This window comes from Pantoea sp. PNA 03-3, from assembly GCF_003201175.1.
Lineage (GTDB): Bacteria > Pseudomonadota > Gammaproteobacteria > Enterobacterales > Enterobacteriaceae > Pantoea > Pantoea stewartii.
Window position 1 is genome coordinate 1 of the sequence record NZ_QICO01000009.1, and the last position, 57671, is coordinate 57671.

Consider the following 57671-nt stretch of genomic DNA (forward strand, 5'->3'; position numbering starts at 1 on the left):
TACCGGTACTAATGACCCGTGAGGCTTAACCTTACAACGCCAGAGGCGTTTTGGGTTGAGAGACAGAAGAATTTTCAGCCTTGTTTACCGGATAACGCCGTGCGGCCCGAGAGGGCGGTGCGGCAGACAGAATCTGCCTGGCGGCTGTAGCGCGGTGGTCCCACCTGACCCCATGCCGAACTCAGAAGTGAAACGCCGTAGCGCCGATGGTAGTGTGGGGTCTCCCCATGCGAGAGTAGGGAACTGCCAGGCATCAAATTGAACGACCCGAGCATCAGCATAATAATGCCGGGAATACCTGTTGCGTGCTGATATGGCTCAGTTGGTAGAGCGCACCCTTGGTAAGGGTGAGGTCCCCAGTTCGACTCTGGGTATCAGCACCAGTTATATATGGCTAGAGTTCGGCGAATAAAGAATTTGCCTGGCGGCTGTAGCGCGGTGGTCCCACCTGACCCCATGCCGAACTCAGAAGTGAAACGCCGTAGCGCCGATGGTAGTGTGGGGTCTCCCCATGCGAGAGTAGGGAACTGCCAGGCATCAATAAAGTAGAGAAGCCCCGTACGAAAGTACGGGGCTTTTTTACGTCGGTTATTCGCCTGAAACCGAAAGGGACGAGCCGATCACCTCAGCGGAAGCCGCGCTACCGCCGGCACCAAAGTCGTGAAACTCGCCTCATTGGTGGGCTGGCTGACTTCCGCAACGTCGATTTCTACCTGTCGCCAGCAGGCTCGTCCACATAAAGTGCATCACGGGCCAGCTCAGGCAGACGCGTATCAGGGTTAAAGCGGAAAGACCTGTGGATCACCCTATAAGCCGTCAGTAAACCCGCCTGAATCACCCATATCCGATCAATGCACAGACGAGCACTGGCTGGGCCAGCTCACCTTTGCTGGATACAGCACGATTCAGGCATGCACCGTCGACGACAACGTATCGTCAGTTGCTAAAAAGCGGAGTTTTATAAAGGATGACGGTGGATTTACAACGTGGTGCATCATCCGGACAGGAAAGGTCAGAACCGTACCTCTGTCAGAGACGGAGGTACGGTCAGAAACGAGAGCGGTCAGTGAATAACCTGGGACAGGAAAGCGCGGGTACGTTCTGACTTCGGATTTGCAAAAAACTCCTGCGGTGGCGCAACCTCCACGATCTCGCCGCGATCCATAAAGATCACCCGATCGGCAACGGTACGTGCAAAGCCCATCTCATGCGTGACACACAGCATCGTCATGCCATCTTCTGCAAGCCCAATCATGGTATCCAGCACCTCTTTCACCATTTCCGGATCCAGGGCAGAGGTGGGCTCATCAAACAGCATAATTTTAGGTTTCATGCACAATGAACGCGCAATCGCGACACGCTGCTGTTGGCCGCCTGAAAGCTGACCAGGAAACTTATGCGCGTGTTCAGCAATGCGTACGCGCTGCAGATAGTGCATCGCAAGCTCCTCCGCTTCTTTTTTGGCAATCTTACGCACCCACATCGGCGCTAGCGTACAGTTCTGCAAAACCGTAAGGTGAGGAAAAAGATTAAAGTGCTGAAAGACCATACCGACTTCAGTACGAACGCGCTCAATATTCCGTACGTCATCATTCAGATGAATACCATCGACCACAATACGCCCCTTCTGATGTTCCTCCAGATGGTTGATACAACGAATCGTCGTCGACTTTCCAGACCCTGACGGACCGCATAACACGATACGTTCGCGCGGTTTCACCTGCAGATTAATGTCTTTCAGCACATGAAACTGGCCGTACCATTTGTTCACATTTTCAAGCGAAATCATCGCATTGGTTGAATCAGTTATTATTTGTGTCATAGAAACCTCAGTGCGATTTACGCCCGGTGTGAAAACGTTTTTCCAGATACTGGCTGTAACGTGACATGCTAAAACAGAAAATCCAGTAGACCAGCGCCGCAAAGACATAGCCCTCTGTCGACATGCCCAGCCAGGCCGGATCGACCGTAGCCTGTTGAACGCTGCTAAACAGATCGAACAAACCGATGATGATAACCAGGCTGGTATCTTTGAATAACGCAATAATGGTATTCACCAGGCCTGGAATGGTGAGTTTTAACGCCTGAGGGAGGATCACCAGCATCTGGGTCTTCCAGTATCCCAGGGCAAGGGATTCAGCGGCTTCATACTGTCCTTTTGGTAATGCCTGCAGCCCACCGCGAACTACCTCGGCCACATACGCCGACTGGAACAGAATCACGCCGACTAAGGCACGTACCAGTTTGTCGATAGTGGTTCCCTCTGCCATAAACAGCGGCAGCATGACCGATGACATGAACAGCACGGTGATCAGCGGAACGCCACGCCAGAACTCAATAAAGATGACAGACAGCGTACGGACAACAGGCATTTTAGAGCGGCGCCCTAACGCCAGCAAAATGCCTAAAGGTAAGGCGCCCGCAATGCCCACCGAGGCGATGATCAGGGTCAGCGTTAAGCCGCCCCACTGGCGCGTTTCCACGCGATCCAGTCCCAAAAACCCACCGTACAGTAAAAACCAGACGATCAGCGGATAGCATACCGCCCAGACGGCGATATAGCGTCCACGAAAGGGCAACCGTTTCAGGAGCATGGGCACAATCGACACTAAGCCAATCACCAGCGCAAGATTAATGCGCCAGCGCAGCTCATGAGGATAGAGCCCATACATAAACTGACCAAAACGGGCATGAATGAAGACCCAGCATGCGCCTTCTTTTGTGCAGTCTGCGCGCGTAGTGCCAAACCAGTTGGCATCAAAGATCAGCCAGTTCAGCGCCGGGGGGATCAGGTGCCAGATCAGCCAGATACATAACAACGTCAGTAAGGTGTTAAACCATCCTGAAAACAGGTTTTTGCGGGCCCATAGCCAGCCCCGGCTCAGCGGCGAGGAGGCTACGGGCGTCGTTTCATGTGCAGTGACAGACATAGTCATCCCGTGTTCTTAACGCTCAACCAGCGCGATTTTGCGGTTATAAAGATTCATCAACAGTGAAATCAGCAGGCTGATAATCAGGTAGACGCTCATCGTAATCGCAATGGTTTCAATAGCCTGACCGGTCTGATTCAGCACCGTACCGGCAAACAGCGACACCATGTCCGGGTAACCTATCGCGGCAGCCAGAGAGGAGTTTTTGACGATATTGAGATACTGGCTGGTCAGGGGCGGAATAATCACTCGCATGGCCTGAGGAATGATGACCTGACGCAGCGTGACGGGATTCGGTAACCCCAGTGAACGCGCCGCTTCATGCTGTCCGTAAGGCACAGCCTGAATACCTGAGCGAATCACCTCGGCAATGAAAGATGACGTATAGATCGACAGGGCCAGCGTGAGCGCTGCCAGCTCAGGTATCATGACGAAGCCGCCCCGGAAGTTAAACCCACGCAACTCCGGGATATCCCAGTGCATGGCGGCACCAAAAACTGCATGCGCAACCAGCGGGAACAGGATCAGCATCGCAACAGCTGCGGGCCAGGAGCGACGTAACTGACCGGTTTTAAGCTGATGCTGTCGGTTAAAACGGTATAAACCGTAGCTCGCTACCACAGCCAGTGCTAGAGCGATAACGAAAGGCCAGGTACCAGGCGCATAGGTCGGCCAGGGAATATACAGGCCACGATTACTCACGAAGGCGAGATCAAAGGCATTCAGCGCCTGACGCGGGCCGGGCAGGTTACGCAACACCGCGAAATACCAAAAGAAAATCTGCAATAACGGCGGGATATTGCGGAAGATTTCAATGTAGATATTCGCGATTTTACGTAATAACCAGTTCTCTGAGAGACGCGCCAGGCCAATAAAGAAGCCCAGTATGGAAGCAAATACAATACAAAGTGCGGAAACCAGCAGGGTATTTGTCAGGCCAACCAGAAATACCCGTGCGTAGGTATCCCCTTCGGAATAATCAATAAGATGCTGAACGATGCCGAAACCCGCATTACGTTCTAAAAAACCAAACCCGGAAGTGATACCGCGATTAGCGAGATTGATGACGGTGTTGTGGACGAGATAACCCACCACAGACAGTACGATAACGATCGCCACGATCTGGTAAAGCCAGGCGCGAACCGTGGGATTACCGAACGAAAAATCCCTTTTCACGGTTGGGCGTTGTGACATGTTGAAACCTCAATAACGAAAGCCTTGCTGGGGCACCGCAGAAAACGGTGCCCGACGGGGAGGTAGACTTAACGAACCGGTGGTGCGTACTGAATACCACCCTGGTTCCAGAGCGCATTCTGGCCACGAGCGATTTTCAGCGGGCTGTCTTTACCGACGTTGCGATCAAAACTTTCCTGATAGTTACCGACCTGCTTGATGATGTTGTACGCCCATTTGTTATCGAGCTTCAGATCTTTGCCATAGTCACCCTCGGCACCTAACAGGTGAGCCATATCGGGCGTCGCTGGCTTCGCGGCTTTCTCATCCACGTTTTTAGAGGTGATGCCCATTTCTTCGGCGTTCAGCATGGCAAACAGTGACCATTTCACGATGGTGAACCAGTCATCATCACCACGACGAACAACAGGACCCAACGGTTCTTTAGAGATGACTTCCGGCAGAACAATAAAGTCGTCTGGTTTACCTAATTTGATACGCAGTGCATAAAGTTGTGACTGATCGGAAGCCAGCGTATCGCAACGGCCGCTATCCAGTGCTTTTGCCGATTCGTCGGAGCGGTCAAATGTCACCGGGGTGTACTGCATCTTGTTCGCTTTGAAATAATCCGCAACGTTCAGTTCAGTGTCAGTACCGGCCTGAATACAGACGGTGGCACCATCCAGCTCTTTCGCACTTTTCAGGCCCGCTTTTTTGTGTGTCAGGAAACCAATGCCGTCATAGTAGTTAACACCGGTAAACATGAAGCCCATGCCGCCATCACGTGATGAGGTCCAGGTAGTGTTACGAGAAAGCACGTCCACTTCGCCAGACTGTAATGCGGTGAAGCGCTCTTTTGCGGTCAGCGGGGTATATTTTACTTTTGTTGCATCACCAAATACGGCTGCTGCCGCGGCACGACAGATATCCACATCAAGACCGGTAAATTTACCGCTGGCGTCTGCATAAGAGAAACCTGGCAGGCCATCGCTGATACCACATTGAACGAATCCTTTCTTTTTAATCGCATCCAGCGTGGCGCCTGCGTGGGCTTGCTGAGCAACGGCGAGCAGCGAAGCCGCAGCAACCAGAGTAGAGAGCATCATCTTTTTCATAAAGCATCCTGTGTGGCATGTCGTGTTGTGTTGTTATGTAGTGCGCACTTTGGTGTGCGTTTCCTGTCTGTGGCGATCAGCCATCCACGACTTTGCAAAGCCAGTGCCAGGTTTGCAGAATTCTGAATTCACCTGAAATATCGGGTAATAATCTGAATTATCCGGAAGGCTGCAATAATATGGCGCACCAAAAGGATGCATTTCGAGTCGGGTAGATCACATTTAGTGCAATTTGTTTCACTATTTAGCAACAGTGTGAGCCTGTTTGCATGTGGCTTATGTAAGCAGACATGAGATTGCTTAAAAAGGTAGCCGTGCTCACAAAAGGCCGACAGGGCTGGGCTGAAGGGCATGGTGGTACAAAAGATAAAGGCCGCGAAGAAGAGAAAATGTGAAAGGTAAGTCTGTTAAAGTCACGCTGGCGACTGCAACTACAGTTACCATATGTGATGCAACTGTTTCAGCGTTTTTAAAAAAATTTGCGTAGTAGCGCACAAATAAAAACGCCAGCCCGAAGGCTGGCGAGATTAACGGTGTGAACCTGAATCAGTTCATGCCGTATTTTTTCAGTTTCTTACGCAGCGTACCGCGGTTGATACCCATCATCAGGGCAGCACGGGTCTGGTTGCCACGGGTATACTGCATCACCATGTCCAACAGAGGCTGCTCGACTTCAGCCAAAACCAGCTCATACAGGTCACTCACATCCTGACCATTCAGTTGAGCAAAATAGTTCTTCAGTGCCTGTTTAACCGAATCACGCAAAGGTTTTTGAGTTACCTGATCCTGTGAGTTAACGGTAGAAACGGTCAGTACGTCAGAATTTACGCGTTGTTCGAACATAGTTCTTTCAGCTCTTTATTTCGTTACGCAAGATTTTCGAAGTATGCCTCCAACGCCTCCAGCTGTTCGCTGGCATCCTCAATGGCGTTGAATGTGCGCCGAAACTGGTCATTTGGGGCATGTTCCTGGAGATACCAGGACACGTGCTTCCGCGCTATACGGTATCCCTTGCCTGGACCGTAAAAGTCGTGCAGCTCACGTATATGCGAAACAAGCAAACGCTTGACCTCTGCCAGTGGCAGCGGGGCAAGCAGCTCCCCAGTGTCCAGATAATGCTGGATTTCCCGGAAGATCCACGGTCTTCCCTGAGCAGCACGTCCTATCATCAAAGCGTCGGCTCCGGTGTAGTCGAGCACTGCTCTGGCTTTATGCGGGTCAGTTATGTCTCCGTTCGCGATAATCGGAATAGAGACACTCTGCTTAACTGTCCGAATGCTGTCGTATTCAGCGTCTCCGTTGAACAGGCAGGCACGAGTGCGGCCATGTATCGTCAAAGCCTGAATGCCACAACGCTCAGCCAATTGGGCAATCGCGACACAGTTTCTGTTTTCTGGATCCCAACCGGTACGGATTTTCAATGTGACCGGTACATCAACCGCATTTACCACGGCAGAGAGAATAGACTCGACCACGGCAGGATATTGCAGTAAGGCCGACCCCGCCATTTTGCGGTTCACCTTTTTGGCTGGGCAACCCATATTAATATCAATCACCTGTGCACCAGCATCGACATTAATACGTGCAGCCTGAGCCATCTCACTGGGATCACAGCCTGCAATCTGGACGGCACGAATGCCGGGTTCATCACTGTGCACCATGCGTAAACGAGATTTGTCACTGGCCCACACTTCGGGATTGGATGACAACATCTCAGAAACCGCCATTCCTGCACCCATCTCATGACAAAGCGTTCTGAAAGGCCTGTCTGTAATACCGGCCATCGGTGCCGCAATCAGTCGATTTCTCAGCTGGAGGTTTCCAATGCGCATGAAGTCGTAATGCCATACTGTGTCTGCAAGGCGGCGTATATTACGCATTTTTTTCTTAAGATGAAAGGCCAAACTTTGAACAATTCGCAAGAAAACTGCTTTTAGTCTGCTCTGACAAGGGTGTTATGGATAAATGACATTAAAAATCATGGCGTTATCCAGTTATGTTTATTTTGTGAACAAAGGTTTTTCCGACGAAGATTCGGCATTCGCCAGATAAAAAACGTCACATACCGTGATTAACGACACAACACGCCGTACAGACGGTTGACAAAAGCATAGCGATTGAGCGTGAAAGGCAGCGACGACCAGACAGGTTCGCTTTCATCTGTATGAGGAGAAGGTATACAGCCCTGCGACGTTCGCAGGGCAGAGTCTGACGCTCGCATCGTTTACGACGCTAAGCGTTTTTTACACCCGTAATCCGGCACCATTCTTCCTTAACGGCGACAGGGTCCAGCGCAAAGTGCATGGCATAAGCTTCACAGACACTCTCGGCCTGGCTTTCCAGCACGCCTGATAACCCCAGATGCCCGCCTGGTTTAGGCAGCACGCGGATAAGCGGCGCTAACTCACGCAGCGGTCCGGCAAGAATGTTTGCCACCACCACATCAGCCTGCAGGTTTTCCGGTTGCTGATGCGGCAGATAAAGAGACAGACGGTCCGCCACCCCATTGCGCTCGGCATTGTCGCGGCTGGCCTGAATCGCCTGAGGATCGATATCAATGCCTATGGCCTGCGCTGCACCCAGCTTTAAGGCGGCGATCGCCAGGATCCCAGAGCCGCAGCCAAAATCGATCACCGTTTTACCGTTCAGATCCAGACCGTCGAGCCACGTCAGACAGAGCGATGTGGTGGGATGTGTGCCGGTTCCGAAAGCCAGCCCGGGATCCAGCATGACATTGACGGCATTCGGATCGGGCACATCGCGCCAGCTCGGGCAGATCCACAAGCGTTCGCCAAAGCGCATAGGATGGAAGTTCTCCATCCACTCGCGTTCCCAGTCTTTGTCTTCGATCTGCTCGATCTTGTGGCGAAAATTCTCTCCCAGCAGTGGATGCTGTGAAAGTTCGGCAATGACGCCTTCCATGTCGCTTTCGGCATCGAACAACCCGATAACATCGGTATCGCCCCATAAACGGGTTTCCCCGGGCAGAGGTTCGTAGACGGGCGTGTCATGGGTATCCTGAAAGGTCACTGACACGGCACCGGTTTCCATCAGTGCATCGCTCAGCGCCTCTGCGTTGGCGCCAGAACTGTTAATTTTGATTTGAATCCACGGCATAACATCTCTCTTAATTCAGTGTTGTGGTGCGTTAACCACGGCGGGTAAACGCCCAAACAGATTGCCGACCAGGAACGCCAGCAGACTTAACAATAAGGAAGGCACGATGGGATGAAATCCCCACAGTTGCAGGCCCAGGGTTGCCTGAATGGCATAACAGCCTCCGCCCACCACCATCCCGCTGAGCGCGCCTGCGGCATTGGCGCGTTCCCAATATAACCCCAGAACCAGCGGCCACAGGAATACTGCCTCCAGCCCACCAAACGCCAGCAGGTTAAGCCAGATAATCATGTCGGGCGGATGCCAGGCCACGAACAGCAAAACGACACCCAGGGCAAATGTCACCGTGCCCGATAACATCCGCAGTCGTGGCTCATTGTCCAGTTGCTGAGGTGCGAGGCGTAAATACAGATCTTTAACCAGCGTAGCGGAAGCCTGCAACAGCTGCGCATTGATGGTCGACATGATCGCCGCCATCGGCGCCGCTAAAAACAGCCCTGCGGCCAGCGGCGGCAGGACGGTAATCATCAGCGTCGGGATAACCCGATCCGGCACGGTCAGATCGGGCAATATGGCGCGGCCCAGCGCGCCTGCCAGATGCATTCCCAGCATCAGTACCACCACCACGATAGTGCCGAGAACAATCGCCCGGTGAACGGCTTTACTGTCCTTGTAGGAAATACAGCGGACAGCGGTGTGGGGCAGACCGATAACGCCAAAACAGACCAGAACGATAAACGAACTCAGGAACGTCGGCGTAATGATATCGCCCGGCCCCTCAGGAGACAGCAGTTTGGGATCAATCGCATGCAGTTTTTCTACAGCAGTGTGGATCCCTCCGGCATGGTGAATAATCGCAAACAGCAGCAAAAAGGTGCCAATCAGCATCACAATGCCCTGCATGGCATCGTTAAGCACGCTGGCCCGGAAGCCGCCAAATGCCGTATAAAGCGCGATAGTCCCACCGAAGATCAGTAATCCCGTGTCGTAGGGGATACCGGCTGCGGTTTCCAGCAGGCGTGCGCCACCGATAAACTGCACGGCCATCGCGCCCACAAAGGCAACGAGTAAACTCAGGCTGGCCAGGACCACCAATAGTGTGCTGCCATAGCGCGCATAGAGCATATCGTTAAGCGTGACCGCATTATGCTTACGCGCCAGAATGGCAAATTTCTTCCCCAGTACACCCAGTGAAAGCCAGACAGCAGGAACCTGAACCATGGCCAGCAGCACCCAGCCCAGACCATATTTATACGCTGCGCCTGGGCCACCGATAAAGGAGCTGGCGCTGATATAGGTGGTGGTGATGGTCATAGCCAGCACAAATCCGCCCATCGAACGGCTACCCAGAAAATACTCGGTCAGGAAATTTCCTTTGCGCTGTTTACGCATCGCAAAGACGGACAGACCGGCAATAACGACCAGATAAGCCAACAGTGGCAGGATGATTTCAGTGTTCATCTTCCTCCTCAAGAGACATCTCACGGAAGCGTGTACGGACCATTAGCCAGCACAGAAAAATGAACAGCAGAGGCGCAAAAATGCAGGAGAGCTCAAACCAGCGTGGCAAACCGGTTATGCCAACCGCATCGCCGCCCGACCAGGCGGAAATGCCCCAGACAGCCAGCCAGGCCAGCGTGAGACAGAGCGACCAGCGAGCCTCTTTGTGAGCCTGTAAAAAACGCGCGTCCATGATGTGACCTTAACGCCAGCGGGAAAAGAAAAAGGCCGGAATATCCGGCCTCAGACTAACTCAGCATTGCGATTACTTCTCGTGCAGGCCGAGTTTTTTCTCCAGATAGTGGATATTGGTACCACCGTGCTGGAAGTTTTCATCGGACATGATTTTCATCTGCAGTTCGATGTTGGTTTTGATGCCGTCGATAATCAGCTCCGCCAGCGCGTTTTTCATACGGGCAATGGCGATATCACGGGTTTCACCGTAGGTGATGAGCTTTCCGATCATGGAATCATAATACGGCGGCACGCTGTAACCCGCATAAATATGGGATTCCCAACGCACACCAAAACCACCCGGTGCATGGAAACGGGTAATCTTACCAGGGCTTGGCAGGAAGGTGACCGGATCCTCGGCGTTGATACGGCATTCAACCGCATGACCGCGAATAATCACATCTTCTTGCTTGATTGACAGCGGCTGGCCAGCAGCAATACGCAGCTGCTCTTTAATCAGGTCGACGCCGGTGATCATTTCGGTGACCGGATGTTCAACCTGAATACGGGTGTTCATTTCAATGAAATAGAACTCGCCATTCTCGTACAGGAACTCAAACGTCCCTGCGCCGCGATAGCCGATATCGATACAGGCTTTAGTACAACGCTCACCGATGAATGAACGCAGCTCTGGCGTAATGCCCGGTGCTGGCGCTTCTTCCACGACTTTCTGGTGGCGGCGCTGCATAGAACAGTCACGCTCGCCCAGATAGATGGCGTTGCCCTGGCCATCAGCCAGAACCTGGATTTCGATGTGACGTGGATTTTCCAGATACTTCTCCATGTACACCATGTCGTTGTTGAAAGCCGCTTTGGCTTCCGCTTTCGTCATGTTGATGGATTGTTCCAGATCTTTGTCACTGCGCACAACGCGCATACCACGACCGCCGCCGCCGCCGGAGGCTTTAATAATGACCGGATAGCCGATGCGCTTGGCGAAGGCACGGTTTTTTTCCATGTCATCGGTCAGTGAGCCATCGGAGCCAGGTACGGTCGGCACGCCAGCTTTCTTCATCGCCGTGATGGCCGACACTTTATCGCCCATCAGGCGGATGGTGTCAGCTTTTGGACCCACAAAGATAAAGCCAGAGCGCTCAACCTGCTCAGCAAAATCCGCGTTCTCAGACAGGAAGCCGTAGCCAGGGTGAATCGCCACCGCGCCGGTGATTTCTGCAGCAGAGATCAACGCCGGGATGTTGAGATAACTTTTGACCGACTGTGCCGGGCCGATGCAAACCGTTTCGTCTGCCAGCAGCACGTGTTTCAGGTCACGGTCCGCGCTTGAGTGAACAGCGACAGTCTTAATGCCCAGTTCTTTACAGGCACGCAGAATGCGCAGTGCAATCTCACCGCGGTTAGCAATAACAATTTTATCCAGCATGGTTCGCCCCGTTATTCGATGACAACAAGTGGCTCGTCAAATTCTACCGGTTGACCACTTTCGACCAGAATGGCTTTAACAACGCCAGATTTGTCGGCTTCGATCTGGTTCATCATTTTCATGGCTTCAACGATGCACAGCGTGTCACCGGCATTGACTTTCTGGCCCACTTCCACAAACGCTTTCGCATCCGGGCTTGGTGTGCGGTAGAAGGTACCGACCATCGGTGAACGTACGATGTGACCACTGATTTCTGCTGGTGCAGCTTCTGCGACAGCGGCAACAGGTGCCACGGCGCTCGCCAGCGCCGGTTGCTGAGCAACAGGCGCAGCATAAGCCTGCTGCATCATCGGATAACCAGTGTTTGCAGGTGCACGACTGATACGAACAGACTCTTCACCTTCGGAAATCTCCAGCTCAGAAATGCCAGATTCTTCAACCAGTTCGATCAGTTTTTTAATTTTACGAATATCCATGAATGGGGTTCCGTACTCAGTTTGATTAATTAGTATGAGACAGGCGCTTTACTGCCGTTTGTAATGCCCACGAGTAGCCATCGGCGCCAAGCCCACAAATAACGCCCGCAGAGACATCAGAAAAATAGGAATGTTGGCGGAAGGGCTCGCGGCTGTGCACATTTGACAGATGAACTTCGATAAAGGGAATGTCCACTGCTAACAGCGCATCACGAAGTGCGACGCTGGTGTGCGTAAACGCGGCAGGATTGATGATGATATAATCCACGTTGCCTTTTGCCTCATGAATGCGATCAATGAGCTGATATTCAGCATTGGACTGCAAATGGCTTAACGCTACATTCAACTGGTCTGCCTGCTGCACCAGACGAGAAACGATCTGATCCAGCGTGACGTCCCCGTATTTTTCAGGCTCGCGCGTTCCCAACAGATTAAGGTTGGGACCGTTCAAAAGCAGAATATGTAATTTATCGGCCATCTTGCTGCCATCTCCCGCAATCATTGAGGCATCGCGTAAAATACCTTGCCGCTTTCCATTTGTCACCCGTCACGGTGAAAAAGAAGCGTCAAATCGCAATAAAGCCGGCCATTATATCCGTTTCGTGGCATTTCGCAGCAAAATACTGGTCTTATCTGCGAAGTTGATCGGATGCGGTCCGGAGACCGCATTTTTGCAGACGATAGCGGGGAAAAGAGCGGTTAAGGCGGCCACCACTTAATGAACTTTTTGTAACGCCAGGCTAACAGGACCAGAGCTAAAAGCGCATAAATAATGGGTTGCGGCGAAAGGATTTTGACTGACCAGAGATAATGGACAGGTGCCAGGATCGCGACCAGATAGATCAGGTTATGCAATGTTTGCCACCGTTTGCCGAGTTTACGCTGCATGCGCTGGAAAGACGTGACGGCCAGCGCCAACAAGATAAACCAGGAGAGGATCCCCAGCGTCAGATAGGGCCGGGAAATCAGCTCACTGCCCAGCAGGCCGATGTTATTTATTCCCAGCTCCAACAGGTAGTAGCTGGTCAAATGCAAACTGGCCCAGAAAAATGTCCAGATCCCCAGCAGGCGTCGGGTCCGAATGAGCAGGGGTTGTTTTATCAGGCGCGTTAAGGGCGACACCAGCAACGTAGCCAGCAGCAGTTTCAATGCCATTCGGCCGGTAAAATGCTGGATATCCTTTGCCGGGTCGGCGCTCAGTCCACCGTGCATCGCGGCCATGATCAAATAAACCAACGGCAGGAACGCAGCCAGATGCAACAGGACTTTAAGCCAGCCGATCTGCTTTATTGTCAGGCGCACTCAATAATTCTCCCGCAAATCCATGCCGCGATAGAGCGAGGCAACCTGATCGGCATAACCGTTGAAGAGTAACGTGGGCTGACGATCCACATTAAAGCTACTGCCCGGACCAATAAAACGTTCGGTCGCCTGTGACCAGCGTGGATGGTTCACATGGGGATTCACGTTGGCATAGAAACCATACTCATTGTCGGCAATCTGATTCCATGTCGTTGGCGGTTGATCGTGAGTGAGCGTAATTTTCACAATGGACTTGATGCCCTTAAAGCCATATTTCCACGGAACCGTCAGGCGAATCGGCGCACCATTCTGCGGCGGCAGCGCTTTACCGTATACGCCCGTTGTCAGAATCGTAAGCGGATGCATCGCTTCATCCAGGCGCAAACCTTCTACATAAGGGTAATTGAGCCCGCCGCCAATAAACCGGTCTTTTTGCCCTGGCATCTGATCGGGCGCGTACAGCGTCTGGAAGGCGACGAAGCGGGCTTTGTTGGTGGGTTCTGCCAGCTTCAGCAGTTTATTTAGTTCAAATCCGATCCAGGGAACGACCATCGACCAGGCTTCAACACAGCGCATGCGATAGATTCGTTGCTCCATCGCGAAGCGCTTAAAAATATCATCCATGTCCAGCGTCACGGGCTTAGCCACTTCGCCCTCAATTGTCAGTTTCCAGGGATCGGTTTTTAGGGTACCGGCGTTCGCCGCAGGATCGGCTTTATCCAGACCGAATTCGTAGAAATTGTTGTATCCGGAAACTTTATCGGCGGGCGTTAAGGGCAGGTTAGCCTGGTACTGGGCGGGTTTGGTAAAGTCAAGCGGACGGCCTGCGGGGGCAGCAGGGCGGTCGTTGCCTTTGAACCAGCTCAGGATATCAGCATTCGCCATGCCGGGAAGGCCCATGGCCGCGGCACCCAGCCCCAGCGTCTGAAGCACCCGACGACGGTTCATATTAAAGATGCTTTCTGGCGTTACATCTGCTTCGGTCAGGCTTTTAGTCGGCTTCATCGTTTTTCTCCAGGCGCGATAGTCTCAACCAGCATGATGACTATTACTTATGCTGGCGAATTTCGCTGCAAAAATGTGAAATTTCCTGGCTTCGCTCTCAAATGGGAATCCACTGAAAAATGTAGAATCAGGCGCTGTGAGATCTTCTCAGCGGTATACTTCGCCTTCACGCACAACGCCACTGTTGCCAGACGACATTTGTGTTATTTTGCTCAAATTTCTTCCGGCTGCCGTGCAGCGCCAGCGTGATCCGGCGACAACCGAAGTGAAACAGGCACAGGGATGCGATTAACGACCAAACTTTCTGCATTTATTACACTGATTAGCGTACTGGCAATGGTTTTAATGCTGGTGGGTTGTGCTTTTAGTGTTTTCTGGCTCACGCATCAGCGCGTCGAAAGTCGCGTACAGGTGCTGGCGACCGAAGTTGATAACGTCTTGCTGAGCCAGCCTCCCGATGCGCTCAAGGCCTGGCTGGCCCCGATGTTACCTGTTATTAACGCGGAGCAACTTTCTCTCTATAACGGTCGCCAACCTGTTTTTACGCTGTCCCGCCATGAAAATCAGATGCTCGAGCACGAAAAAAACCGCTATATCCATTTTGACATTGCGCTAATGCACCAACCGGGAATGCGGCTCCAGTTGACGATTCTCGATCCTGCACAAACCTGGCTACGCTCGATTCCTGCGACTTATACCCTTGTCGCCCTCGTGCTGGTTGTACTGATTATGGCGGTGATGCTGTCCATCATCCATCGCTGGCTGGTGCGTCAATGGCGCGGGATGGAACACCTGGAAAGTCGTTCGGCATCGATTCTTGCTGGCGAGCGTACCTTCTTCCGCCAAAAGCAGCGTGATGAGTGGCCGCCCAAAGCCAGTCGGGCGATCGATCAGCTTCTGTCAGATTTACAGGAAGCCGGCGAGCAGCGCGTTCGCATTGATACGTTAATTCGTACCTTTGCTGCGCAGGATGGCCGAACCGGGCTGAATAACCGGCTTTTCTTCGATAATCAGTTGGCCACCTTGCTGGAGGACCAGGAAGATGTCGGGACACACGGCGTGGTCATGATGATCCGCTTTCCTGAGCTCGACACGCACGATCACTCGCTTGGACCGGTGCTGGTTGAAGAGTACCTGTTTAACGTCGTCAATATGCTGTCCACTTTTGTCATGCGTTATCCCGGCGCGCTTCTTGCGCGTTATTTTCGCAGTGATTTTGCGGTATTGCTGCCGCACCGCAGCCTGAAAGAGGCCAACAGCATCGCTGACCAGTTAATTAATGCCGTTGATGCGTTACCTCCTATGCGCATGGTGAACCGTGACGACTTTATTCACATTGGTATCAGCGCCTGGCACAGTGGCCAGACGGTGCCGCAGGTAATGGAAAATGTGGAGATGGCGACGCGACGGGCAACGCTGTCCGGTGGCAATAACTGGTCAAACGGCGCGGGCAATCCGCAGGATGCCGGGCGCGGCAGTGTTCGCTGGCGCACTTTGCTGGAAAATACACTCAGTCGCGGTGGGCCGCGGCTCTATCAAAAACCTGCCGTGGACCGTGAGGGCAAGGTTCGTCATCGTGTCATACTCAGCCGCATCTTTGATGGTGATAAAGAAGTGCTGTCGGCTGAATACATGCCACTGGTGCAGCAGCTTGGGATGGTAGAGAGCTGGGACCGGCAGATGGTGTTGCGCATTGCCGCTTTGTCAGAGCTGTGGCCTGAAGAAACACTGGTTATCCCGGTCAGTATCGACTCTCTGTTAAAGCGTCCCTTTGTCGTCTGGTTGCAGCGAATGTTGCTGGCCTGCCCAAAAAGTCAGCGAAAACGATTTTTATTTGAACTTGCGGAAGGGGATGTTTGTCAACACATCAGCCGTTTGATTCCGGTGTTGCATTCGCTCCAGGCATTTGGCTGCCGGATTGCCATCAGTCAGGCAGGACTGACGGTAGTCAGTAGCGCCTATATCAGGCAACTGCCGGTCGCGTTAATCAAGCTGGATGCCGGCCTGGTGCGCAACATTGAGCGCCGTACTGAAAATCAGCTGTTTGTGCGGAGCTTGCTGGACGTCTGCAAGCCGACCGGTACCCGGCTTTATGCGGCAGGCGTTCGCACAAAAGCGGAGTGGCAAACTCTGGTCGAATTAGGCGTTGAAGGCGGGCAGGGCGACCTGTTTTCACCTTCTCAGCCGGTCAACAGTAATGTGAAAAAGTACTCGCAACGTTACCAGATTTAATCGTTTGCCTGAATTCGCCGGTTTTACGCCAGCTTTTAGTGAATACAGGACAACAAACAGGCAGAATAGAGCGCCTGAAATGTTAGATTTTATGTCGGAGTAAAGTTAAGAAAATTCTTTAACAAGCAGCTCTGATAGCGTGATATCGCTGTTCCGCTCGTGTGCGAAACAGCTGTAAATGATTTAATGCGAATGTCGCCTAATTTTTCACCGAAGCAGAACGTTTTTGCGCCTTGTGGCAGCTTCGTGTGGTTGGTAAAGTAAGCGGATTTTATTTTCCGCCTCCAGCTTGCAGGATTATCCCTTAGTATGTTTAAAAAATTTCGTGGCATGTTTTCCAATGACTTGTCCATTGACCTGGGTACCGCGAACACCCTGATTTATGTAAAAGGACAAGGCATCGTGCTGAACGAGCCTTCCGTAGTGGCTATTCGCCAGGATCGTGCCGGCTCACCTAAAAGTGTAGCGGCCGTTGGTCATGACGCCAAACAGATGCTAGGCCGTACACCGGGCAATATTGCAGCCATTCGTCCTATGAAAGATGGCGTTATCGCCGACTTCTTCGTGACCGAGAAAATGCTGCAGCACTTCATTAAGCAGGTTCACAGCAACAGCTTTATGCGTCCAAGTCCGCGCGTGCTGGTATGTGTGCCTGTCGGTGCCACGCAGGTTGAGCGCCGCGCAATCCGCGAATCTGCCCAGGGGGCGGGTGCACGTGAAGTGTTCCTGATTGAAGAACCTATGGCGGCCGCCATTGGCGCTGGCTTACCGGTTTCTGAAGCGACCGGGTCAATGGTAGTCGATATTGGTGGCGGTACCACTGAAGTTGCCGTCATTTCTTTGAACGGCGTAGTTTACTCTTCTTCCGTGCGTATCGGTGGTGACCGCTTCGATGAAGCCATCATTAATTATGTGCGCCGTAATTACGGTTCACTGATTGGTGAAGCCACAGCGGAACGTATCAAGCATGAGATCGGCTCTGCTTACCCGGGTGACGAAGTGCGTGAGATCGAAGTGCGTGGTCGTAACCTGGCAGAAGGTGTGCCACGCGGCTTTACCCTTAACTCAAATGAAATCCTTGAAGCCCTGCAAGAGCCGCTTACCGGAATTGTGAGTGCAGTAATGGTCGCGCTGGAACAGTGTCCGCCAGAACTCGCCTCTGACATTTCCGAGCGTGGCATGGTTCTGACGGGCGGTGGTGCGCTGCTGAGAAATCTGGATCGTCTGCTGATGGAAGAAACAGGCATTCCTGTTGTCGTCGCGGAAGATCCGCTGACCTGCGTTGCGCGCGGCGGCGGTAAAGCCCTGGAAATGATCGACATGCATGGCGGCGATTTATTCAGCGAAGAATAATGGCCTCAACCGGCTGAGACCGTCGTAACAGTGCGCAGGGAGTAGCGTGTAAACCGGCGCTGCGTGCATCGGTATGATGTGTCCAGCCCAGGAAAGTGCGGTACGTCCGTACTTTCTTACCTTGTAGTCGAGGAACACGCAGATTATATGAAGCCGATTTTTAGCAGAGGCCCTTCTCTGCAATTGCGTCTCTTTCTGGCGGTGATTGTGGCGATTGCCATCATCATCGCAGATAGTCGCGTGAGTTCATTTACGCAAATACGCAACTATCTGGACACATCGGTCAGTCCGTTTTACTTCCTGGCCAACGGCCCGCGTCAACTTCTGGATGGCGTGTCAGATACGCTGGCTTCACGCCAGCAGCTTGAGCTGGAAAATAAAGCGTTACGTCGGGAGCTGTTTCTGAAAAACAGCGACCTGCTCATGCTGGGGCAATACAAGCAGGAGAATGCACGCCTGCGCGAATTGCTGGGTTCACCTCTGCGTCAGGACGAGCATAAGATGGTGACCCAGGTGATCTCCACCGGTACCGATCCCTATACCGATCAGGTCGTGATTGATAAAGGCAGCGCCAATGGCGTATATGAAGGTCAGCCGGTCATCAGTGATAAAGGGGTTGTGGGCCAGGTCATCGCTGTCGGTCAGTTTACCAGCCGCGTTCTGCTCATTTGTGATGCATCACATGCGCTACCCATTCAGGTACTGCGTAATGATATTCGTGTCATTGCGGCGGGCAATGGCTGTACGGAAGATTTACAACTGGAACATCTGCCAGGCAATACCGATATTCGCGTGGGCGATGTGTTAGTCACCTCAGGCTTAGGTGGCCGCTTCCCTGAAGGCTATCCTGTCGGTGTCGTGTCCTCGGTAAAAGTGGATACGCAACGCGCTTATACCGTGATTCAGGCACATCCTACTGCGGGTCTGCAACGTCTGCGCTATTTGCTGCTGCTTTGGGGAGCCGATCATAATGGTGATATGCCTATGGCGCCTGATGAAGTGCATCGGGTCGCGAACGAGCGCCTGATGCAAATGATGCCGCAGGTGCTGCCGCCTGCCGGCGAAATGGGGCCGCCTGCGCCCACCACACAGACTACCACACCCGCTTCGGGCAGCAGCGAAAGTCGTTCGCAGGATGCCGCTTCCCGCTCACGCGGAGGCCAGAATTGAGTCGATATCGCAGCCAGGGACGATGGGTGATCTGGCTGTCCTTTCTGATGGCGTTTATTCTGCAAATCATGCCATGGCCGGAACAGATCTATATGTTCCGGCCATCGTGGCTATTGTTGATTCTGGTGTATTGGGTGCTGGCGCTGCCGCATCGCGTGAATGTGGGCAGCGGTTTTCTGCTGGGGGCGATTATGGATTTAATCGCCGGTTCGACGTTGGGCGTTCGCGCACTGGCGCTCAGCATTATCGCCTATCTGGTTGCGTTTAAATTCCAGTTATTCCGTAACTTAGCATTGTGGCAGCAGGCGTTAATGGTTATGGTGCTGTCATTAGCAATGGATGTGATCGTCTTCTGGGCAGAGTTTCTGGTGATCAACGTCTCATTCCGCCCTGAAATTTTCTGGAGCAGTGTTGTCGACGGGATTCTCTGGCCGTGGCTATTCTTATTGATGAGAAAGATCCGCCGTCAGTTCGCTGTTCAATAAGGAAATTTATGGTAACCCTGTATCTGGCCTCCGCGTCTCCCCGCCGACGTGAACTGCTGAGCCAGCTTGGCATCACCTTCGAGCGTCTTGTCACTGATGTTGAAGAGCAACGTCAGCCCGGTGAAACGGCGGAGGGCTATGTTCGACGCCTGGCGCATGACAAAGCTAAAGCGGGCGTCACGGTTGCCCGGCAAGACTTACCGGTGCTGGGTGCCGACACCATCGTGGTGCTCAATGGCGAGGTGCTGGAAAAGCCCCACGATGCCGACCATGCCAGCGCGATGCTTAGTAAACTCTCGGGAAAAACGCATCAGGTCATGACGGCTATCGCGCTGGCCGATCGTCAGCAGGTGCTGGACTGTCTGGTGGTCACCGAGGTGACGTTTCGTAACTTAACCGCACACGACATCAATGAGTACATCGCCACAGGTGAACCTATGGATAAAGCAGGCGCTTACGGTATTCAGGGAAAGGGCGGAAACTTTGTTCGTAAAATCAATGGAAGTTATCACGCAGTCGTCGGATTACCGTTGGTTGAGACCGCGGAACTGATCGACCAGTTCCAGTCACTGCGTGCCGTAAGGGGTTAACATGACGGCAGAACTACTGGTTAACGTTACGCCTGCTGAAACGCGCGTCGCCTACATTGATGGCGGTATCCTGCAGGAAATTCACATTGAGCGCGAAGCCCGGCGGGGCATCGTCGGTAATATTTACAAAGGGCGCGTCAGCCGGGTTTTGCCTGGCATGCAGGCGGCATTTGTGGATATCGGGCTTGATAAAGCGGCCTTCCTGCATGCGTCCGACATCATGCCGCATACAGAATGCGTTGCGGGCGACGAAAAGAAAAATTTCGTGGTACGTGATATCGCGGAGCTGGTGCGTCAGGGACAGGATCTCGTGGTGCAGGTGGTGAAAGATCCCCTCGGCACCAAAGGCGCGCGGCTAACCACAGATATCACGTTGCCCTCGCGCTACCTGGTGTTTATGCCCGGCGCTTCACACGTTGGCGTTTCACAACGCATTGCCAGTGAAAAAGAGCGTGAACGGCTTAAAGCCGTCGTGGCCGACTACTGTGACGACCTGGGCGGTTTCATCATCCGCACCGCCGCGGAAGGCATTGGCGAAGAAGAGCTGGCGCAGGATGCTGCGTTTCTGAAACGGCTCTGGACCAAAGTCAGCGAGCGGAAAAAGCGCAATCAAACCCGTTGTCTACTCTATGGTGAGCTGGCGCTGGCGCAGCGTATTCTGCGCGATTTTGCGGGCGCAGCGCTGGATCGCATTCGTGTCGATTCGCGCCTGACCTGCGATCTCCTCAAGGAATTCACCAGCGAATACATCCCGGAGATGTCCAGCAAGCTCGAGCTTTACAATGGAAAACAGCCCATCTTTGATCTGTTTGATGTTGAGAACGAGATTCAGCGCTCACTGGAACGTAAAGTTGAACTGAAATCTGGCGGATACCTCATCATCGACCAAACTGAAGCGATGACGACAATCGACATCAACACCGGTGCCTTTGTCGGACACCGAAACCTTGATGAAACTATTTTTAACACCAATGTGGAAGCGACACAGGCGATCGCCCGCCAACTGAGGCTACGTAACCTTGGCGGCATCATCATTATCGACTTCATTGATATGAGTAATGAAGATCATCGCCGTCGAGTGCTGCATTCGCTGGAAACCGCGCTCAGTAAAGACAGAGTGAAGACGGGCATCAGCGGGTTTTCCGCCTTAGGGCTGGTGGAAATGACGCGCAAGCGTACGCGCGAAAGTATCGAACACGTGCTGTGTGAGGATTGCCCGGTGTGTAAAGGGCGCGGCACACTGAAGACCGTCGAAACGGTGTGCTACGAAATTATGCGTGAAATTGTTCGTGTTCATCATGCTTATGATTCTGACCGTTTCCTGGTCTACGTGTCGCCGACGGTGGGCGAAGCGTTGAAAACGGATGAGTCCCATGCGCTGGCGGAAGTGGAGCTGTTTGTCGGCAAGCAGGTAAAGGTGCATGTTGAAGCGCTCTATACTCAGGAACAGTTCGATGTGGTCATGATGTAGTGCTGGCCGGTCAGGCTCACGATGTCTGGCCGCACATTTTAGGGTAAAATGTGGCCCCATACCGCTTATGTCATAAGACGCCGGGTATGAGCAGCAACCATCCGTCGTTAACGGTAGACAAGGAGAGGTGTGAGTGAGGCAGTTGCCAAGAGTGATGTTACTGCTGCTCGCGACAGTCATTGTGATTGTGGCGCTGCTGGTCAGTGCGCTGCGTCTGGCGATGCCGCACCTCGATAACTATCGTAGTCAGGTCTTAGAGTTTGTTTCTGATGTCAGCGGTGCCAATGTTAACGCCAGCCAGCTGAAGGGCAAGTGGGAAAATTTTGGGCCCACGCTGCAAATCCGTGACCTGAACGTGGACATGAAACAAACGGGGACGCTCTCGATCGCGCGTATTACCGTTGCGCTGGACGTCTGGCAGTCATTGCTCCACTGGCGCTGGCAGTTCCGCGATCTGACGTTCTGGCAGTTGCACTTTAACAGCACTCAGCCTCTCCTGACCAGTGACAACGAGAAGCACAGCTTCAGGCTCACCCAGATCAACGATCTGTTTTTACGCCAGTTCGATCACTTCGATCTGCGCGACAGCACGATTGGTTTTATCACGCCATCCGGTCAGCATGCTGAACTGGCTATTCCTAAACTCACCTGGCTGAACGAACATACCCGACATCGCGCAGAAGGTGAGGTCAGCCTGTCGAGTTTTACCGGACAGCACGGTGTTGTGCAGGTCCGTCTCGACCTGAACGATAACGAAGGCTTACTCAACGACGGTCGCATCTGGATGCAGGCTGATGACGTGGATATGCGCCCCTGGCTGGGCCGCTGGGTGCGGGATAACACCCGTCTGGACAGCGCCCGGTTTAGCCTGGCAGCCTGGGTCACTCTGCGTGATGGTGATATCTACGCTGGCGACCTGTTGTTAAGTCAAGGCGGCGCAAGCTGGCAGGGCGAGAGCGGTCCCCATACTCTCAACGTTGATGGTCTGACGGCGCACCTTTCGCGTTATAAAAATGGCTGGGTGGTAACGGTGCCGCAAACCAAACTCAGCACAGACGGCAATGCGTGGCCTGCTGGTCATTTTTCGCTGTTCTGGCAACCGCAGGACGAGCAGATGCTGGGCAGCAACAGCGAGGCCGAAGTCCGCGTTCGTGCGACGCAGTTAGCATTAGATCGCATCGCGCCGCTGGTGCCGCTTTTTGCGCCTCTCTCACCTGCGCTGTTTGATAACTGGCGTGCATTGCGGCCGCGGGGCACGATTGATGGGCTTGCGTTAGATATTCCCTTAGCACAACCCGAGCAGACCCGCTTTCAGGTAAAGTGGCGTGATTTTAGCTGGCAGTACTGGAAGCTGGTTCCCGGCATCAGCCATCTTAATGGTGAGGCGACAGGCAGCCTGAACGATGGGCAAGCCGCAATTGCGATGGGGCAGGCTACGGTGCCTTATGGTGATATGTTCCAGGCACCGCTGGAGATCAAACAGATCACCGGCAACCTTAACTGGACGCAGGATAAGCAGGGGCTGACGCTGGCGGGTCACGACCTTGACATTCAGGCCCGTTCCCTTTGGGCGCACGGCGATTTCCGCTATCAGCAAAACAGTGATGCGCAACCTCAACTGAATATTCTGGCCGGCATTAACGTCACGAACGCTGGTGATGCGTGGCGCTATTTTCCGACACCGATAATGGGCCACTCGCTGACACACTATTTAAGCGGTGCGATTAAAGGCGGCAAGGTCAGTAATGCCACGCTGCTGTTTAACGGTAATCCAGCGCTTTTTCCCTTCCAGCACAACGACGGGATGTTCCAGGTTTGGGTGCCGTTACGCCAGGCAACCTATGCGTTCCAGCCGGGCTGGCCCGATCTCAGCAATCTTGATATCTATCTTAACTTCCTGAATGACGGCCTGTGGATGAATGCGCCACTGGCGAAACTGGGTGAAGTCGATGCCCGCAATGTCAGCGCCGTCATCCCGGATTACCTGAAGGAAAAGCTGATTATTAATGGCGATATCAGCGGTGACGGGCAGCAAATCGGTGAGTACTTCCAGCACACGCCGCTCAAATCGTCGCTGGGAGCGGCACTGGAACAGCTCCAGGTCAAAGGCCTGACCAAAGGTCATCTCAAGCTGGATATTCCATTGAATGGCAAAGATGTTCACGCCAGCGGGGATGTGCAGATGAATAACAACAGCCTGCATATCAAACCCCTGAATACCACAATGACCCATTTGACGGGGCAGTTCCGCTATAACAACGGCAATCTCGAAAGCGATACGCTGCAGGCCAACTGGTTTGGACAGCCGATCGATGTCAGCTTCACGACGCAGGAGAATCCTGACGATTTTGGCGTGAACGTCAAATTACAGGCGGACTGGCAACTGGCAAAAATCACTGACATACCCCGACAGATTAGCAGCCAACTGGCCGGTCATCTTCCGTGGCAAGGTGAGGTAAACGTCACCTTGCCTCACAAGGGCGGTGCGCATTATGCCGTGCAACTCAAAGGAGACGGTAAGGAAGTAAGTAGTCGCTTACCTCCGCCACTCGACAAAAAGGCTGGCGAGAGCCTGCCGGTTACCGTTAATGCAAACGGCGACTTAACGCATTTCGATCTGAGCGGCAGCGTTGACGAGCGGCACCGGTTTAACAGCCGCTGGCTGCTGGAGCCCACGCTGCGCGTTGAGCGAGGCATCTGGCTTAACGACACCAAAACCACACCGGCGCTGCCGGATCGTTCAGGCATGGTGCTGAATTTGCCTGCGCTCGATGGCGAAGCCTGGGCGGCACTCCTGATGGCGGGCGAAGGCGGAGCGGCCAGCCCGTCGGGTGAGCATAAGGTGGGCGGGGCAACGTTGCCAGGCAATATTATCTTACGTAGCCCCGCTGTCAGTCTGGCAGGGCAAGAGTGGCATGACGTGGATACCACCGTCACCCAGGAAATGGGCGGTAAAACCCAGGTGAAGGTTAATGCCAAAGAGTTACGTGGCCAGCTTACGACCTCGCCGTCAGCAGCGTGGCAGGTTGCTCTGGATTATCTTTATTACAATCCCGACTGGCAGGGCGCTGACGGAAAGAATACCGCGGCTTCGCCACTGGGGCAAAAAAGCGATCAGCTTGACTTTAGCAAGTGGCCTGCGGTGCAGTTTCAGTGTGCAGAATGCTGGCTGATGGGACAAAAATACGGGCGCGTTTCCGCCGGGCTGCAACCTAAAGGAAGTACGTTAGCACTTACTAATGGCTTGGTGGATACAGGCAGTTCGCGTCTGAATATTCAGGGCGAATGGGTTAACCGGCCCAACGACCAGCGTACCTCGCTGAAAGGCACCTTGCAGGGCAGCAACATCAATAACGCAACCAACTGGTTCGGCGTAAATACGCCATTACGCGATGCACCTTTCAAAATTAACTATGACCTGCACTGGCGCGCTGCACCCTGGCAGCCATCAGCGGAAACGCTGAGCGGCACACTGAAAACACACTTTGGTAAAGGCCAGATAACGGATGTGGATACCGGTGCGGCGGGGCAGATTTTGCGCCTGCTCAGTTTTGATGCACTGCTACGTAAACTGCGTTTCGACTTCAGTGATACTTTTAAACAGGGTTTCTATTTCGATTCAATCAATGGTACCGCCTGGATTGAAGATGGCGTCATCCGTACTGATAACCTGTCAGTCGATGGGCTGGAGGCGGATATCGCCATGCAAGGCAATATGGATCTTGTGAAGCGACGGATTGATATGGAAGCCATAGTTACCCCGGAAATTTCCGCCTCCGTTGGTGTCGCCACCGCGTTCGCGATTAACCCGGTCGTCGGGGCCGCGGTATTCGCGGCCAGTAAGGTTCTGGGGCCGCTCTGGAGTAAAATTTCTGTGCTGCGCTATCACATCAGCGGCCCGCTCGATAAGCCCAAAATTGACGAGGTTATGCGTAAGCCACGCGAAACCTATAACAAGTGATATTTGACGGCGTAACATAATTGCCTCAGGCTATGAATATCCGAGCACATATTGAGTGAGAAACGATGACTCTGAATCTGGTAAGTGAGCAGTTGCTAACTGCTAACAACATTAATCAGCAGGACCTTTTTTCCCTGTTAGGGCAGCTTTCAGAACGTCGTCTGGACTATGCCGATCTTTATTTTCAGTCCAGCTTCCACGAATCCTGGGTTCTGGAAGATAAAATCATTAAAGATGGTTCCTACCATATCGATCAGGGCGTGGGTGTCCGCGCCGTCAGCGGCGAAAAAACCGGCTTCGCCTATGCCGATCAGATCACAATGAATGCCCTGCGTCTGTCATCAGAAGCGGCCCGCAGCATCGTACGCGAGCAGGGGAATGGCAAGGCGCACACGCTGTCAGCCGTCGTCAACCGCGCGCTCTATGCGCCTGTCGATCCGCTTGGCAGCCTCAGCCGTGAAGACAAAATCGCCCTGTTACATCGTGTTGACCAGGTTGCGCGGGCTGCTGACCCACGGGTTCAGGAAGTGAATGCCAGCCTGACCGGCGTATATGAGCAGGTCCTGGTGGCGGCAACCGATGGTACCCTGGCCGCCGATGTGCGTCCGCTGGTGCGTCTGTCCATCAGCGTTCAGGTGGAAGATCAAGGCAAACGCGAACGGGGTACCAGCGGTGGCGGTGCGCGTACTGGTTACGCGTTTTTCCTCGCTGATGAAAATGGCGATGTGCGCGCTGATGCCTGGGCACGCGAAGCGGTACGCATGGCACTGGTCAATCTTTCCGCAGTGGCTGCGCCTGCAGGCGCTTTACCGGTGGTGCTGGGGGCGGGCTGGCCAGGCGTGCTGCTGCATGAAGCGGTAGGTCATGGTCTGGAAGGCGACTTCAATCGCCGTGGAACCTCCGTTTTTAGCGGTAAGATGGGCCAACTGGTGGCGTCTGACCTTTGTACGGTGGTTGATGATGGCACGATCGAGGGATTACGCGGTTCACTGGCTATTGACGATGAAGGCGTACCCGGACAGTACAACGTACTGATTGAAAATGGCGTATTGAAAGGCTACATGCAGGACAAGCTGAATGCCCGGCTGATGGGCGTGAATCCTACCGGAAACGGTCGTCGCGAATCTTATGCGCACCTGCCAATGCCTCGTATGACCAACACCTACATGCTGGCGGGTAAATCGACGCCGCAGGACATTATTGAAAGTGTGGAATACGGGTTGTATGCGCCTAATTTTGGTGGCGGCCAGGTCGATATTACGTCGGGTAAATTTGTGTTCTCCACGTCCGAAGCCTATCTGATTGAGAAAGGCAAAGTCACCAAACCGGTAAAAGGGGCGACATTGATCGGCTCCGGTATTGAGGCAATGCAGCAAATCTCTATGGTTGGCAACGATCTGGCGCTCGATAAAGGCGTTGGCGTGTGCGGTAAAGAAGGCCAGAGTCTGCCGGTTGGCGTGGGCCAGCCTACGCTCAAGCTGGACAAGCTGACTATCGGCGGCACCGCCTGATTAGCCTGACAAACCCGCCTGCTGGCGGGTTTTTTTAGTGCGCTACTATTACATCCTGAAGGCGCCCCATTCAGTAAACGCTGGCGCGATTTTCCTGTCTCTGCCGTAAATGATGCCTGTTTAAAGTCCTGCCCCACACCTTTGTGATGCCCTGTTCTGCACCTTGCTAAAGGCGAAGGGCTATGTCTTTCGGTGCTGCTTGTACTGCTCGGCAACCTGTTCAAAGTAGTGCGTCAGGTAGTCGATACAGACCTGAACTTTCAGCGGCAGCTTGTCTTTTTCGGTGTATAACGCATAAACCGGACGCGGGTCGGATTGATAGTGTGGGAATAAAATATCGATCTCTCCGCTCTTGATCTCATCTGCCACCCACATCATAGGGACATAGGCGATGCCGTTCCCTGCCTTAAGCCAGCGAATTAACGTCTGGGAGTCATTGGTGACGAAACGCCCCTGAGGTGACAAACGAGTCACAAGGCCTTCGGGTGCAATCAATTCAAAATTGTTGTCGGGGCGAACGCTGTATTCCAGCCAGGCGAATTTTGTAATGTCTGCCGGTTTTTCGGGTGTTCCATGCTGCGCCAGGTAGGATTTAGCGGCACACACCACCATGGGCATTGCCCCCAGCCTGCGTGAAAACAGACTGGAATCTTTCAATGCGCCCACCCGAATAACCACGTCCAGGCCATCGGCGATTAAATCGGGGGCAGGAATGCCGGTGACAAGATTGACACTCAGGCCGGGATAGTCACGCAACATATCACTGGTCATGCCGGCCAGGACGTTCTGCGCCATCGTGGAGGAACTGCCAATCCGTAACACCCCGACAGGCGTATTATTAAACGCATATAACTGCTCATGTACCTGGCTGGCTTCAGCCAGCATGCGGCGGCAACCCTGATAGTAAATTTTCCCCGCTTCGGTCAGGCCGATGCTGCGTGTGCTGCGATTGAGTAACTTAACCTGAAGGGCATCTTCCAGCCTGGCGATTATCTGGCTGATGGATGACACGCTGAGATGAAGCTGTCGTGCGGCCGCCGTGAAAGAACCTAATTCAACCACTTTGGCAAATATCGACATACCTTTAAGTCGTTCCATTGTTTACTCTGGCTAAAAAGTGATTTAGATCACATTCAGTAGAAAACGTATAGTTAAGCGCGTTACTATAAGCGTACCGGGGTATCACCTGGCGACGCTTCATTACCTGAAAACACCCGATGATACGCTATTATTAAGCCAGCCGTAGTTCAGATGTGGCTTAGGGCGCAGGCTTTTGCGTCGATCAAGGCGGTGGACTATCCCGGCCGTGTCGAACTAAGGATTTTTAATGAGTGTACTTCCGGTCTTTGTCATGTTTGGGCTCTCTTTTCCGCCCATTTTTATCGAACTCATCGTTTCACTTATGCTGTTTTGGCTGGTGAAACGCGTGCTGACGCCCAGTGGTATTTACGATCTTGTCTGGCACCCGGCACTCTTCAATACAGCTCTCTACTGCTGTGTATTTTATTTAGTATCCCGTTTATTCGTTTGAGGTTTACGTGAACACGCTTATAAGAAAAATCGCGCGTTACGCGATCACCATCCTGCTGGTCATCATCGCCGTTATCATCATATTCCGTGCCTGGGTGTTCTACACCGAATCGCCCTGGACGCGTGACGCCAGATTTGCAGCCGACGTGGTGGCCATTTCTCCTGATGTCACTGGGTTAATTACGAATGTGCCGGTTCATGACAACCAGCTCGTTAAAAAAGGCGATACGCTGTTTGTTGTCGATCGTCCCCGCTATCAAAAGGCGCTGGATGAAGCCCAGGCGGACGTAGAATATTACCAGGCGCTGGTGAATGAAAAACGCCGTGAGGCCGGACGTCGTAACCAACTCGGCACCTCTGCGATGTCGCGTGAAGCCATCGAGCAATCCAATAACGATTTGCAAACCACAGAACACCAGCTGGCGAAATCTGTTGCGACCCGCGATCTGGCGAAAATTGATCTGGAACGGACCACGATTAAGGCACCGTCAGACGGCTGGGTGACGAACCTGAATGTTTACCAGGGTGAATTCATTACGCGCGGCTCGGTTGCGGTCGCCCTGGTGCAGCAGCACTCCTTTTATGTGCTGGCCTATCTGGAAGAGACCAAACTGCACGGCGTCAGACCGGGCTTTCGGGCAGAGATCACGCCATTGGGCAGCAACATCACCTTACGTGGCACCGTGGACAGCATTGCGGCAGGCGTAACCAACAGCAGTAGCAGTGTTGACAGCAAGGGGATGGCAACCGTTCAGTCTAATCTGGAATGGGTTCGCCTGGCTCAGCGCGTACCGGTCCGCATCCGACTTGATCAGCAGCCTGGTAATCAGTTCCCTGCCGGCACGACGGCGACCGTGGTGATTACTGGCGCGGAGGATCGTCCGCACCAGGCGGTTTCACCCATGATGTCCTTCTTTAACCGCCTGCGTGAGTTTGGTTAAGAGGGCGATATGATCGAATTTCTGCGTTTCCCGATAAAGCTGACCTTTGCGCTGGTGGCAGCGTTGATGATCGGCTTTCACCTCAACCTTGAAACACCGCGCTGGGCCGTGATGACCGCCGGGATTGTTGCAGGGGGAACGGCGTTTGCGGCAGGAGGCGATCCCTACTCTGGCGCATTACGCTATCGCGGTCTTCTGCGTATTATCGGTACTTTAATTGGCTGTGTTGCCGCTCTGGTTATCATGATTGCCACTGTGCGAGCGCCAGTGGTCATGCTGTTGCTGTGCTGTATCTGGGCCGGTTTTTGCGTATGGCTTTCGTCGCTGATTAAAGTCGAAAATTCCTATGCGCTCGGTCTCGCGGGCTATACCGCATTAATTATCGTGGTCACGGCAAACGCCAGCGGCGGCCTTACGCTGGTTCCGCAATATGCGGTGGAACGCTGTAGCGAAATTATCCTGGGCATCCTTTGCGCCATTCTGGCAGATATGATTTTTTCCCCGCGATCCATTAAAAAAGTGATTGATGCCGAGGTGACGTCGCTGCTGGTGGCCCATTACCGGTTGCTGCAACTGTGTGTGGCGCATCAGGACAAAGAGGAAGTCGATAAAGCCTGGAGTGCGCTGGTACGACGCACAACGGCGCTGAGCAGTATGCGTAGCCAGTTAATGATGGAGTCGTCACGCTGGCAAAATACCAGCCGCCGTCTGCAGATGCTAAACACGCTATCGCTGACGCTGATTACACAGGCGGCGGAAACGTTTTTGATTCAGAACTCACGTCCTGAGTACATTCCCACGCAGTATCGCGTGCTGACGGAAAAAGAGGCCACGACGCCAGAAGATGTGCATAAACGTCTGAAAACGATGCGGCGACTCATGGCTGCCAGCAGTAAAACCGTGCCGGAAACGTTGGGGAGTTGGATGAGTGCCGCAACGGAATACCAGCTGTTGATTCATGGTGTGAAGAGTAATAGTCGTATTACCGATCTGGAAGCGCGCATTCTCCAGCGAGAAGTCGTGATTCAGGCGCGTTCGGCAGAAACCCACCATGCGATGATAAATGGTATTCGTACGTTTGTGGCGACGGCACTGGGCTCATTATTCTGGCTCTATACCGGCTGGACTTCAGGTAGTGGCTGTATGGTCATGCTTGGCGTGATTACCGCCCTGGCGATGCGCATGCCTAATCCGCTCATGATGGCGAAAGACTTCGTTTATGGCATGACGGTCGCGATACCGCTGGGGGCGCTTTATTTTATGTACATCTTGCCCAATACGCAGCAAAGCGCTCTGCTGCTGTGCATTGCCATCGGTTTACTGGGCTTTATTTCAGGCATTCTCATTCAACGCCGCCAGATTGGTACGCTGGGCGCGATGGCCGGTACGATTAACGTCCTGGTGCTGGATAATCCGATGCAGTTCAACTTTACGGTTTTTATCGATAACGCACTGGGGCAGTGGATCGGGAGTTTTCTTGCCTTAATGGTGATTCTGCTGATCCGTGATAAATCGAAAGCGCGAACAGGACGTAAATTGCTTAACCGCTTTATGTATGCTGCGGTGTCGGCAATGACAACCAATAAGGCGCGCCGGCGTGAAAACCATTTGCCAGCATTGTACCAGCAGCTCTTCTTATTGCTTAACCTGTTTCCCGGCGACATCGACAAATACCGCATCGCCCTGACGTTAATCATTGGACATCAACGATTGCGTGCGGCAGACGTGCCGATTAATGCGGAGCTTTCCGCCTTCCACCGCCAGTTACGGCACACGGCCGATCGTATCATTGCCGTCCGTAGTGATGAGAAGCGCCGTTATTATTTCCAACGCTTGCTGCGCGAGCTGGATGTCTATCAGGAAAAGCTGGCCCTTTATGATGCACCGGACAGTGTTACCGAGCCGGTGAAACGGCTGTCTGAGATGCTTTCAAAGTATCAAAATACGCTCGTCCAAATCTGAATTTGGGCCGTCAGCCGTGCTGGCGGCCCTTTCACTTTCCTTCCTTCCCCGACCTGTCATTTTTGCCATCTATACTTTCCTGAAGTAAAAACAAACTGACAGGAGTAACGCAGATGCCTTCTTCACTGCAAGACAGCGAACTGTTCCAGACCGGCTATTTAGTCAACGGGCAGTGGCTGAGGACGACGTCGACTTTTGACGTAACCAATCCTGCAACGGGGGACGTTGTTGCTCAGGTGGCGAAAGCCGGTAAAAAGGAAACCGAAGACGCGATTAAGGCTGCACAAGATGCCTTTCCCGCCTGGCGGGCGCAGACGGCTAAAGCGCGTTCAGCGCTGCTTTACCGCTGGTATACGTTAATCATTGAAAACAAACGCTGGCTTGCTGAGCTCATGACAACGGAGCAGGGCAAACCGCTTAAAGAAGCGGAAGGCGAGGTTGAGTACGCCGCCAGTTTCATCCAGTGGTTTGCCGAGCAGGCCAAACGAGCCAATGGTGAAATCATTCCGCCTGCTAAAGCGGGATCACGTATCCTGGCCACGCGGGAACCCGTTGGTGTTGTAGCGGCGATCACCCCGTGGAACTTCCCGATGGCCATGTTGACCCGTAAGTTAGGTCCGGCGTTGGCAGCTGGATGTACAGGGATCATCAAGCCTGCCAACAATACGCCACTTTCTGCGTTTGCCTTGCTGGCTTTGGCAAAGAAAGCTGGTATCCCGGACGGCGTGCTTAACGGCGTGGCAGGGGATACGCATGCTATCAGCGATGCGATTATGGCGAGCAACGCCGTACGTAAAATCTCGTTCACCGGTTCGACGGCGGTGGGCAAAACGTTGATGCGCAATGCGGCCGAGACCATGAAAAAAGTGTCGATGGAGCTGGGGGGCAACGCGCCCTATATCGTATTTGAGGATGCGGATATCGATGCTGCCGTTCAGGGCGCTATCGCCAATAAATTCCGTAACGCGGGCCAGGTGTGCGTCAGCGTAAACCGTTTTTTTGTTCATAATGCGATCTATGAGCGTTTCACAACCCAACTGGCAGATGAGGTCAATAAACTCAAAGTGGGTAACGGTATGGACAGCGGCGTCATTGTCGGACCGTTAATTGAGCGTTCGGCGTTAGAAAAAGTGGAAGAACATGTTAACGATGCGGTTGCCCAGGGTGGCAAGGTGCTCGCGGGCGGTAAGCGACATGCGCTGGGCGGCAATTTCTGGCAGCCTACGGTCATCGTCGATGCGCATGAAGGCATGAAGCTGGCTCAGGAAGAAACATTTGGCCCGGTTGCGGCGTGCTTCCGGTTTGATGATGAAGACGAGGTTATTCGTCGGGCGAACCAAACCGAATACGGGCTGGCGGCGTATTTCTATACGCAGAATCTGCAACGCGTCTTCCGCGTTTCCTCGGCGCTGGAAAGTGGGATGATAGGCATCAATGAGTGTGCCGTCTCGACAGAGCTGGCCCCCTTCGGCGGTGTGAAAGCGTCGGGACTGGGCCGGGAAGGATCGGTACTGGGAATGGAAGAGTACCTTGAGGTCAAAGCGCTGCACCTTGGCGGTTTAAGTTAAACGGCTATCTGGGCGGCACCGGGCCGCCCAGCGACGAATAACAGGAGTCACCTGTATGAGAGTCGAGCGTTTTGATTTTAATGAGATTGTCGATCAGGCCCATTTCTTCCGGCAATTCTGTGAACGCTTTTCCCTGAAAGCGCGCTATATCTGCGATTTGGATGGATTGTGGGACGTGATTGTCTGCAGAGGGCTACCTTTGCCCATCAAAATAGAGTTTGTGAACCTGGGGCAGGGACAGAAGCGGCGCTACGGTGCCTTGATTCTGCTGTTCGACGAGGCGGAGGAGGAACTGGAAGGGCAACTGCAGTTTAACGTGCTCTCATCTTCAACACGCTAAGGTCGGCTGTGATCATCAGGCTTAATGCCTTGTCCGCGTAAGTAAACATTATTTCTCGAGCATCCTCGCAACGTTAACGCTTACTGACGCCTCGCTTTTTCTGGTCGTGATACTCTGCCCGCCAATCATAAGGACAGGTCACATGAAAAGTAAAAGAGGCACGCCCACGCCACATGATGCGACTTTCCGGCAATTTTTGTCCCAGCCTACGATTGCCCGTGATTTTATGGAACTGCACCTTCCCGCAGCGCTGCTCGCCCTGTGCGATCTGAATACATTAAAACTGGAATCGGGTGCTTTTGTGGAGGAGGATCTGCGGCAATATTTCAGCGATGTGCTGTATAGCATGAAAACTACAAGCAGAGAGGATGGCTACATCCATGTCTTAATCGAACACCAGTCATCACCGGATAAGCATATGGCGTTCAGACTGATGCGCTATGCCATTGCGGCAATGCAGCGGCATCTTGACGCAGGGAACAAACGGCTACCGTTAGTCATCCCGGTTCTGTTCTATAGCGGCAAACGTAGCCCGTATCCTTACAGTACCCGCTGGCTTGATGAGTTTGCAATGCCCGTGCTCGCCAGTGAACTGTATGGCAACGCTTTTCCGCTGGTGGACGTGACGGTTATTCCGGATGAGGACATTATCGGTCACCGCAGCATGGCGGCTTTAACATTGCTGCAAAAGCATATACATCAAAGAGAGTTGACAGAACTCATCGATAAGCTGGCCCCCGTCTTACTGGCTGGATATCTCTCTTCATCGCAAGTGATATCGTTGGTACACTATCTCTTGCAGGCAGGCGAAACAGCCGACGCCGACATTTTCGTCAGGACGCTGGCACAGCGAGTACCGCAACATGAGGATGCATTGATGACTATTGCACAGCAGCTTGAGCAGAAAGGCATTGAAAAGGGCATTCAGCTCGGTGAGCAACGTGGTCTGGAGAAAGGACGCAGCGAGGGAGAGCGTGCGGCCGCGCTGAAGATCGCACGCACGATGCTGCAAAATGGTTTGCATCCCCGTGTTGTCGCCGAGATGACAGCACTCTCTGATGACGACTTAGCGCAACTCTGTCATTAAATACGTCACCCATTTCGCGTCAGAGCACCTCATGCGCAAGCCAGTTCCTGTCTTTTAACGCGCCTGAGTGTTGTGCCGCTGGCGCGATCGTTAGCCGATGTCCGTTTTCCTGCGCCTTACGGCTGTCAGGTTCTGCCTCGCCGTTTCAGACAGAAAAAAGCCCCGGCGACCGGGGCTAAAGGGTTCGTCATGAACAGACGAGGAACTATTTATAAAGCTGTGCGGTGAGGTGATAGCTGTCACCGGTATTTGCTTCAATAATTTTGTACGCGCTTGCGCCTTGCTCATCAGCTTTTTGAGACAGCTGAGCACGATAATCAATCGGAGAGCCTGCTACACCGCTGATGCTTACGGTTCCGGCAGGTTGTAAGTTCTGTGCTTGTTCGGCGGTCACCAGCTGTGCAGCGGAAGCGCCGAATGTCATAGCAGAAAGAAGACTTACTGTTGCGATGGTTGCTTTGATGTTCATGTTTATTTCCTCATAACTGTCAACAACCTACGGAGTCAAAACACAGAGCGGGTTGTCGATTAATTTCAGATGCGGCACGATTGCCGTCGATGTATTACTTATAAAGTTCAGCGGTAACGTGGAACGTATCGTCGCGATTATTTTCAATGACGCGATAGTGACCCGCACCCTGGGCATCTGCCTTTTGAGACAGAACCTGGCGAACATTCGTCTGATCGCCGTCGATGCCGCTGACGGTGATGGTTTGATTCAGGGGCTGCAGGTTCATTTCCTGCGCCTGTTGATTTGTTACCGGGCTGGCGGCATGGGCACCAAAGGACAGGAGCGAAGCCAAACTCAGGGCGGCAAAGGTTAATGTGGTTTTCATTACTCTTCTCCAGCAATGTTAATTAACCAGTGAGCATGTGATCTCATCTGGTTACCTGTCAGTTCAAACGCTTTTATTTGTACAACTCAGCGGTGGCGTGATAGTTGCCATCGTTGTAAGCCTCGATAACACGAAAAGCTTTAGCGCCGTGTTGATCCGCTTTCTCACTCAGTTGCTGTCTGATATCTGATGGCGCACCGGCGACACCACTAACGCTCACAGTGCCGACAGAGTGCAGATTCTGAGCATCCGCAGCAGAAACATATTCAGCTGCAGATGCACCAAATGACAGGGCAGAGAGAATGCTTAAAGCAGCGATGGTAGTTTTAATTTTCATGAAAGATGTCCTCGTCGTGGCTGTTCTTCTTTTTTATTAGTGTGATTCACATCACGAAAGTAAGTATAGGACTAATAACGGCAGAAATTAATATCTGCCTAATAATGTTTTGTAGTCATACTTTAACCTTATGGGATTTTTTTATAACTAAACGTTATTAAAAGCGGTTAAAAAACGGCCTTTGGCAGGTAATTACTTATAAAAACAGTAAGATGCGCAACTTTAACTTTTGGTGCGGAAATTTATGGTCGATCAGGCTGCTTGTGAACATAACCTCAAAGGATAGCACCATCGATGCGGTGTAGAGCAGTATAAAATAGCGTGGAAAAGTAGTCAGGATAAAGGGTATGACCAATAGTACAAGGTAAATAGCGGCAATGAGATAGGCTCAACTCGTTGATAATAGAGCGTTTAAACAGAAGAGAACACAAGGAGGGACGCGCTGCAGATCAACCGGCAGATGCGCTGCCGGTCAGAGATAAAGGCTAAAGTTCTTGTTCAAACAATACCAGAATAGCATCGTGCAGTTGCCTGACAGTAAAGGCGCGTGCTGGCGTGATAAAAATGGTGTCGTCTCCTGCAATCGTGCCCAGGATGCCTTCGGACTTACCTAATGAGTCAAGTAAACGCGCAATTAACTGTGCGGCACCCGGGCTGGTATGAATCACGACCAGAGCATCGTTATAGTCAATATCAAGCACCAGATTCTTCAGAGGACTGGTGGTAGTCGGCACGCCCAGTTCCGCAGGTAAACAGTAAACCATTTCCATTTTGGCATTGCGGGTGCGCACCGCGCCAAATTTCGTCAGCATACGAGAAACTTTTGACTGATTAATGTTCTCGAAGCCGTCTTCCTGAAGCGCCTGAACAATCTCGCCCTGAGAGCTGAATTTTTCTTCTTTTAATAATGCCTTGAAGGCTTTAATCAGATCGTCTTGTTTCGATGGGTTTCGCATAATTTACCAGTATACGTAAGACAAACCGCGAACCAGGCCGCAGCAAAGACATTATTATGCATATAAATGAATTTTTATGCAATCGGTTGTTAATTGTACTGCGAGGTCATCATCGCGGGCGGCGATAATAGCAAAGAATCTCCTCAGACCAAAACCCAGCTCACAGCCTGAAAAGGCAAAGGTTGCAAAGGTGTTATATTATTGATGAGGTAAGAAAATAAAAATGTACATTGCCGATCTCTTTCTGCGGATAATACGGTTGCCAGTTCACGGGTATAATGTTTACAGCCTGTTAGTGAGAATGATGCCTTCATCATTTGTTACTAAAGTAAGCCTGAACCGGGAATTGCCTGACTCGCGTGAGTAACCTGGCGAGTAAGGGACAGGAAGATGATGTGTCATTTTTTATCCGGCGCTTCTGTATTGAAGCAGGTAGAGCAGGCACCGGACAAACGTCATCCACTGAGCCGTTGGTTACGCTCTGATACAGATGGAATATCGGATCTTCTCTGCCCCACCTTAATAAGGAGTTATGAATGAAAGTTGCCGTTCTCGGTGCCGCGGGTGGCATAGGCCAGGCGCTCGCACTTCTACTCAAAACCCAGCTTCCAGCAGGTTCAGAACTGTCTCTTTACGATATCGCGCCTGTCACGCCGGGCGTGGCAGTAGATCTCAGCCATATTCCCACCGCAGTAAAGGTGCAGGGGTTTAGCGGTGAGGATGCGAAACCAGCCCTGAAAGGGGCCGACGTTGTGCTTATTTCCGCGGGTGTGGCACGCAAACCGGGCATGGATCGTGCGGATCTCTTTAATGTTAACGCCGGCATCGTCAGCAACCTGATCGAGCAGGTGGCGACTACCGCCCCTAAGGCGCTGATTGGTGTCATTACCAACCCTGTTAATACGACCGTGGCGATTGCGGCGGAAGTGCTCAAAAAACACGGCGTCTACGATAAGAATCGTCTGTTCGGTGTCACTACGCTGGACATCATCCGTGCAAACACCTTCGTTGCGGAGCTTAAAGGTAAACAACCTGGCGAAGTTGAAGTGCCTGTCGTCGGTGGGCATTCCGGTGTGACCATCCTGCCACTGTTGTCTCAGGTGCCGGGCGTCAGCTTCAGTGAGCAGGAAGTGGCTGACCTGACCAAACGTATCCAGAATGCGGGTACTGAGGTCGTTGAGGCCAAGGCCGGTGGCGGCTCTGCTACATTGTCTATGGGCCAGGCAGCTGCCCGTTTTGGATTATCGCTGGTGCGTGCATTGAATGGCGAAGCGAACGTAGTGGAATGTGCTTATGTTGAAGGTGAAGGAAAGTATGCCCGCTTCTTCTCTCAACCGCTGCTGCTGGGCAAGAATGGGGTTGCTGAGCGCAAGCCCATCGGCGCATTAAGTCCGTTTGAACAGCAGGCACTGGAAGGCATGCTTGAAACGCTGAAAAAAGATATCGCGCAGGGCGAAGCCTTTGTGAAGCAATAAAGCGTTTCAGACAACATAACGCCCGGTTCGACCGGGCGTTTTTTATTGCGTTCTGATACCTAACCTGAACAAGATTACGCGCTGTCTCGCTGCGCACCAATCCGCTCTTAACCGGCCCGTTACGGCAATTTTTATTCTCAGAGCCCACCTGAGCGGAACGTTCGGGTGGTCGATGCGCTATTACCTGTCGGCGTTTTTCGGCTCAGCGCTTCTACACGCATCTGGAACGGCGGGAACGGCATTTCAATGCCATGCTCTGCAAAGCCATGTAAAATAAGCTGATGCAGTTCATGGCGAAGCGGCATTCGATGGCCCATTTCCGCCGCATGCACGCGCAGTTCAAACAACTGAATTCCCTGCTGTAAATCCACCAGGAACACTTCAGGTGGCGGTGTATCCAGCACATAGCTGCAGCGCTCTGCCGCCTGTTTAAGCAGGGTAGTGACTTCTTCACTGCTAACGGTAGCGGGGGCAGGGATGGTCAGCACCACACGCGTGACGGAATCGGAAAGCGACCAGTTAACAAACTGCTCAGTAATGAACGCCTTATTGGGCACGATAATCTCTTTGCGATCCCAGTCAGTGATCGTGGTTGCGCGGGTATTGATGCGCGTAATGCTGCCGGTAAGGTCGCGGATGGTCACGGTATCACCGATACGAATCGGTTTTTCAAACAGGATAATCAGGCCGGAAATAAAGTTCGCGAAAATCTCCTGCAGACCAAATCCCAGCCCGACGCCCAGACCGGTAACCAGCCATTGTAGTTTTGACCACTCAATGCCGATGAGTGAGAAGCCCAGCAAGCCACCGATCAGCAACAGCACATATTTTGTCAGCGTGGTGATGGCATAACCGGTGCCCGGTGACAAATCAAGATGCTGCAGTAACGCAAGCTCAAGCAGAGCCGGCATATTGCGCACCAGTTGTGTGGTAATCACGAATACCAGAATGGCAATCAGGACGGCACCCAGCGTAATAGGTTGAATGCTTTCGACGCCCTGAACGGAGGTATTCACGTCCCACAGACGAATATTTTCAAGGAAACCAAATGCAGAGTGGATTTCTGACCACAGGACGATGACCGATACCAGCGCGATAAGTGTCAAAATGGAGCGTACCAGACGCAGCGACTGGGCACTGATGGCGTCCAGGTCGATAACAGGCTCTTCAATTTCAATTACGTCAGTATTTTGTGCGGCCTGATCTTTCTCCTCTTCGTTGCGCGCACGGTTGGCGAGCATATCGGCACGGCGTTGGCGTGCGCGATCAAAGCCCAGCCTGCGTCGCTGAATCAGCATCCAGCGGCGAATGATGTGGTAAATCACCAGCAGGAAAAACCAGATCGCCACAGAGGTTTCCAGACGGGCGAGCAGCGCCTGCGCGGTTTCAAGATAGCCCGTCATTGACGCAAGGGCGGCTACCAGTGGAATAGCGATCATTAGATTCCACAGCAGGCGGTTAATCATATTCTCGCCGCTGCCCTCTTTATCGAGATAAAGCGGTATGCCTGCACGCTTCAGGCTTACCGTCACAATACTGAGCGCGCCACAGATCAAAATAAAGCACAGCCGCCCCAGGGTGGCGGAGAACAGGCGATCGTCAAGGTTATCGAAGGTAATCAGCAACATGATCAGCGGCACGATCAGGCCAATACTCAACGAGTAATAGCGCATCGCGCGTGCAACACGCACCTGAGGCCAGCGGAAATGCACGATGAACAGGCCGTTCGGGCGCGCAAACTGTGCGCTGACCATAAAGATCCACAGCAAAGGTAAGGTGGCGGTGATGCCGTCGCCTATCGCCACGGCGACAGGATAGGGCCAGGCATTTTGCAGGCCGTATCCCAGCGTAGCCCAGAGTACCGGCAGCGGCAGCGCCACCAGAATCGACCAGAACACGGTACGGATTGTCAGGCGAAAACGATCCTGCGTCACCTTACCGACTTTACTGGCTGAGCGTTCAAGAAAAGCATTGAAGTGACGACGGGTACTGAGACTGAAGCCGACCAGCAGCACCGCACCGAGAATGGGTAATACCGTGCTGCGGCTGGTAAACATCATGGCCAGCGCTTTACCAAGCTGCCCCAGTGTGTCCAGCGTCAGCAGGTGAGACAGGCCGTTAGCCACATCAAGGGGATAACTCAACGAAATCGGGCTGACATCGGCCGTCCAGAACAGGTAGCGGTGCGTCGCGTCTTTAACTTCGGTTAGCGCATCCTGTAGCTGCGTGTTCGCCACTTTCAGCTTGGTGATTTCCAGAATCAGCGTATCGCAGCCCGAAATCAACGAGTTAAGCAGTTCGCGTTGCGTTTTAAGCTGCGCATCCAGAATCCGCTTTTGTTCGCTGGTAAAAGGCTGTCCGTCGGGCTGATGGGCCTTACGCAATACGTTTTGCTGTTCGAGCAAATCCTCATAATGCAGTCGCTGAACACGAAGCTGGGCCATCTCATTGTCGATCTGCTGAGACTTCGGCATGTCAGGTAATCGTGCGACCTGCGCGCGAAGAGCATCACCGAGAAGACTGGATGCGCCCAGCCATTGAGATTGTTCCCGTAACGTGGACAGTGCCTGGCGGACCTGAATGATTTGATTGGTAGCGAGGCGTTGTTGTGAGGCCACCAGGTCCATTCGCTGCGCCTGCTGATTTAGTGCGCCAGATAACTCACGGTTAACGTGAAATTGTTTACTGATCGCTGGCGGCAGATCACCGCTGTTTTCCGCCAGCTGTTCTGTCCGGGCCAGTGCAGTTTCTGCCTCGCGCTGACGTTGCTCATTAAGTTGATTACGCAGCGCCTGGAGATAATTATCGAGCTGGGTGACCTTACGCTGGTGGACTTCGGCGCGCATGCGCGCCAGTTCCTGACGGTTATTTGCCGACAGCTGCGCCAGCTCAAACTCATCCACCCGGGCCTTATTCGCGGCATTTTCTGCCTGACGGGCCATCAGCTGTGCCTGGCCGGCTGGCGTGGCAGGGCTGCCCGCGCTCTGCAGACGTCGCTCGCTCTCCGTCAGCGCCCGGCGTGCTTCCGTTTGCTGCTGCGGCAGTTGTGACAGGGAATCGCTGATCTCGCGGGCCCGATCCTGCTCCTGTTGAGCCTGGCGTCCTTCCTCAATCAGCTGACTGCTGATTTGCAGAATCTCTTGTTCCAGCTCGGCACTGCTCATCGTGCTGCGTACCGTCTTCACACTGTCGTTGAGTGAGGCGATTTGTTGTCTCAGCTCGCGTGCCAGACGCGGAAAATCATCAATGACCTGTTGATACTGCTGCGCGCGCTCAACAGCATCATCACGTTCAGAAAGGGCCGCCAGTGCAGCTTCAAGCGACTGAATCTGATCGGTTTGCGAAGCGGCGTTTTTAGCGGACTTGACTTCTTCCAGCTGTTGTCTGAGCTGGCTGGCATCTGGCAGGCTGGCGGCAAACGTAGTACTGCTGAGCCCCAGGCTCAGCAGCAAACAGAGGAACGCGCGTACGAACACAGGGCTTACTCTTATTCGACAGCGTCAGACGGTGCGGTGGCCAGAGGCAGGGCGACCGCCATAGGTTGTCCCATCCGGACTTTGCTTTCGGCCTCAAGGCTTTCTGCCAGCCTGACACGGCCAGGCGCAAACAGGTTAATCACGGTCGAGCCCAGCTTGAAGCGGCCCATTTCCTGGCCTTTAAGCAGAACAACGGCACCGTCGTGGTCGGCGGCCGGATAGTGCCAGCGTTTGATAATGCCTTCGCGTGGTGGCGTGACCGTGCCAGCCCAAACGGTTTCAATGCTCCCGACGATAGTCGCGCCCACCAGGATCTGTACCATCGGTCCCATATCGGTCTCGAAGTAACAAATGACCCGTTCGTTACGGGCAAACAGGTTAGGGATGTTGCGTGCGGTCAGAGGATTCACTGAGTAAAGATCGCCTGGCACGTAAATCATTTCACGCAGGATGCCGTTGCACGGCATATGGACGCGGTGATAATCACGCGGTGCCAGATACGTCGTGATAAATTCACCCTCACGAAACAACGCGGCCAGTTGCTCGTTCCCTGCCAGCAGCGCGTCGATCGTATAGTAGTGGCCTTTTGCCTGGAAAATCTGGTCGCCTTCGATATGCCCAAGTTGACTGATGGCACCGTCCGCAGGCAGCGCAATCAGGCTCGCATCCGGATCCACAGGGCGCGCCTCATCCTTTAACGGGCGGACGAAGAAATCGTTGAAGGTGCGGTAACTGGCGGTATCCGGTTTACGTGCTTCAGTCATATCGACTTTATAAAACCAGACGAAGCCGTCAATCACCAGCTTAGTCAGCCAGCCGCCGCGACGGCTTGCGCCCCAGCCAGCAAGTTCAGTCAGCCATTTTTTGGGGAGAATGTGGTTCAAGCCAAGTTTAAAACGATCAAACACCCTAGCCTCCTGGCTATCTTTTATAACATTGACAAAATGGGGGCGGATTGTAGCAGCGCCCCGGTCAGATGGCGACTACGCTGTTACTGGCCTTAATCTTCACTCTCAGCAAAGTTTTTCCGGACTTTCACCTGCGCCATACTGTCCAGAATGCGGTGATAGTTGTCAAAGCGGGATGCGTCGATTTTTCCTTGCTCAACGGCTTCACGGATGGCACAGCCAGGGTCCGAGCCATGTTTGCAGTCACGGAACTTGCATTCGCCTAAAAACTCACGGAATTCGACAAATCCCCGGGTGATTTGTTCCGGCTCCAGATGCCATAAACCGAACTCACGAACGCCGGGCGAATCGATCACATCGCCGCCGTCGGGGAAATGATAAAGCCGGGATGCTGTCGTCGTATGCTGACCCAGACCCGACACGTCGGACACGTCATTGGTCAGAATGGCCGTATCTTCCTGTTGATCAAAACCGAGCAGGGCATTCAACAGGCTCGACTTGCCGACGCCGGACTGTCCCGCAAAGATACTTATCCGGTCAATCAATGCCGCCTGCAATTCACTCAGACCGGCTTTCTCATGGCTGGAGACCATTAAGACCCGATAACCAATCTTGCGATAGATCGCCATTTGCTCATCGACAAACGCGCGGGCTTTATCATCCAGCAGGTCGATTTTATTGAGCACCAGCAGCGGCTCGATATCCAGCGTTTCACTGGCGACCAGATAGCGGTCAATTATGTTCAGGGAGAGCTCGGGCAAAATGGCCGACACGATAATAATCTGATCGATGTTCGCGGCAATAGGTTTAACGCCGTCGTAAAAATCAGGACGTGTCAGTACGCTGGTGCGCTCATGCACCGCTTCAACAATGCCTTTGCCGCCGTTGAGGGCAGGGCGCCAGACCACACGATCGCCCGTCACCAGTGAACGAATCGTCCTGCGAATATTGCAGCGATGCGTAATGCCCGCACTGTCTTCGACATCGGCATGCATGCCAAATCGGCTGACCACAATGCCCTCAGCATCTTCACCAAATAAATTATCGTCCGCTTCCGGGCGCGTTTTGCGCTGATTTAAACGACGATCGTGGTTAGCGCTTACGCGGCGTTGTTGACCTTTCGACAGTTTATTTTTACTCACTCACCCTCACCGGTTTAGCTGGATTTCGCCACAGGGGCAAAACGTCTATGATACACCTTATTGATGACGAATGACGACTCAGCAACCACAGGTAATAGCATGGCCACTGGAAACGAAAATAATTTAATCTGGATTGATTTGGAAATGACCGGGCTCGATCCGGAACGCGATCGTATCATTGAGATTGCCACTCTGGTGACTGATGCCGATCTGAATATTCTGGCGGAGGGGCCGGTGATGGCGGTTCATCAGTCTGATGAACAACTGAGCCTGATGGATGACTGGAACGTCCGTACTCATACTAACAGTGGACTGGTTGCGCGCGTTAAGGCCAGCCAGACAGATGACCGTGCTGCTGAAAAGGCAACGATCGAATTTCTGAAACAGTGGGTGCCAGCCAATACCTCGCCGATCTGCGGCAACAGTATCGGTCAGGATCGCCGTTTTTTGTTTAAGTACATGCCGGAGCTGGAAGCCTACTTCCATTATCGCTATCTGGATGTCAGCACACTGAAAGAACTGGCTCGCCGCTGGAAGCCAGACATCCTGCCAGGCTTCAAAAAGACGGGTTCGCACCAGGCACTGGACGATATTCGTGAGTCTGTCGCCGAGCTTGCTTATTACCGTCAACACTTTTTGCAGCTTTAACCAGCAAAGGGTGCACAGGAAATCGCCATGTTGCTGCAATAATCAGCAAACGCGTTAAAAGCGCAAAATTTTGTTGTCAGCATCTTGCAGCAGCAGCGATTTCTCGTATAATGCGCACCCCGTACCGGTGAAGAATTTATGACGGTACAAGGCGCGGGAATAGCTCAGTTGGTAGAGCACGACCTTGCCAAGGTCGGGGTCGCGAGTTCGAGTCTCGTTTCCCGCTCCAAATGATGTTTAGCAGTATCCTACTATGCGGGAATAGCTCAGTTGGTAGAGCACGACCTTGCCAAGGTCGGGGTCGCGAGTTCGAGTCTCGTTTCCCGCTCCAAAATGTTTTTTGCAGTGCCCTTCTATGCGGGAATAGCTCAGTTGGTAGAGCACGACCTTGCCAAGGTCGGGGTCGCGAGTTCGAGTCTCGTTTCCCGCTCCAGATTTATCGTCACGTTTTTGTTAACAGCCTGTCAGGCTGGCAGCAGTATCAACGACAATTCAGTCCAGTTATCCACAGCCGTTATCGCGTTGTCTGTGCCGTTTTCGCCCTTCTGAAATTTTGTTTTAAACAGAGTTATCCACAGGTTTGTGAATTAAGCCAGACGGTAGACGCATTTGCAAAATAACACAAATTTTATTTAAATTGCTGATTTTTAATGAAATAATAATATTTCATTATGTTATCCTTTTCTGTCAGTTGTGTTATTACGATTGAATGACAACGCGTTTTTATTTTTATTCACAGGATGTGGAAATCCGCGCCTTCTGGACAGTTGCGCAATCAGGCATCACGTGGTAATCCCTTTTCAATGACTCTCACCAGCCGTTTTTGCTGCGCGGGTTGAACATCGATCGCCAGCGCTTTTCGCTTATGTAACTGTTGCGTGATGGCCCACTCAATATGTTCGTCCAGCAGATCGCTTTCGCCACGTCGTTGCTCAAGGACGCTAAGGATCTCTGTATGCCAGGGTGCATTGCCCAGCGCGACGGCAATATTACGGGACCAGCGCTGATAACCAATGCGCCGAATAGGGGACCCTTCAGTAATGCGCAGGAATTTAGCTTCATCCCACTGAAACAGCGCGGTTAACTCTGGGGCATGCAGCGCGGCGCGGGGCGAAAAATCGGCTTCGTCAGTCAACTGCCCATAGCGATTCCAGGGGCAAATCAACTGACAGTCGTCACAGCCATAAATCCGGTTTCCCATGAGCGGCCGAAACTCCTCCGGTATAGCTCCTTCGAGTTCGATCGTCAGGTAGGAAATGCAACGTCGCGCATCGACGGTATAGGGCTCAACAATCGCGCCCGTCGGGCAAATGGTCATGCAGGCAACGCAGCGCCCACACTGTTCTTCCTGCGGCGTATCGATGGGAAGGGGCAGATCGATCAGCAGTTCACCCAGAAAAAACCACGAACCGGCTTCACGATTCAGGATCAGCGAATGTTTACCGGTCCAGCCCAGTCCGGCTTTCGCCGCCAGCGGGCGTTCAAGCAGCGGCGCAGAATCCACAAACGGGCGAAACTGGCTTTCGCCACAGTGCGTCTGGATCATTTCTCCAAGCTTTTTCAGGCGATTGCGCAATACTTTGTGGTAATCGCGGCCCAGCGCGTAACGGCTGACATAACCCAACTGTGGGTTTTTCAGCGTGCTGGCAAACGCGGCTTTCGCGGGCAAGTAGTTCATGCGAACGCTGATCACCCTCAGCGTGCCGGGTAGCAGTTCATGCGGACGTGCGCGCATCATTCCATGGCGGGCCATCCATTCCATTTCGCCATGGTACTGCTTATCCAGCCAGGCTTGCAGGCGCGGTTCTTCTGCGCTGAGATCGGTATCGGTAATACCGACCTGCTGAAAGCCCAGATCGCGTCCCCACTGCTTAATGTGTTGAGCGAGTTGATCAAGATCCAGAGGGTATGACATGACTAACCAGAATCCGAAGAGAAACCGCGGCAGTTTACCACACTCTGTCTGGCCTGCGCAGGCGCTGAAACAACTTGAGCGCGAGGGGGCAGATGCGCTGGGCATTACGCTCTACGAGCTGATGTTACGTGCAGGTCAGGCGGTATATGAACATATTATGGCGCACTGGCCAGAAGCTCAGCACTGGTTGGTGTTGTGCGGTCACGGCAACAACGGAGGCGATGGCTATGTTGTCGCCCGGTTGGCTCAGGCTGCAGGTAAACAGGTGACGTTGCTGGCGTGCGATGGCAGTAAACCTTTACCCGACGAAGCGCGTACTGCGCGAGACGGATGGCTTGAATCGGGCGGCGAAATTCACGCGCCCGACGCCGCCTGGCCTGAAAACGTCGACGTGATCGTAGACGCGTTGTTAGGCACTGGCGTTTCACGGGCGCCGGTTGAGCCTTTATCCACCCTGATTGCACAGATCAATGAGCATAGCGCGCCGGTCGTGGCCATCGATATGCCATCCGGCCTGTCGGCAGAAAACGGCACGACGCCGGGTGAGGCGACAGAAGCCACGCATACGGTGAGCGTGATCGCGTTAAAACCCGGACAGCTCACCGGTAAAGCACGGGATTGTGTCGGACAACTTTATTTCGCCGGTCTGGGTTTACACGACTTTCTGGCAGCACAGCAGCCCCCCATGGCCCGATACGATGCACACAGTTTACGCCAGTGGCTTAAGCCGCGTAAGGCGACTTCCCATAAAGGCGATCAGGGCCGCCTGCTGATTATTGGTGGGGACAGTGGAACCGCGGGCGCTATTCGGATGTCTGCGGAAGCAGCGCTACGCACCGGTAGCGGCTTGGTGCGAGTACTTACTCACAAGGATAATATTGCGCCCATTCTTACCGCGCGCCCGGAAGTGATGGTGGACGAGCTGACGGATACGCGCCTGGATGACGGCATCGCCTGGGCGGATGTCATTGCGATTGGACCGGGGCTGGGACAGCGTGAATGGGGCCAGAATGCACTGGAGAAGGTTAAAAGCGCTGAAAAGCCGATGCTTTGGGATGCTGATGCGCTTAACTTGCTGGCAATAAAGGCAGAGAAACGTCAGAATCGCATTATAACGCCGCATCCAGGCGAAGCGGCTCGCTTGCTGGGTGTTAAAACCAGCGAAATTGAAAGTGACCGCTTACATGCTGCACAGGAACTGGTGAAACGCTATGGTGGTGTCGTGGTCTTAAAAGGCGCCGGCACCATTATTGCCAGTGAAAGTGGTCAGATGGCTTTTGCCGATGTGGGTAATGCAGGAATGGCATCGGGTGGTATGGGTGATGTGCTCACCGGTATTATTGCCTCGTTGATGGGACAAAAATTGGCGCTGTTTGATGCTGCCTGCGCAGGTTGTGTCGCTCACGGTGCTGCCGCTGATAAGCGAGCGGCACTATGGGGCACGCGCGGTATGCTGGCATCAGACTTATTTGATCTGCTGTGGCAGTTTGTTAATCCAGAGATGAATCAAGAAGCATGAAGAGCTGTGTTATACCTTTGCCCACTGAGGCGGCAACACTCGACCTGGGTGCTCAACTGGCGCATGCCTGTGGCAAGGCGGCGGTTATCTATCTTTACGGCGACCTCGGTGCGGGAAAAACCACATTCAGCCGCGGTTTCTTACAGGCATCCGGCCACGTGGGCAATGTGAAAAGTCCGACCTATACGCTGGTTGAGCCGTATGTTCTGGACGGGCGTGCTGTCTATCATTTTGATCTTTATCGCCTTGCCGATCCGGAAGAACTCGAGTTCATGGGGATTCGTGATTACTTCACCAATGACGCGATTTGTCTGGTGGAGTGGCCGCAACAGGGTGCCGGTATTTTGCCTCCCCCGGATATCGCCTTAACGCTGCGTTATGTCAATGAGGCACGCGAGGCCGAACTGGTGGCACATTCCGAACAGGGACAGCGCTGGGTGACGCAGATCGAACAAGGCAGGGCACCGGCATGATGTCATGGATGAAAACAGTTATCGTGGCAGGATTGCTACTGGTTGCGGGTCCGCTGTTTGCCGCTAATTTATCGGACATTCAGGTATCAAATGGCGGGAATCAGGCGACAGTAACGCTCAGTTTTTCTGGCCAGCCGGTTTATGCCTATTTTCCCCTACATAATCCCGACCGCGTTGTTCTGGATATCCGTCAAAGTGGCGTGATTAAAGGGCTACCCTTAACGTTTAGCGGCGATAACATCGTAAAGCGCATTCGTACCAGCACGCCAAAAGATAAACAAAGTATCCGGCTGGTTTTTGAGCTAACGCAGTCGGGAAAAACCCGCGCAGTGACACAGCGCAATGGCAGCAATTACAGCGTTGTCTTTACTATTCAGGGTAAGCATCCCGCCGTTACGCGCAGCGCACCTGCTGCCGTGGCAGAATCCCAGCCCACCCGAACGCGACAACGCAATGCCAGCAATCCGTTCAATGCGAATCCGGTCACTACGGTAACCAATACCAATAGCACGGCCGTACCGGGTGGCACGTCCAGCCGCAACGATACGGTGATTGTCGCCATTGATGCGGGACATGGCGGTCAGGACCCAGGCGCAATTGGGCAGCACGGCCTGAAAGAGAAAAACGTCACTATTGCGATTGCGCGTAAATTGAAAGTGCTTTTAAACAATGATCCGATGTTTAAAGGTGTATTGACGCGTGATGGCGACTACTTTATTTCAGTGATGGGCCGGTCAGACGTGGCGCGTAAAGCGAATGCCAACGTGCTGGTCTCTATCCATGCGGATGCTGCCCCCAGCCATGCGGCCACAGGTGCCTCGGTCTGGGTCTTGTCTAACCGTCGTGCAAACAGTGAGATGGCGAACTGGCTGGAGCAAAAAGAGAAACAGTCTGAACTCCTGGGCGGGGCTGGCGATTTACTGGCCAACAGCCAGGCCGATCCTTATCTGAGCCAGGCGGTGCTTGATCTCCAGTTTGGTCACTCGCAGCGCGTCGGATATGACATTGCGGTGAAAGTCATCCAACAGTTGCGCGGTGTGACGTCGTTACACAAACGTTTACCGGAGCATGCCAGCCTTGGCGTGTTGCGTTCGCCGGATATTCCGTCGCTTCTGGTGGAAACCGGATTTATCAGTAATGCCTCGGAGGAGCGACTGCTCGGCAGTAGCGCACACCAGGATAAGATTGCACAGTCAATATATAAAGGACTGCGCGCTTATTTCCTGGCGCACCCGCTACAATCGGTCCCAAAGGAGGAAAACCGGCCGCTGGGCTCGTCGCCAGCGGTCAGCGTAGCCAGTAATCCGGCTACCGGTGAGACGCACTATACGGGCGCTGTGCAACGGCATACCGTGACACGTGGAGAGACGCTGTCCGGTATTGCAGCAAAATATGGCGTAAGTATGGCAACGTTACGGCAGATGAATACCCTGAAGCGCGATGTCGTCTGGGTGGGACAGCGACTGAAAGTGCCTGCCAGCGCGGTAGCCAGCAGGACAACGCCAGCTGCAACGACTCCCCGTCGCCCGATCCGACATAAGGTGGTTCGTGGTGATTCACTGAGCAGCATCGCCGCCCATTACGGTGTCAGCCCGAAATCGATCCTTCAGGCGAATAACCTGAAATCAACCAACGTGATGTTGGGTCAAAACCTGAAAATCCCTGCATCCTGATTGTGGGCCCGGCCAGCAGGCCGGGCAACCAGCTACAAGGATATCCCGCATGCCAATACAAATTTTACCGCCGCAACTCGCTAACCAGATTGCCGCCGGAGAAGTGGTTGAGCGCCCCGCATCGGTTGTGAAGGAACTGGTGGAAAACAGCCTTGATGCGGGGGCAACGCGAATAGATGTGGATATCGAAAAGGGCGGTGCAAAACTCATCCGCATCCGCGATAACGGCTGTGGTATCGCAAAAGATGAACTCGCGATGGCGCTGGCTCGCCATGCAACCAGCAAAATTGCATCACTGGACGATCTGGAAGCCATTATGAGCCTGGGGTTCCGTGGGGAAGCGCTGGCCAGTATCAGCTCGGTTTCCCGCCTGACGCTGACGTCGCGCACGGCTGAACAAAGCGAAGCCTGGCAGGCGTACGCGGAAGGCCGTGATATGCAGGTGACCCTCAAGCCTGCCGCACATCCCTGTGGATCGACGCTGGAAGTCCTTGACCTTTTTTACAATACGCCAGCGCGCCGCAAGTTTATGCGTACTGAGAAAACCGAGTTTGGTCATATTGATGAAGTCATCCGTCGCATTGCGCTGGCGCGGTTTGACGTGGCGATTTCTCTGAACCATAACGGCAAGCTGATGCGTCAGTACCGGGCGGTTAACGATGAGCGCCAGCGTGAACGTCGCCTTGGCGCGATTTGTGGCACGACCTTCATGCAGCACGCACTGCGAATCGACTGGCAGCATGACGATTTAGCTCTGCGCGGCTGGGTTGCCGATCCCGCCGGCTCTCGTCAGATCAGCGACATCCAGTACTGTTATGTTAATGGCCGCATGATGCGTGACAAGCTCATCAACCATGCCATCCGGCAGGCGTTTCAGAGCCAGTTGCAGGACGATCAACAGCCCGCCTATGTGCTCTATCTGACGATCGATCCTCACCAGGTCGACGTCAACGTCCACCCGGCAAAACATGAGGTGCGTTTTCATCAGTCACGTCTGGTGCATGATTTTATCTACCAGGGCGTCATGAGCGTCTTGCAGGAAAGTGCGGCGCCCGTTCTGCCAGCCGTACAGGCAGAGGAGCCTGCACCACGCTGGCAACAGGAAAACCGCCAGGCCGCAGGCGGCAATCATTTCAGCCAGCCTGCGGCAACGCCGCGTAACAGTGGTGGCACAACCGGTGGGGCGGGTTGGCAAAGTAAAGAGCCGGGTTATCGCCCGCATGAAGGCAAGGTTTATCAGCAGTTGCTGGATACCGCAGCCCCTCCTGCCACTGCGGCAAAAGCGCCGGTCTCGCCGCCACGTGAGGCGACGATTACGCCAACGCCTGTGAAAGCGCATCTGCACAGTTTTGGTCGCGTACTGACGGTGCTGGCAGATCAGTATGCCGTGCTGGAGCAGGACCAGACTTTACTGTTATTAGCCCTGCCCGTGGCGGCGCGGTGGTTAAAACAGGCCCAGTTAGAGCCGCAGGAAGGTGGATTAAAAGCACAACCGCTTTTGATTCCTGTGCGGTTAAAAATCGCCTCGGCAGAGCGCAAGGCGGCACAGGACAATCTCAGTCTGCTTAACCAGATGGGCATTGATTTGCATCCGGAGGGCGACCACATTATCTTGCGCGCCGTGCCTTTACCGTTACGAACACAAAATTTACAAATCTTGATTCCTGAACTGTTAGGCTATCTCGCCCGACAGCAAGAGAACTCTGCGACGCAACTGGCCCAGTGGCTGGCGCGACGAGAGGATGCAGAGCCTCAGAACTGGAATCACTCCCAGGCGATTACGCTGTTGACGGAGCTGGAAAGGCTTTGTCCGCAGCTGCTGAAATCGCCACCTTCAGGCTTGTTGCAAGCCATCGAGATTGAGAGCGCGATAAACGCGTTGAAGCATGAGTGAATTAAACCAGGCTGGCCGGCCAAAGGCGATTTTTTTGATGGGGCCGACAGCGTCAGGCAAAACCGCATTAGCGATTGAGCTGCGTAAACAGTTGCCGGTGGAACTGATCAGCGTAGATTCTGCTCTGATTTATCGAGAGATGAACATCGGTACGGCGAAGCCTTCTGCAGAGGAACTGGCGCTGGCACCCCATCGTTTGCTGGACATTCGCGATCCTGCTGAGGCCTATTCGGCAGCGGAGTTTCGGCGAGACGCGTTAGCAGAAATGGCGGATATCGTTCAGCATGGACGAATTCCGTTGCTTGTTGGTGGAACTATGCTCTACTTCAAGGCGTTACTTGAAGGATTGTCGCCGCTGCCCTCGGCCGATCCGGATGTCCGCCAAAAAATAGAGCAAATGGCGAGTGAAAAAGGCTGGGAAGCTTTACATCGTCAACTTTGCGAAATTGATCCGGTCGCAGGCAGTCGTATTCATCCGAATGATCCGCAGAGACTTTCGCGGGCACTGGAAGTTTTTTTTATTTCGGGTAAAACTTTAACGGAACTGACTAAAATTTCCGGCGAAGCGCTCCCTTACGATGTTCACCAGTTTGCTATCGCCCCCGCGAGCCGCGAGCTGTTGCATCAACGCATCGCGTTGCGTTTCGACCAGATGTTGGCGTCAGGATTTGAAGCGGAGTCTCGGGCCCTGTTTGCACGAGGTGATTTGCATACGGATATGCCTTCCATTCGTTGTGTCGGCTATCGCCAGATGTGGTCTTATTTAGCGGGCGAGATCGACTACGACGAAATGGTTTATCGGGGAGTTTGCGCAACCCGGCAACTCGCTAAACGGCAGATGACCTGGTTACGTGGCTGGGAGAACATTCACTGGTTAGACAGTGATGAACCTCACTTAGCGCGTGATACAGTACTTCAGGTTGTTAGTGCGAAGCATGGGTGATTGTGTACAATTGGCAAGTTACGTGCGCAAATTTTTACGCAGTTTTTTTCAGAACCACTGTGTTCTACAAGCAACAAACAACAAGCATATAAGGAAAAGATAGAATGGCTAAGGGGCAATCATTACAAGACCCGTTTCTGAACGCACTGCGTCGTGAACGTGTTCCGGTTTCGATCTATTTGGTCAACGGTATCAAGCTGCAAGGTCAGATTGAATCCTTTGATCAGTTCGTTATTTTGTTGAAAAACACGGTAAGTCAGATGGTGTATAAGCATGCCATCTCTACTGTTGTGCCTTCACGTCCGGTTTCTCACCATAGCAACAATACCGGCGGTGGCAGCAACAACAATTACCATCACGGCGGCAGCAATACGTCTGCTCAGTCGCAGCCACAACAAGACGGTGATAACGCAGAGTAAGGCGGCACCGTTTAACCAGGACTGGAAAGCCTCAGGTTTTCCGTCCTGGTCTTTTTATATAAGCGAGGTTATAGCTTGTTTGACCGTTATGATGCCGGTGAGCAGGCCGTACTGGTACACATCTGGTTCTCCCAAGACAAAGAGCTCGAAGATTTACAGGAATTCGAAACCCTGGTTTCTTCTGCTGGCGTTGAAGCACTGCAGGTTGTCACCGGCAGTCGTAAAGCGCCACATCCCAAGTATTTTGTCGGTGAAGGAAAAGCCGTTGAAATTGCCGATGCGGTAAAAACAAGTGGAGCATCGGTCGTCCTTTTCGATCATGCCTTAACGCCCGCTCAGGAACGTAATCTTGAGCGCCTGTGCGAGTGCCGTGTTATCGACCGCACTGGCCTGATTCTTGATATTTTTGCCCAACGTGCACGTACCCATGAGGGGAAATTGCAGGTTGAGCTGGCGCAGTTGCGTCACCTGGCAACACGCCTGGTACGAGGCTGGACGCACCTTGAACGCCAGAAAGGCGGTATTGGCCTGCGTGGCCCGGGTGAAACGCAGTTAGAAACCGACCGCCGTTTATTGCGTGGCCGTATCAGCCAGATTTTGTCACGTCTGGAACGCGTTGAAAAACAGCGCGAGCAGGGACGACAGGCGCGCGCTAAAGCCGATGTGCCGACTGTCTCGCTGGTGGGTTACACCAACGCCGGCAAGTCTACCCTTTTTAACGCCATCACCTCTGCCAACGTTTATGCCGCGGATCAGCTGTTTGCCACGCTGGATCCCACGCTGCGTCGCCTGAATGTTGCCGATGTCGGTGAAGTTGTGCTGGCCGATACCGTCGGCTTCATCCGCCATCTGCCGCATGATTTAGTGGCCGCATTTAAAGCTACCTTGCAGGAAACCCGCCAGGCCACGTTGCTGATGCATGTGATCGATGCAGCTGACGTACGGGTCAATGAAAACATAGATGCTGTCAATGAGGTGCTTGAAGAAATCGAAGCCGATGAAATTCCCGCGTTACTGATCATGAATAAGATCGATATGCTGGACGGTTTTGAACCGCGCATTGACCGTGACGAAAATAACCTGCCGGTGCGAGTATGGCTCTCTGCGCAGACGGGGGCGGGGATTCCGCTGTTATGGCAGGCGCTGTCCGAGCGTCTGTCGGGCGAGATTGCCCAGTACGATTTACGTTTGCCACCGGATGCGGGGCGCTTACGCAGCCGTTTCTATCAGTTGCAGGCGATTGAAAAAGAGTGGAACGAAGAGGACGGCAGTGTGGGGTTGCATGTGCGAATGCCGATTGTTGACTGGCACCGCTTATGCAAGCAGGAGCCGTTGCTGACCAGTTATATTGTTTGAGATTGCCAAACCGAACTTACCCTGACGATTTTATGTTGTTGCGCGGCGTTAGTTGACATATTTCCCGACGGCCACTCTCTTCACCTGGTCGGCGAGTCGGGAACACAGACGCAGCCAGTGCCGCCACAACGGAAAATCACAAGGGTAAGCAGCTAAAACTATAAATGGAGTAATGACATGGCGTGGAATCAGCCCGGAAATAACGGACAGGACCGCGACCCGTGGGGAAGCAGCAATAATCAAGGCGGCAACTCTGGGGGGAATAAGGGAGGTAAGGAATCTGGGCCTCCTGATCTGGATGATATCTTCCGCAAGCTGAGTAAAAAGCTTGGCGGATTCGGCGGCGGCAATAAAGGTGACAATGGTCAGCGCAGTTCCGGCGGTAGCGGCAAACTTTTTGGCATTGTCGCTGTTGCGGCAGTAGTGATCTGGGCAGCAAGCGGATTTTATACGATCAAAGAAGCGGAACGCGGTGTTGTCACGCGCTTTGGTAAGTTCAGCCACATCGTTGAGCCAGGCCTGAACTGGAAGCCCACCTTTATCGATCAGGTCCGCGCCGTGAATGTCGAAGCCGTGCGTGAACTGGCGGCATCGGGCGTCATGCTGACCTCTGATGAAAACGTCGTGCGCGTGGAGATGAACGTGCAGTACCGCGTAACCGATCCGGAACGCTATTTGTTCTCTGTTACCAGCCCGGACGACAGCCTGCGTCAGGCAACGGACAGTGCGCTGCGCGGCGTAATTGGTCGCTCTACCATGGATCGTATTCTGACAGAAGGTCGTACGGTCGTGCGTAGCGAAACGCAGCGCGAAATCGACGAAACCATTCGCCCGTACCATATGGGCATCACGGTGCTTGACGTTAACTTCCAGGCGGCGCGTCCTCCTGAAGAGGTGAAGTCAGCGTTTGATGACGCGATTGCCGCGCGTGAAAACCGTGAGCAGTATGTGCGTGAAGCGGAAGCCTATGCGAACGAAGTTCAACCGCGGGCTAACGGTCGTGCGCAGCGTGTGCTGGAAGAAGCACGTGCTTATAAAGAGCGCACGGTGCTGGAAGCACAGGGTGAAGTGGCGCGTTTTGCCAAGCTTTTACCGGAATATAAAGCCGCGCCGGAAATTACCAAAGAGCGTCTGTACATTGAGACCATGGAGCGTGTTCTGAGTCATACACGTAAAGTGCTGGTGAACGATCGTGGTAACAACCTGATGGTTCTGCCTCTCGATCAACTGATGCGTGGTGTTCAGTCTTCCTCTGCGAAGAACGGGCAAAAGAGCAGCGCAGCATTGCCGTCACTTTCCGATCGGAGTGCAAGCCGCACGGACACGTCGTCATACAGTCCAGACAGCATCATGGATCAGCGTCGAGCCAACGCTCTGCGCAACGATACCCAGCGCGAAGGGAGAGAGTAATCAATGCGTAAGCCAGTCATAGTTGTCATTATTATCGCGTTGGTCGCCATTTATGCGTCGCTCTTCGTGGTACAGGAAGGTGAGCGCGGTATTGTCCTGCGCTTTGGTAAAGTCCTGCGCGACAGCGAAAACAAGCCTCAGGTTTTTGCACCGGGTCTGCATTTCAAGATTCCGTTTATCGAAACGGTTAAAATGCTGGATGCGCGTATCCAGACCATGGATAACCAGGCCGATCGCTTCGTGACCAAAGAGAAGAAAGATCTGATTGTCGACTCTTACATTAAGTGGCGCATCAGCGATTTCAGTCGCTACTACCTGGCAACCGGTGGTGGGGATGTGTCTCAGGCCGAAGTGCTGCTGAAGCGTAAATTCAGTGACCGTTTACGTTCAGAAATGGGCCGTCTCGACGTGAAAGACATCGTGACCGATTCTCGTGGTCGTTTGACCACGGATGTCCGTGATGCGCTGAATACCGGTACGGCAGGCGGTGACGATGACGTGTCTACACCAGCCGCAGATGATGCTATCGCCAGTGCAGCGGCACGGGTTGAACGGGAAACCAACAGCAGTGAACCTTCGCCAAATCCAAACAGTATGGCGGCGTTAGGGATTCAGGTTGTTGACGTGCGGATCAAGCAGATCAATCTGCCGACGGAAGTCTCAGATGCGATCTTTAACCGTATGCGCGCCGAGCGTGAAGCGGTTGCGCGTAGCCAGCGTTCACAGGGACAGGAAGAGGCGGAAAAATTGCGTGCTCAGGCTGACTATCAGGTTACCCGTACGCTGGCAGAAGCCCAGCGTGAAGCCCTGATTACCCGCGGTGATGGCGATGCAGAAGCGGCAAAACTGTTTGCGAATGCTTTCAGTCAGGATCCGGATTTCTACGCCTTTATCCGCAGCCTGCGTGCTTATGAAAACAGCTTCAACGAAAATCAGGACGTGATGGTGTTGAGCCCGGACAGTGACTTCTTCCGCTATATGAAGGCGCCGTCTAACGCCACGCGCTAAGAACTGATATAACTGACAGGCCGACAATGTTGTCGGCCTTTTTTTTGGATGCGGAATGAACGTAAATATCTGGATGGCACTGGCATTGGTTTTAGTGCTCGAGGGACTGGGGCCGATGTTTATGCCACGGCTGTGGCGGCGCGTAGTGTTGAGCATGACCCAGTTGCCCGATCGGCTTTTACACCGTTTTGGTGGGGGATTAGTGGTCGCCGGCGTGGTGATTTACTGCATGCTGCGGCTGCATGGCGAAGCCTGATAAGGTGGCGCTCGCCGTCTGTGTGGTATCTGAAGCCGCGTTTACCCCCTGGATGTAGTAGTGATCAAAACGCAGGCAAAAAAGCGCGCAATCGTGTGCTAAAAGTGCTGAAAACCATAAAATCAGATGGTAGAATCCTTTTTTAAGCAATCGGTGATTTTGAGAAATGGGTAAGAACGTCGTCGTACTGGGCACCCAATGGGGTGACGAAGGTAAAGGTAAGATTGTAGACCTTCTGACTGAGCGCGCTAACTACGTGGTGCGTTATCAAGGCGGCCACAATGCGGGCCATACACTTGTCATCAACGGTGAAAAAACCGTTCTCCACTTAATCCCTTCTGGCATCCTGCGTGATAACGTTACCAGCATCATTGGTAATGGCGTGGTTCTCTCTCCTGAAGCATTGATGAAAGAGATGAAAGGCCTGGAAGAGCGTGGGATTCCCGTACGCGAACGTCTGCTGATTTCTGAAGCCTGTCCGCTGATCCTGCAATACCATGTCGCCATGGACATGGCGCGCGAAAAAGCGCGCGGTGCAAAAGCGATCGGGACGACGGGCCGTGGCATCGGACCGGCTTACGAAGACAAAGTTG

At 53.3% G+C, this 57671-nt stretch carries 50 protein-coding genes, 4 tRNA genes and 2 rRNA genes (1 of these 56 running past the window's edge); 33 read left to right on the forward strand and 23 right to left on the reverse strand.

Going from position 1 to position 57671, the window contains the following annotated elements; genetic code table 11:
* Nucleotides 1–136: 136 nt before the first annotated feature.
* From rrf (C7433_RS19480) to rrf (C7433_RS19490), 3 genes are all read left to right on the forward strand, one after another.
* A 5S ribosomal RNA gene (rrf, locus tag C7433_RS19480) occupies nucleotides 137–252 on the forward strand.
* A gap of 55 nt (nucleotides 253–307) precedes the next feature.
* Nucleotides 308–383, forward strand: a tRNA-Thr gene (locus C7433_RS19485).
* Between the two features lie 37 nt (nucleotides 384–420).
* Nucleotides 421–536 (forward strand): 5S ribosomal RNA (gene rrf, locus C7433_RS19490).
* A gap of 527 nt (nucleotides 537–1063) precedes the next feature.
* On the opposite strand, the gene C7433_RS19495 is transcribed toward rrf (C7433_RS19490), so the two are convergent.
* The 14 genes from C7433_RS19495 to msrP form a co-directional block, all read right to left on the reverse strand.
* Nucleotides 1064–1822 (reverse strand): amino acid ABC transporter ATP-binding protein, encoded by a 759-nt coding sequence (locus C7433_RS19495; protein ID WP_033740081.1) that lies wholly within the window; start codon nucleotides 1820–1822, stop codon nucleotides 1064–1066.
* A 7-nt stretch (nucleotides 1823–1829) separates the two neighbouring features.
* Nucleotides 1830–2930 carry an amino acid ABC transporter permease gene (locus tag C7433_RS19500; RefSeq protein WP_369974391.1) on the reverse strand — a complete coding sequence of 367 codons (1101 nt, stop codon included), beginning with the start codon at nucleotides 2928–2930 and terminating at the stop codon, nucleotides 1830–1832.
* Between the two features lie 15 nt (nucleotides 2931–2945).
* A complete protein-coding gene (locus C7433_RS19505; protein WP_033740078.1) occupies nucleotides 2946–4124 on the reverse strand; it encodes an amino acid ABC transporter permease in 1179 nt (392 codons plus the stop codon).
* A 68-nt stretch (nucleotides 4125–4192) separates the two neighbouring features.
* The gene (locus C7433_RS19510; protein WP_033740076.1) at nucleotides 4193–5218 is read right to left on the reverse strand and encodes an amino acid ABC transporter substrate-binding protein; all 1026 of its coding nucleotides are present in this window, start codon (nucleotides 5216–5218) and stop codon (nucleotides 4193–4195) included.
* A gap of 546 nt (nucleotides 5219–5764) precedes the next feature.
* On the reverse strand, nucleotides 5765–6061 hold the full coding sequence (gene fis / locus C7433_RS19515) for a DNA-binding transcriptional regulator Fis (protein WP_003855228.1): 297 nt from the start codon (nucleotides 6059–6061) through the stop codon (nucleotides 5765–5767).
* 23 nt (nucleotides 6062–6084) lie between these two features.
* Nucleotides 6085–7050: a tRNA dihydrouridine synthase DusB gene (gene dusB / locus C7433_RS19520; protein WP_033740115.1), complete on the reverse strand. Its 966-nt coding sequence runs from the start codon at nucleotides 7048–7050 to the stop codon at nucleotides 6085–6087.
* 400 nt (nucleotides 7051–7450) lie between these two features.
* The gene (prmA, locus tag C7433_RS19525) at nucleotides 7451–8335 is read right to left on the reverse strand and encodes a 50S ribosomal protein L11 methyltransferase (RefSeq protein ID WP_033740074.1); all 885 of its coding nucleotides are present in this window, start codon (nucleotides 8333–8335) and stop codon (nucleotides 7451–7453) included.
* 15 nt (nucleotides 8336–8350) lie between these two features.
* On the reverse strand, nucleotides 8351–9796 hold the full coding sequence (gene panF, locus C7433_RS19530) for a sodium/pantothenate symporter (RefSeq protein ID WP_110268749.1): 1446 nt from the start codon (nucleotides 9794–9796) through the stop codon (nucleotides 8351–8353).
* Nucleotides 9786–10028: a YhdT family protein gene (locus C7433_RS19535; RefSeq protein WP_033740072.1), complete on the reverse strand. Its 243-nt coding sequence runs from the start codon at nucleotides 10026–10028 to the stop codon at nucleotides 9786–9788. Before C7433_RS19535 ends, panF begins: the two co-directional genes overlap by 11 nt.
* A 72-nt stretch (nucleotides 10029–10100) precedes the next feature.
* Nucleotides 10101–11450, reverse strand: coding sequence for an acetyl-CoA carboxylase biotin carboxylase subunit (accC, locus tag C7433_RS19540; RefSeq protein ID WP_039341728.1), 1350 nt, complete (start codon nucleotides 11448–11450; stop codon nucleotides 10101–10103).
* Between the two features lie 11 nt (nucleotides 11451–11461).
* The gene (gene accB / locus C7433_RS19545; protein ID WP_033740068.1) at nucleotides 11462–11926 is read right to left on the reverse strand and encodes an acetyl-CoA carboxylase biotin carboxyl carrier protein; all 465 of its coding nucleotides are present in this window, start codon (nucleotides 11924–11926) and stop codon (nucleotides 11462–11464) included.
* Between the two features lie 25 nt (nucleotides 11927–11951).
* On the reverse strand, nucleotides 11952–12404 hold the full coding sequence (gene aroQ, locus C7433_RS19550; protein WP_033740114.1) for a type II 3-dehydroquinate dehydratase: 453 nt from the start codon (nucleotides 12402–12404) through the stop codon (nucleotides 11952–11954).
* A gap of 221 nt (nucleotides 12405–12625) precedes the next feature.
* Nucleotides 12626–13228, reverse strand: a complete 603-nt coding sequence (msrQ, locus tag C7433_RS19555) for a protein-methionine-sulfoxide reductase heme-binding subunit MsrQ (protein ID WP_110268750.1) — start codon at nucleotides 13226–13228, stop codon at nucleotides 12626–12628.
* The gene (msrP, locus tag C7433_RS19560) at nucleotides 13229–14233 is read right to left on the reverse strand and encodes a protein-methionine-sulfoxide reductase catalytic subunit MsrP (RefSeq protein WP_110268751.1); all 1005 of its coding nucleotides are present in this window, start codon (nucleotides 14231–14233) and stop codon (nucleotides 13229–13231) included.
* A gap of 282 nt (nucleotides 14234–14515) precedes the next feature.
* Between msrP and csrD the strand changes: the two genes are divergently transcribed.
* The 8 genes from csrD to tldD all read left to right on the forward strand — a co-directional run bounded on the left by csrD (nucleotide 14516) and on the right by tldD (nucleotide 27006).
* Nucleotides 14516–16465, forward strand: a complete 1950-nt coding sequence (csrD, locus tag C7433_RS19565) for an RNase E specificity factor CsrD (protein WP_110268752.1) — start codon at nucleotides 14516–14518, stop codon at nucleotides 16463–16465.
* A gap of 309 nt (nucleotides 16466–16774) precedes the next feature.
* Nucleotides 16775–17818, forward strand: a complete 1044-nt coding sequence (gene mreB, locus C7433_RS19570; protein WP_003855260.1) for a rod shape-determining protein MreB — start codon at nucleotides 16775–16777, stop codon at nucleotides 17816–17818.
* Between the two features lie 147 nt (nucleotides 17819–17965).
* Nucleotides 17966–18988, forward strand: a complete 1023-nt coding sequence (mreC, locus tag C7433_RS19575) for a rod shape-determining protein MreC (RefSeq protein WP_006120977.1) — start codon at nucleotides 17966–17968, stop codon at nucleotides 18986–18988.
* Nucleotides 18985–19473 carry a rod shape-determining protein MreD gene (mreD, locus tag C7433_RS19580; RefSeq protein ID WP_006120976.1) on the forward strand — a complete coding sequence of 163 codons (489 nt, stop codon included), beginning with the start codon at nucleotides 18985–18987 and terminating at the stop codon, nucleotides 19471–19473. Before mreC ends, mreD begins: the two co-directional genes overlap by 4 nt.
* An 8-nt stretch (nucleotides 19474–19481) precedes the next feature.
* Nucleotides 19482–20063, forward strand: coding sequence for a nucleoside triphosphate pyrophosphatase (locus tag C7433_RS19585; protein ID WP_006120975.1), 582 nt, complete (start codon nucleotides 19482–19484; stop codon nucleotides 20061–20063).
* Nucleotide 20064: 1 nt separating this feature from the next.
* Nucleotides 20065–21534, forward strand: coding sequence for a ribonuclease G (rng, locus tag C7433_RS19590; RefSeq protein ID WP_033740062.1), 1470 nt, complete (start codon nucleotides 20065–20067; stop codon nucleotides 21532–21534).
* A gap of 133 nt (nucleotides 21535–21667) precedes the next feature.
* Nucleotides 21668–25495, forward strand: a complete 3828-nt coding sequence (yhdP, locus tag C7433_RS19595; protein ID WP_110268753.1) for an AsmA2 domain-containing protein YhdP — start codon at nucleotides 21668–21670, stop codon at nucleotides 25493–25495.
* A 65-nt stretch (nucleotides 25496–25560) separates the two neighbouring features.
* The gene (gene tldD, locus C7433_RS19600) at nucleotides 25561–27006 is read left to right on the forward strand and encodes a metalloprotease TldD (RefSeq protein WP_006120972.1); all 1446 of its coding nucleotides are present in this window, start codon (nucleotides 25561–25563) and stop codon (nucleotides 27004–27006) included.
* A 180-nt stretch (nucleotides 27007–27186) separates the two neighbouring features.
* Here the strand turns inward: tldD and aaeR are convergent, their stop codons facing one another.
* Nucleotides 27187–28104 carry an HTH-type transcriptional activator AaeR gene (aaeR, locus tag C7433_RS19605; protein ID WP_006120971.1) on the reverse strand — a complete coding sequence of 306 codons (918 nt, stop codon included), beginning with the start codon at nucleotides 28102–28104 and terminating at the stop codon, nucleotides 27187–27189.
* 229 nt (nucleotides 28105–28333) lie between these two features.
* Between aaeR and aaeX the strand changes: the two genes are divergently transcribed.
* The 6 genes from aaeX (at nucleotide 28334) to C7433_RS19635 (ending at nucleotide 34434) form a co-directional block, all read left to right on the forward strand.
* A complete protein-coding gene (gene aaeX, locus C7433_RS19610; protein WP_006120970.1) occupies nucleotides 28334–28537 on the forward strand; it encodes a p-hydroxybenzoic acid efflux pump operon protein AaeX in 204 nt (67 codons plus the stop codon).
* Nucleotides 28538–28544: 7 nt separating this feature from the next.
* On the forward strand, nucleotides 28545–29477 hold the full coding sequence (gene aaeA, locus C7433_RS19615; RefSeq protein ID WP_110268754.1) for a p-hydroxybenzoic acid efflux pump subunit AaeA: 933 nt from the start codon (nucleotides 28545–28547) through the stop codon (nucleotides 29475–29477).
* A gap of 9 nt (nucleotides 29478–29486) precedes the next feature.
* The gene (gene aaeB, locus C7433_RS19620; RefSeq protein WP_039341742.1) at nucleotides 29487–31439 is read left to right on the forward strand and encodes a p-hydroxybenzoic acid efflux pump subunit AaeB; all 1953 of its coding nucleotides are present in this window, start codon (nucleotides 29487–29489) and stop codon (nucleotides 31437–31439) included.
* A 113-nt stretch (nucleotides 31440–31552) separates the two neighbouring features.
* On the forward strand, nucleotides 31553–33007 hold the full coding sequence (locus C7433_RS19625; protein WP_039341745.1) for an NAD-dependent succinate-semialdehyde dehydrogenase: 1455 nt from the start codon (nucleotides 31553–31555) through the stop codon (nucleotides 33005–33007).
* A 55-nt stretch (nucleotides 33008–33062) separates the two neighbouring features.
* The gene (locus tag C7433_RS19630) at nucleotides 33063–33347 is read left to right on the forward strand and encodes a hypothetical protein (RefSeq protein ID WP_033740055.1); all 285 of its coding nucleotides are present in this window, start codon (nucleotides 33063–33065) and stop codon (nucleotides 33345–33347) included.
* A gap of 142 nt (nucleotides 33348–33489) precedes the next feature.
* Complete coding sequence (locus C7433_RS19635) at nucleotides 33490–34434, forward strand: Rpn family recombination-promoting nuclease/putative transposase (protein ID WP_033740054.1); 945 nt, start codon at nucleotides 33490–33492, stop codon at nucleotides 34432–34434.
* A 205-nt stretch (nucleotides 34435–34639) separates the two neighbouring features.
* Here C7433_RS19635 and yhcN (C7433_RS19640) read toward each other — a convergent pair whose 3' ends face one another.
* The 4 genes from yhcN (C7433_RS19640) to argR all read right to left on the reverse strand — a co-directional run bounded on the left by yhcN (C7433_RS19640) (nucleotide 34640) and on the right by argR (nucleotide 36563).
* Entirely contained in the window at nucleotides 34640–34903 is a 264-nt protein-coding gene (gene yhcN, locus C7433_RS19640; protein WP_006120965.1) for a peroxide/acid stress response protein YhcN, read from the reverse strand.
* Nucleotides 34904–34997: 94 nt separating this feature from the next.
* Entirely contained in the window at nucleotides 34998–35270 is a 273-nt protein-coding gene (locus C7433_RS19645; RefSeq protein ID WP_006120964.1) for a YdgH/BhsA/McbA-like domain containing protein, read from the reverse strand.
* Between the two features lie 73 nt (nucleotides 35271–35343).
* On the reverse strand, nucleotides 35344–35607 hold the full coding sequence (gene yhcN / locus C7433_RS19650) for a peroxide/acid stress response protein YhcN (protein WP_039341751.1): 264 nt from the start codon (nucleotides 35605–35607) through the stop codon (nucleotides 35344–35346).
* A 485-nt stretch (nucleotides 35608–36092) separates the two neighbouring features.
* Nucleotides 36093–36563 carry a transcriptional regulator ArgR gene (gene argR / locus C7433_RS19655; RefSeq protein WP_006120962.1) on the reverse strand — a complete coding sequence of 157 codons (471 nt, stop codon included), beginning with the start codon at nucleotides 36561–36563 and terminating at the stop codon, nucleotides 36093–36095.
* A gap of 536 nt (nucleotides 36564–37099) precedes the next feature.
* Here argR and mdh point away from each other — a divergent pair.
* Nucleotides 37100–38038: a malate dehydrogenase gene (mdh, locus tag C7433_RS19660; protein ID WP_006120961.1), complete on the forward strand. Its 939-nt coding sequence runs from the start codon at nucleotides 37100–37102 to the stop codon at nucleotides 38036–38038.
* Between the two features lie 137 nt (nucleotides 38039–38175).
* Here the strand turns inward: mdh and mscM are convergent, their stop codons facing one another.
* The 3 genes from mscM to rsgA all read right to left on the reverse strand — a co-directional run bounded on the left by mscM (nucleotide 38176) and on the right by rsgA (nucleotide 43564).
* Nucleotides 38176–41514 (reverse strand): miniconductance mechanosensitive channel MscM, encoded by a 3339-nt coding sequence (mscM, locus tag C7433_RS19665; RefSeq protein ID WP_058708616.1) that lies wholly within the window; start codon nucleotides 41512–41514, stop codon nucleotides 38176–38178.
* Between the two features lie 11 nt (nucleotides 41515–41525).
* Nucleotides 41526–42422, reverse strand: coding sequence for an archaetidylserine decarboxylase (gene asd / locus C7433_RS19670; protein ID WP_033740050.1), 897 nt, complete (start codon nucleotides 42420–42422; stop codon nucleotides 41526–41528).
* 92 nt (nucleotides 42423–42514) lie between these two features.
* A complete protein-coding gene (gene rsgA, locus C7433_RS19675) occupies nucleotides 42515–43564 on the reverse strand; it encodes a small ribosomal subunit biogenesis GTPase RsgA (protein ID WP_033740048.1) in 1050 nt (349 codons plus the stop codon).
* 99 nt (nucleotides 43565–43663) lie between these two features.
* Between rsgA and orn the strand changes: the two genes are divergently transcribed.
* The 4 genes from orn to C7433_RS19695 all read left to right on the forward strand — a co-directional run bounded on the left by orn (nucleotide 43664) and on the right by C7433_RS19695 (nucleotide 44645).
* Complete coding sequence (gene orn, locus C7433_RS19680; protein WP_006120954.1) at nucleotides 43664–44212, forward strand: oligoribonuclease; 549 nt, start codon at nucleotides 43664–43666, stop codon at nucleotides 44210–44212.
* A gap of 153 nt (nucleotides 44213–44365) precedes the next feature.
* Nucleotides 44366–44441 (forward strand) — tRNA-Gly (locus tag C7433_RS19685).
* Between the two features lie 26 nt (nucleotides 44442–44467).
* Nucleotides 44468–44543 (forward strand) — tRNA-Gly (locus tag C7433_RS19690).
* A 26-nt stretch (nucleotides 44544–44569) separates the two neighbouring features.
* Nucleotides 44570–44645 (forward strand) — tRNA-Gly (locus tag C7433_RS19695).
* Nucleotides 44646–44987: 342 nt separating this feature from the next.
* On the opposite strand, the gene queG is transcribed toward C7433_RS19695, so the two are convergent.
* On the reverse strand, nucleotides 44988–46127 hold the full coding sequence (gene queG / locus C7433_RS19700; RefSeq protein WP_033740044.1) for a tRNA epoxyqueuosine(34) reductase QueG: 1140 nt from the start codon (nucleotides 46125–46127) through the stop codon (nucleotides 44988–44990).
* Here queG and nnr point away from each other — a divergent pair.
* The 11 genes from nnr to C7433_RS19755 all read left to right on the forward strand — a co-directional run.
* Nucleotides 46126–47646, forward strand: coding sequence for a bifunctional ADP-dependent NAD(P)H-hydrate dehydratase/NAD(P)H-hydrate epimerase (gene nnr, locus C7433_RS19705; protein WP_054633012.1), 1521 nt, complete (start codon nucleotides 46126–46128; stop codon nucleotides 47644–47646). The genes queG and nnr overlap by 2 nt on opposite strands.
* Nucleotides 47643–48119, forward strand: a complete 477-nt coding sequence (gene tsaE / locus C7433_RS19710) for a tRNA (adenosine(37)-N6)-threonylcarbamoyltransferase complex ATPase subunit type 1 TsaE (protein WP_054633013.1) — start codon at nucleotides 47643–47645, stop codon at nucleotides 48117–48119. The genes nnr and tsaE overlap by 4 nt, the downstream gene beginning before the upstream one ends.
* A complete protein-coding gene (amiB, locus tag C7433_RS19715; protein ID WP_110268755.1) occupies nucleotides 48116–49792 on the forward strand; it encodes an N-acetylmuramoyl-L-alanine amidase AmiB in 1677 nt (558 codons plus the stop codon). Before tsaE ends, amiB begins: the two co-directional genes overlap by 4 nt.
* Before the next feature lie 49 nt (nucleotides 49793–49841).
* Nucleotides 49842–51686: a DNA mismatch repair endonuclease MutL gene (mutL, locus tag C7433_RS19720; RefSeq protein WP_058702688.1), complete on the forward strand. Its 1845-nt coding sequence runs from the start codon at nucleotides 49842–49844 to the stop codon at nucleotides 51684–51686.
* Nucleotides 51679–52629, forward strand: coding sequence for a tRNA (adenosine(37)-N6)-dimethylallyltransferase MiaA (gene miaA, locus C7433_RS19725; RefSeq protein ID WP_006120944.1), 951 nt, complete (start codon nucleotides 51679–51681; stop codon nucleotides 52627–52629). The genes mutL and miaA overlap by 8 nt, the downstream gene beginning before the upstream one ends.
* Nucleotides 52630–52733: 104 nt before the next feature.
* The gene (gene hfq / locus C7433_RS19730; RefSeq protein ID WP_033740039.1) at nucleotides 52734–53048 is read left to right on the forward strand and encodes an RNA chaperone Hfq; all 315 of its coding nucleotides are present in this window, start codon (nucleotides 52734–52736) and stop codon (nucleotides 53046–53048) included.
* Nucleotides 53049–53123: 75 nt separating this feature from the next.
* Complete coding sequence (hflX, locus tag C7433_RS19735) at nucleotides 53124–54404, forward strand: ribosome rescue GTPase HflX (RefSeq protein WP_110268756.1); 1281 nt, start codon at nucleotides 53124–53126, stop codon at nucleotides 54402–54404.
* Between the two features lie 177 nt (nucleotides 54405–54581).
* Entirely contained in the window at nucleotides 54582–55814 is a 1233-nt protein-coding gene (hflK, locus tag C7433_RS19740) for an FtsH protease activity modulator HflK (RefSeq protein WP_033740037.1), read from the forward strand.
* A gap of 3 nt (nucleotides 55815–55817) precedes the next feature.
* Entirely contained in the window at nucleotides 55818–56822 is a 1005-nt protein-coding gene (hflC, locus tag C7433_RS19745; protein WP_110268757.1) for a protease modulator HflC, read from the forward strand.
* Nucleotides 56823–56877: 55 nt separating this feature from the next.
* Nucleotides 56878–57078: a DUF2065 family protein gene (locus C7433_RS19750; protein ID WP_006120939.1), complete on the forward strand. Its 201-nt coding sequence runs from the start codon at nucleotides 56878–56880 to the stop codon at nucleotides 57076–57078.
* Nucleotides 57079–57244: 166 nt separating this feature from the next.
* On the forward strand, nucleotides 57245–57671 hold the start of the coding sequence (locus C7433_RS19755; protein WP_033740036.1) for an adenylosuccinate synthase. It continues 872 nt past the right edge of the window; the window shows 427 of its 1299 coding nt (coding positions 1–427); its start codon is at nucleotides 57245–57247; the stop codon falls past the right edge of the window.

What these genes read in the sequence shown, in the direction of transcription:
- C7433_RS19495 (WP_033740081.1), bottom strand. Translation starts at nt 1,822, where the DNA reads ATGACACAAATAATAACTGATTCAACCAATGCGATGATTTCGCTTGAA.
- C7433_RS19500 (WP_369974391.1), bottom strand. Translation starts at nt 2,930, where the DNA reads ATGTCTGTCACTGCACATGAAACGACGCCCGTAGCCTCCTCGCCGCTG.
- C7433_RS19505 (WP_033740078.1), bottom strand. Translation starts at nt 4,124, where the DNA reads ATGTCACAACGCCCAACCGTGAAAAGGGATTTTTCGTTCGGTAATCCC.
- C7433_RS19510 (WP_033740076.1), bottom strand. Translation starts at nt 5,218, where the DNA reads ATGAAAAAGATGATGCTCTCTACTCTGGTTGCTGCGGCTTCGCTGCTC.
- fis (WP_003855228.1), bottom strand. Translation starts at nt 6,061, where the DNA reads ATGTTCGAACAACGCGTAAATTCTGACGTACTGACCGTTTCTACCGTT.
- dusB (WP_033740115.1), bottom strand. Translation starts at nt 7,050, where the DNA reads ATGCGCATTGGAAACCTCCAGCTGAGAAATCGACTGATTGCGGCACCG.
- prmA (WP_033740074.1), bottom strand. Translation starts at nt 8,335, where the DNA reads ATGCCGTGGATTCAAATCAAAATTAACAGTTCTGGCGCCAACGCAGAG.
- panF (WP_110268749.1), bottom strand. Translation starts at nt 9,796, where the DNA reads ATGAACACTGAAATCATCCTGCCACTGTTGGCTTATCTGGTCGTTATT.
- C7433_RS19535 (WP_033740072.1), bottom strand. Translation starts at nt 10,028, where the DNA reads ATGGACGCGCGTTTTTTACAGGCTCACAAAGAGGCTCGCTGGTCGCTC.
- accC (WP_039341728.1), bottom strand. Translation starts at nt 11,450, where the DNA reads ATGCTGGATAAAATTGTTATTGCTAACCGCGGTGAGATTGCACTGCGC.
- accB (WP_033740068.1), bottom strand. Translation starts at nt 11,926, where the DNA reads ATGGATATTCGTAAAATTAAAAAACTGATCGAACTGGTTGAAGAATCT.
- aroQ (WP_033740114.1), bottom strand. Translation starts at nt 12,404, where the DNA reads ATGGCCGATAAATTACATATTCTGCTTTTGAACGGTCCCAACCTTAAT.
- msrP (WP_110268751.1), bottom strand. Translation starts at nt 14,233, where the DNA reads ATGAAGCCGACTAAAAGCCTGACCGAAGCAGATGTAACGCCAGAAAGC.
- csrD (WP_110268752.1), top strand. Translation starts at nt 14,516, where the DNA reads ATGCGATTAACGACCAAACTTTCTGCATTTATTACACTGATTAGCGTA.
- mreB (WP_003855260.1), top strand. Translation starts at nt 16,775, where the DNA reads ATGTTTAAAAAATTTCGTGGCATGTTTTCCAATGACTTGTCCATTGAC.
- mreC (WP_006120977.1), top strand. Translation starts at nt 17,966, where the DNA reads ATGAAGCCGATTTTTAGCAGAGGCCCTTCTCTGCAATTGCGTCTCTTT.
- C7433_RS19585 (WP_006120975.1), top strand. Translation starts at nt 19,482, where the DNA reads ATGGTAACCCTGTATCTGGCCTCCGCGTCTCCCCGCCGACGTGAACTG.
- rng (WP_033740062.1), top strand. Translation starts at nt 20,065, where the DNA reads ATGACGGCAGAACTACTGGTTAACGTTACGCCTGCTGAAACGCGCGTC.
- tldD (WP_006120972.1), top strand. Translation starts at nt 25,561, where the DNA reads ATGACTCTGAATCTGGTAAGTGAGCAGTTGCTAACTGCTAACAACATT.
- aaeR (WP_006120971.1), bottom strand. Translation starts at nt 28,104, where the DNA reads ATGGAACGACTTAAAGGTATGTCGATATTTGCCAAAGTGGTTGAATTA.
- aaeX (WP_006120970.1), top strand. Translation starts at nt 28,334, where the DNA reads ATGAGTGTACTTCCGGTCTTTGTCATGTTTGGGCTCTCTTTTCCGCCC.
- aaeB (WP_039341742.1), top strand. Translation starts at nt 29,487, where the DNA reads ATGATCGAATTTCTGCGTTTCCCGATAAAGCTGACCTTTGCGCTGGTG.
- C7433_RS19625 (WP_039341745.1), top strand. Translation starts at nt 31,553, where the DNA reads ATGCCTTCTTCACTGCAAGACAGCGAACTGTTCCAGACCGGCTATTTA.
- C7433_RS19630 (WP_033740055.1), top strand. Translation starts at nt 33,063, where the DNA reads ATGAGAGTCGAGCGTTTTGATTTTAATGAGATTGTCGATCAGGCCCAT.
- C7433_RS19635 (WP_033740054.1), top strand. Translation starts at nt 33,490, where the DNA reads ATGAAAAGTAAAAGAGGCACGCCCACGCCACATGATGCGACTTTCCGG.
- yhcN (WP_006120965.1), bottom strand. Translation starts at nt 34,903, where the DNA reads ATGAACATCAAAGCAACCATCGCAACAGTAAGTCTTCTTTCTGCTATG.
- C7433_RS19645 (WP_006120964.1), bottom strand. Translation starts at nt 35,270, where the DNA reads ATGAAAACCACATTAACCTTTGCCGCCCTGAGTTTGGCTTCGCTCCTG.
- yhcN (WP_039341751.1), bottom strand. Translation starts at nt 35,607, where the DNA reads ATGAAAATTAAAACTACCATCGCTGCTTTAAGCATTCTCTCTGCCCTG.
- argR (WP_006120962.1), bottom strand. Translation starts at nt 36,563, where the DNA reads ATGCGAAACCCATCGAAACAAGACGATCTGATTAAAGCCTTCAAGGCA.
- mdh (WP_006120961.1), top strand. Translation starts at nt 37,100, where the DNA reads ATGAAAGTTGCCGTTCTCGGTGCCGCGGGTGGCATAGGCCAGGCGCTC.
- orn (WP_006120954.1), top strand. Translation starts at nt 43,664, where the DNA reads ATGGCCACTGGAAACGAAAATAATTTAATCTGGATTGATTTGGAAATG.
- nnr (WP_054633012.1), top strand. Translation starts at nt 46,126, where the DNA reads ATGACTAACCAGAATCCGAAGAGAAACCGCGGCAGTTTACCACACTCT.
- queG (WP_033740044.1), bottom strand. Translation starts at nt 46,127, where the DNA reads ATGTCATACCCTCTGGATCTTGATCAACTCGCTCAACACATTAAGCAG.
- tsaE (WP_054633013.1), top strand. Translation starts at nt 47,643, where the DNA reads ATGAAGAGCTGTGTTATACCTTTGCCCACTGAGGCGGCAACACTCGAC.
- amiB (WP_110268755.1), top strand. Translation starts at nt 48,116, where the DNA reads ATGATGTCATGGATGAAAACAGTTATCGTGGCAGGATTGCTACTGGTT.
- mutL (WP_058702688.1), top strand. Translation starts at nt 49,842, where the DNA reads ATGCCAATACAAATTTTACCGCCGCAACTCGCTAACCAGATTGCCGCC.
- miaA (WP_006120944.1), top strand. Translation starts at nt 51,679, where the DNA reads ATGAGTGAATTAAACCAGGCTGGCCGGCCAAAGGCGATTTTTTTGATG.
- hfq (WP_033740039.1), top strand. Translation starts at nt 52,734, where the DNA reads ATGGCTAAGGGGCAATCATTACAAGACCCGTTTCTGAACGCACTGCGT.
- hflK (WP_033740037.1), top strand. Translation starts at nt 54,582, where the DNA reads ATGGCGTGGAATCAGCCCGGAAATAACGGACAGGACCGCGACCCGTGG.
- hflC (WP_110268757.1), top strand. Translation starts at nt 55,818, where the DNA reads ATGCGTAAGCCAGTCATAGTTGTCATTATTATCGCGTTGGTCGCCATT.
- C7433_RS19750 (WP_006120939.1), top strand. Translation starts at nt 56,878, where the DNA reads ATGAACGTAAATATCTGGATGGCACTGGCATTGGTTTTAGTGCTCGAG.